The sequence below is a fragment of the Allobosea sp. LjRoot9 genome (genome assembly GCF_964252745.1).
GTDB lineage: Bacteria > Pseudomonadota > Alphaproteobacteria > Rhizobiales > Beijerinckiaceae > Allobosea.
Genome location: NZ_CAXUPC020000014.1, coordinates 1 through 55105, shown reverse-complemented (window position 1 = coordinate 55105; position 55105 = coordinate 1). Strand labels below are relative to the sequence as shown.

The following is a 55105-nucleotide window of genomic DNA, read 5'->3' as shown; positions in this document are numbered from 1 at the left end:
TTCCAGTCGATCATCGGCAGGGAGACGCGCGAGCAGATGCAGGAACTGGAAGGCCGCCTGCCGGATTCGCTGATCGCCTGCATCGGCGGCGGTTCGAATGCGATGGGTCTGTTCCACCCGTTCCTCGATGACCCCAGCGTCGAGATCTATGGCGTCGAGGCGGCCGGCCACGGCATTCCGTCAGGCCTTCACGCCGCCTCCTTGACCGGCGGGGCGCCAGGCGTGCTGCACGGCAACCGCACCTATCTGCTGATGGACGCGGACGGCCAGATCAAGGACGCGCATTCGATCTCGGCCGGGCTCGACTATCCCGGCATCGGCCCCGAGCATTCCTGGCTGCATGATGTCGGCCGGGCGAAATACATCTCGGCCACCGACGAGGAGGCGCTGGAGGCTTTCCAGCTGATCTCGAAGCTGGAGGGCATCATTCCCGCGCTGGAATCGGCCCATGCGCTCGCCCGCGTTGCCGATCTCGCCCCGAAGAAGCCGCAGGACCATCTGATGGTGGTCAATCTCTCCGGCCGCGGCGACAAGGATATTCCGCAAGTGGCGGAGATTCTGGCGGCGCGCTGAGCTGCACCTGACTGCCGAGAAGGAACAGATGATGAAGAAGACCATCCTGTTTGCGGCCATGCTGGCCCTTTCCGGCCAGGCGCAGGCCCAGAACCGCGATGCAGCTCCCGCCGAAGGCGTCGTCATCCGCACCGAAGGCGAAGTCCGGGTGAAGCCGGATCTCGCGACGATCCAGGCCGGCGTGATCAGCGAAGGCAAGACCGCGGCGGAGGCCCTGGCCAAGAACACGCCGGCGCTGGCGAAGCTGGTCGAGGCGGTCAAGGCGGCGGGTGTCGCCTCTGCCGATCTCTCGACCTCCCAGGTCGCGCTGACGCCGCGCCTGACTCAACCCTCGGTGTCCTCCTCGCCACAACCGCGGGCGCCCAGGATCGACGGTTATGAGGCGCGCACCGGCATCACGGTGATCCTGCGCGACATCGCCAAGGCCGGGCCCTTGATCGATGCGCTGGTCGCTGCCGGCGCCAACGACATGTCCGGTATCAGCTTCGGCCTCGCCGATGAGGGCAAGGCCAAGGATGCTGCGCGCGCCAAGGCGGCCGAGAGCGCGCGGGCCCGTGCGGAACTCTACGCCGCCAAGCTCGGCGTGAAGCTGGGCGACCTCGTCTCGATCGTCGAGGCCGAGGCCGAGCCTCCCGCCAGGCCGATGGGCGATGTGCGGGCTTATCGCATGGCGGCGAGCGCCGCGCCGATCCAGGTCGAGCCGGGTGAGATCACGGTCAGTGCCGCGCTACGCACCGTCTGGCGCATCGAGAAGTAGCCGGTCGGCTCAACGATGGTGGCGCAATGCATCCGCGAGCAGCGGATGCGGCGGCTCGGCGAACGGGTTGATCACGGTCATGCCGCGAGCAGCAGCTCACTCGTACATATCGTCCCGGGTTGCGCGAGGCAGGTTCAGGATGGGTCCGCTTCTGAGCCGTTCCGTCAGCGCATCAAAAGCCTTTTGCCGCCGCGTTATTTCGCTGTCCGTATCGTCGGCGCGGACGATCTTGACCCTCGGGCGTCCGCGTGACGTGACGATGACCTCTTCGCCGGCCTCGACGATTTGCATCAGCTTGGAAAACTCGTGACGGGCCTGCGTGGCGGAAACGGTTTTAACCATGCCGGCTTCCAAAGTGGCGATCTCGCTACGTTAACGCATTGGCCCGCTTTCGCGAAGCGCGCAGGCAGGGCTCCTAAGCTTCCGAGGCGCATGTTATCTACCGGCCCATGACACTGCACATCGTCCGTCTCGGCACGCCCCGCCTTCCCGATGAGGGCACGCGGATAGGCACCGTGCGCCGGCCGCCGCGCGGCGTCCGCAAGGAGCGCTATGCGGCCGATGACTGGTACGATGTCTGGTTTCCGGAGCTTTCGCCCAGCCCCGAACTGGTGAAATCGGCGCTGACCGCGGAGAGCGAGGCGGAATGGCATGGCTTCGTCCGCGCCTTCCGCGCCGAAATGGATGAGCCCGCGCCACGTCGCACGCTCGATCTGCTCGCCGCGCTCTCCCATAGCGGACGCTTCTCGATCGGTTGCTATTGCGAGCATGAGAACCGTTGCCACCGTTCGGTGCTGCGTGCGCTGCTGACCGAGCGCGGCGCCGAGATCGCCGGAGAGACCGGAGCTTGACGGCATGCCTCTCGCCAAGCCGGCCCCGGGCATGCTAACCGCAAGCCCATGACAACGACCGGCCAAACCCGCATCCAGACCCGCTTCCAAGCCTGTGCCGCCGAAGGCCGCGCCGCGCTGGTGACCTTCATCACGGCGGGCGATCCCGATTTCGACACCGCCAGCGCGATCCTGCACGCTTTGCCGGCCGCAGGCGCCGACATCATCGAGCTCGGCGTGCCCTTCACCGATCCGATGGCCGATGGCATCCCAGTCCAGCTCGCGGGGCAGCGCGCGCTCAAGGCCGGCCAGACCCTGAAGAAGACGCTCGCCATGGTCGAGGCCTTCCGCAAGGCCGGACATGACACGCCGATCGTGCTGATGGGCTACTACAACCCGATCTATGTCTATGGCGTCGAGCGCTTCCTGAGCGATGCGAAGGCGGCCGGTGTCGATGGTTTGATCGTGGTCGACCTGCCGCCCGAGGAGGATGCCGAGCTCTGCCTGCCGGCGCTGGCCGCGGGGATCAACTTCGTCCGCCTCGCCACCCCGACGACGGACGACAAGCGCCTGCCGAAAGTGCTGCAGAATACCTCCGGCTTCGTCTATTATGTCTCGATGACGGGCGTCACCGGCGGCACTATCGCCAATTACGACGCGGTCGGAGAAGCCGTCGCCCGGATCAAGCGCCATACCGATCTGCCAGTGGCAGTCGGTTTCGGCGTCAAGACGGCGGCTGATGCGGCCGCGATCGCCAAGGGTGCGGATGGCGTCGTCGTCGGCTCGTCGCTGGTCGAGCGCATCAGGCTTTCGTTGGATGTTCAGGGCAAAGCCACGGAAAAGACGGTTTCCGCTGTCACCTCGCTCGTCTCCGAGCTCGCAGCCGGCGTCCGCTCGGTCGCCAGGGCTGCCGCCTGACCCTGCAGGTATAGTTGAGGACGAATCCATGAACTGGATTTCCGAAGTCGTTCGGCCGCGGATCAAGACGCTGTTCAAGCGCGAGAGCCCGGAGAATCTCTGGATCAAATGCCCGGATTCCGGACAGATGGTCTTCCACAAGGATGTCGAGGCCAATGGCTTCGTCATTCCCGGCTCCGACCATCATCTGCGCGTCACCGCGACCGACCGGCTGCGCCTGACCTTCGACGAGGGCAAATGGCTCGACGTCGCCCTGCCCGAGGTCGCGATCGACCCGCTGAAGTTCCGCGACGAGAAGCGCTATATCGACCGGCTGAAGGACGCCCGCGCCAAAACCGGTGCGATCGACGCCTTCAAGGTCGGTTACGGCCGCGTCCAGGGCCTGGCGATGACGCTGGCCGTGCAGGATTTCCACTTCATGGGCGGCTCGCTCGGCATGGCGGCGGGCGAGGCCTTCATCAAGGGCGCCGAGACCGCGCTCGAGAAGAAGACGCCTTATGTCGTCTTCGCCGCCTCGGGAGGCGCCCGAATGCAGGAGGGCATCCTCTCGCTGATGCAATTGCCCCGCACCACCGTGGCGGTGCGCATGCTGCGCAATGCCGGGCTGCCCTATTTCGTGGTGCTGACCAACCCGACCACGGGTGGCGTGACGGCGTCCTACGCGATGCTGGGCGACATCCATATCGCCGAGCCCGGCGCGCTGATCGGCTTCGCCGGTCCGCGCGTGATCGAGCAGACCATTCGCGAGAAGCTGCCGGACGGCTTCCAGCGCGCCGAATACCTCAAGGACCACGGCATGGTCGACATGGTGGTGCACCGCCATGAGATTCCGGCGACGCTGGCCCGGCTCGGGCGGCTGCTGACGAAGCAGCCTGTGCCGAATGGCGTCGTGAAGCCGCCGCTTCCGGTCGCCGAAGCCGTCTGAAGGCGCGCATGGGCGGGAGGCCCTGAACCGAGATGGGGTCGTCCGACACGCTGCTCGCGCGCTTCATGGCGCTGCACCCTAAGCTGATCGACCTCTCGCTCGGGCGCATACTGACCTTGCTGGAGCGCCTCGGCGATCCGCAGAAGCGCCTGCCGCCGGTGATCCATGTCGCCGGCACCAATGGCAAGGGCTCGACCATCGCCTTCATGCGGGCGATTCTGGAGGCCGCCGGCCTCAGCGTCCATGTCTATACCTCGCCGCATCTGGTGCGTTTCCACGAGCGCATCCGCATCGGTGCGCCGGGCGGCGGCCGCTTTGTCGACGAGGCCGTGCTGGTCGAGGCGCTGGAGCGCTGCGAGCGCATCAATGCCGGCGATGCCATCACCTTCTTCGAGATCACCGCCGCGGCGGCCTTGCTGCTGTTTTCCGAGCACAAGGCGGATGTCGTGCTGCTCGAAGTCGGGCTGGGCGGCCGCTTCGATGCGACCAACGTCATCGCCCACCCCGCCTGCACGGTGGTAACGCCGGTCTCGCTCGACCATGCCGAATATCTGGGCGACACCGTGACCAAGATCGCGGCCGAGAAGGCCGGCATCTTCAAGCGCGGCGCCCCGGCGGTGATCGCGCCGCAGGAGCTTGAGCCGACGGCGGTGCTGGAGGCCACGGCCGAGCGCGTCGGCGCCTCGCGCATCCTGATCGGCGCGCAGGATTTCAACGTCCATGAGGATGGTGGCCGCCTTGTCTATGAGGACGGCGACGGCCTGCTCGATCTGCCCTTGCCGCGCCTCGTGGGGCGCCACCAGCATGTGAATGCCGGCACGGCGATCGCCGCCCTGCGCGCCGCCGGCTATGGCGGTCTGCCGGCGCGGGCCTTCGAGCAGGGCATGCTGGAGGCCGATTGGCCGGCGCGGCTGCAGCGGCTGGCGCGCGGCAAGCTCGCCGAGCTCATCCCCGCCCGCGCCGAACTCTGGCTCGATGGCGGCCACAACCCCGATGGCGGGCGTGTTCTGGCCCAGGCGATGGCCGATCTCGCCGATCGCAATCCAGCCCCGCTGGTGATGATCACGGGCCTGCTCTCGACCAAGGACGCCAAGGCGACGCTCAGTCATTTCAAAGGGTTGGCGCAGACGCTGTTCGCCGTACCGATTCAGAATACGCTGGCGGCGCGCCCGGCCGAGGAGGTGGCGAGCCTGGCGCGCGAGGCCGGGCTCAAGGCCGAGGTCGCGGGCTCCGTCGAGCAGGCATTGCACGAAATCGCCAGCCGGAGCTGGTCGGCCCCGCCGCGCATTCTGATCTGCGGCTCGCTCTATCTGGCGGGTGAGGTGCTCTCGGCCAATGGCACGCCGCCGGTCTGATCAAGCGGAAGGGCATCTGCATATCGCGCCGTGGCGCTGGCGCAGGCCGAGTGGAGACAGCATGCGAGGTCCCGGAATGGCGAGGCCAGGCCTCCTTCTGTTTTGCGGTCTCCTCCTGCTTTGCGGCGGGCTTGGTGGTTGCGTCACCTCCAGCGATGGGCGGCTGTCCGAGGCGGACGGCACCGATCGGGTCGTAGCAGGCGAGCCGACGGTCATGCAGCAGACCTATATGACGATGGATGCACGCTGTCGCCCGGTGAAGCGGCCGACCGCCGTGCTGACGCAGCCGCCTCGACACGGCAAGGTGAGGATGCTGCCCCGCAGGGGCGCGGCGACCTACGGACCCGGCCCCTACCGGCATTGCGACGGCAAGGTCGGCCCTTCGCTCGCCTTCGAATACACCTCGGCACCCGATTATCGCGGCCGCGATTCCTTCGCGGTGCGGGTGCGTTATGCGGATGGAGAGCTGCGTCACGGCCATTTCGAGGTCGAGATTCGCTGAAAGAGGCAGGAGAACGCTGATGGCACATCGTTTCGGGCAGGATGGCTTGCAGGTCGCACGCATCGGCCAGGGCAGTTGGAACATCGAGCTCGCCGACCGGCGCAACGCTGTCGCCGCGCTGAAGCGCGGGCTCGATCTCGGCCTCAGCCATATCGACACCGCCGAAATGTATGGCTCGGGCCGCTCGGAGGAGATGGTCGGGGAGGCGGTTTCTGGGCGGCGCGACGAGGTTTTCCTCGTCTCGAAGGTGCTGCCGCACAACGCTTCGAAAGCTGGAACGCGCAGTGCCTGCGAGCGCTCGCTCAGGCGCCTCAAGACCGACCGGCTCGACTGCTACCTGCTGCATTGGCGCGGCTCCTATCCGCTGGAGGAGACCTTCGCCGCATTCGAGGCGCTGCGCGAGGAGGGCAAGATCCTGTCCTGGGGCGTCAGCAATTTCGATGTCGACGATCTCGACGAGGCGCTCGAAGTGGCAGGACCGGGCCGCATCGCCTGCAATCAGGTGCTGTACCATCTGCGTGAGCGGGCGATCGAGCATGCGGTGATCCCGTGGTGCGAGCGCAACGGCGTCGCCGTCACGGCTTACAGCCCGTTCGGGCAGGACGATTTTCCGCCATCCATCAGCGCCGGCGGCAAGCTTTTGGCGGAGATCGCGGCGGCGCATGGGGCCAGCGCCCGGCAGGTCGCGCTGGCTTTCCTGACGCGGCGGCCCTTGGTCTTCGCCATCCCGAAAGCGGCCAGGGCCAACCACGTCGAGGATAATGCAGGCGCGCTGTCCCTGCGCCTGAGCGAGGCCGAGATCGCTCGCATCGACGCCGCCCTGCCGCGTGGGCCAAAGCCGCGCTCGCTGCCGATGTTGTAGCAGCCGGCGTCGAGGCGCAGACCTCAGCGCATGAAGCCGATGCCCCGCAAAAATCCCTCGACCTCGCTGCGCCAGGAGCCGACGGCATTGATGTAGCCATGGCCGTCTTGGCCATAGGCCGGAGCGGACACGAAGCGTGCCTTTCCGCCTGCGGCGGAGAAGGCCGAGTACAGGCGCTTGGCCAGATCGGGGCCGAAAAAGAGATCGTTGCTGCTGTAGAGCCAGAGTTCCGGCGCGCGCGCATAGCCGCCATAGCGCCCGGCTGCGGAGATCAGCGCCTCTTCCGAGCATACATCGTTGGGGCCGCGCGAGCCGCGCCCGCCTGCGAAATTGACCACGCCGAGCAGCCCTGAATCGCCGTGAGTTGCGGCTGCGATCGAGCCCCAGCCGCCAGCCGAGACGCCCATATAGACCAACCGGCGTGGATCGGCGTCGGGCCGAGCCCTCACGGCGCTGGCGGCGGCGCGGATATCCTGGGCAGTCGCCAGGCCGCCGCCATAATAGTCTGCGTTCTCGCAGCGGCCATAGCCCTCGGCCCAACCGCTTCCCTCGCCGCCATAGCCGCGCCGGATCGGCACTGCGACGAGCACGCCGCGCGCCACGAAGGTTTTTGCGACGGCGGCCAGCGTCGCCTCGCCGAACTTCGCGCGTGCCGCGGGGCTGCGTGGACTGCCATGCGACAGGATCAGCACCGGAAACGGGCCTTGTCCGCTCGGGACATAGAGATGGACGGCGATCTCGCTCCCGCCGACCGAGGTCTTCAGGGTTTCGACGGCGCGGACCTCCTGCGCCGCGAAGGGTAGCAGGAGCAAGCTGAGGGCCAAGCTGAGGGCAATGAGACGACGAGCAAGGCGGGAAGGCGATCGTGACGGCATGGCAAAGTCCGGCGGCTGACGGGGCGTTATGCTGCCGGCTCTTGGCGTCGCCGTCAAAAGCTCGCCTTGCGCACGGGACCAGCCCTCATCGGGTTTGAAACGCTGATTGCGCGATCGTGGAAACCACAATTCGTCTTTGCGCTTTACAGCTGGGCCAACTGAGGCCTTTTCTGAAGGCAATGGCGGCGGAGCCTTGCGCCCGACAATGCCGAAAGATCCAACAGTCGCGTTTTTCGGAGTGGTGTGATGCGTCGCGTTCTCGGCATCCTGGCCGTCTTGTTCCTATCGTTCGCCGGCATCGCCACGGCCCAGGCCGGCGTCTCGGTGAAGGTCGATATCGCCGCCCAGCGCATGCAGGTCGCGACGACCGATGGCGAGGTTTACAACTGGGCGATCTCCTCGGGCCGCAAGGGCTTCCGCTCGCCCAACGGCGTCTATCGGCCGACCCGGCTGGAGAAGAGCTGGTACTCGCGGAAATATGGCGGGGCCATGCCCTATGCCGTGTTCTTCCGCGGCGGTTACGCGATCCATGGCACCAATGCCGTCGGCGCGCTCGGTCGCCCGGCCTCGCATGGCTGCATCCGTCTTCATACAGCCAATGCCGCGAAGTTCTTCGCGCTGGTGAAGAAGCATGGCGCCGGCCAGACGCGCATCGCGCTGAACGGCGCGGCCGATGACGGGCTCTCGCAATTCGCCAAGGCGTCGAGCGGCGCCAAGTCTAAGCTCGCCAAGGCGAAGGCCAGGGAGCGTGCCGCCATCGCGCAGAACCGCAAGGCCCCGAGCTGGAACGCCGCCCGCGAGCAGATCTTCCTGCGCCCGGCGCTACCGGTGGATGCTTTCGGCTATCAGCCCTACTATCCCAATCAGCGCTGGCGCTGAGCGGTTGCGTCCGGTCAGCGGATCACAGCGTTTCCGGCACGATCCGCAGCCAGCCTTCCAGCGTCTCGCCCGGCTGAAGCCGCGTTAGCGGCGAGACGGCGCGTGCCGCCGCTTCGCTGGGTGAGCCGATCGCGTGGCTTTGCGGCTCGACGCAGAGGAAATCCGCACCAAGCGGGGCCCAGACCACCGGGAAGCTGAAATTCTCGCTGGCGGTCAGCGTGATCGCGAGACCAGTCGAGGGCGTCTCGATGCGCGCCACGCCATTCCAGCCGAGCAAGCTCCAGGCGGTCTCATGCTCCCGCGCGAAAACCGGCTTGCTCGCATAGGGGCCGCCATCGCTGAACAGCGCCGAGCCGGTTGCGCGAAAAGCCTCGCCGAAGACGAGTGCGCCGTCTGCGGTCATACCCAGCCGGGTGTCGGGCGCGCAGGGAAACCAGGGATGATGGCCGATTCCGTAAGGTAGTGCCGTATCGGCCTCGTTGGTGACGGCCATCGTGATGGTCATACCGGTGTCGTCGAGCGCGATGTCCTGCGTCGCACGGTAGCGATAGGGATCCGGGCCCTCCGTCCGGCGGTGCTCCAGCACGGTATGGCCTTGGGTCTTGCCCAGGACAGTCCAGGCCGATTGCCGGCCGAAACCGTGGATGTTGCCGCTGCGGTCATTGGCCGGGACAGTGAAGGCACGCTCGCCATCATCGACCAGGCAATCGAAGGCGCGGTTGGCGAAGGGCACCATCAGCCATGTCCCGAACATGTTGGAATGCGCGGTCGTGGGCACCGCTCCATCGGGCGCGTGCAGCAGCTTGTGTCGTTGTCCGTCCGGAGCGCGCCATTCAAGCGCCGTGACGATCCCGCCGATCTCGGGGGCGATACGGGCGGTGAAGGGGCCGGTCGACAGTTCCAGCATCGCGATCTCGCTTGGGGTCATGTGATCATTTGGGCTCATTTGATCAACGGCTGCAGCATCGCCTGCATCGCGCGCATTTTCGGCAGAAAGGCCTCGGCCATCGCTTCGGCGGAGTTGCGCTGCGCCTGGCCCGACAGGTTGAAGGCCGCAACGACCTCGCCGCGCGCATTGACGAGCGGCATCGCCAGCGAGACCAGGCCGAGTTCGAGCTCCTGGTCGACGAGGCAATAGCCCTGCGCCTGCGCCCGCGCCAGGATCGGCATCAACTGTGCGATCTCGGTGACCGTGCGTGGCGTCAGCGCGCGCGGCTTGCCTGCGAGAATGCGCGCCTGCGCCTCCTCTGGCGGCAGGGCCGCCAGCAGCATGCGGCCCATCGAGGAGCAGAAGGCCGGCAACCGGCTGCCGACGGACAGGCCCACCGACATGATCCGCCTTTGTGCGGAGCGGGCGATGTAGACGATCTCATGCCCGTCGAGCAGCGAGGCGGATGAGGATTCGTGGGTTTCCTCCGACAACCGCTCCAGGAACGGCTGAACCAGCTGCGGCAGCGCCGTCGAGGCGAGCCAGGCATGGCCGAGACGCAGCACGCGCGGCGTCAATCGGAAGAACTTGCCGTCGAACTCCGCGTAGCCGATCTTCGCCAGCGTCAGCAGGCAGCGCCGCGCGGCGGCGCGCGACAGGTCGGTCGCACGGGCGACATCGGCGATGGTGAGCTTGTCATGGATCGCGTCGAAGCATTCGATCACCGCCAGCCCCTTTTCCAGGGCGGCCATATGGTCGCGGTCCGGTGCTGTACTCGTCATGCTTGGCTCGCCATGCTTGACCGTCTTTGGTGTGCGCCGTAAAGTGCGATTATCAAAACGTTGTGCGATTAACGCACATAATGAGGAGATGTCAAGGTGGCTGAATTCGTCTCCCTTGCGCAAGGGGTCGAGGCGGTCCTGAGCGATGGCTGTTCCGTCGCGATGGAGGGTTTCACCCATCTGATCCCGCATGCGGCGGGCCATGAGGCGATCCGCCAGGCCCGCAAGCGCCTGACCTTGATCCGCATGACGCCGGACCTGGTCTATGATCAGATGATCGGCATGGGCTGCGCCGAGAAGCTCGTCTTCTCCTGGGGCGGCAATCCCGGCGTCGGCTCGCTGCATCGTTTCCGCGACGCGGTCGAGAATGGCTGGCCGCACAAGCTCGAGATCGAGGAGCACAGCCACGCGGCCATGGCCAATGCCTATGAGGCGGGCGCCGCGAACCTGCCCTTTGCGGTCTTCCGCGGCTACAAAGGCGTCGACCTGCCCAAGGTCAACCCGAAGATCAAATCCGTGACCTGCCCCTATACCGGCGAGGTGCTGGCGACGGTGCCGGCAATCCGTCCCGACGCCGCGATCATCCATGCGCTCAAGGCCGATCGCGAGGGCAATGTCCTGCTGGAGGGCATCGTCGGCGTGCAGAAGGAGGCGGTGCTGGCAGCAAAGCGCTCGCTCGTCACGGTCGAGGAGATCGTCGATGATTTCGGCCCGCGCAACGCCAATGCCGTGATCCTGCCGGCCTGGACGGTGACCGCGATCGCCCATGTTCCGGGTGGCGCCTATCCCTCCTACGCGCAGGGCTATTACAAGCGCGCCAATGATTTCTACATCGCCTGGGACAAGATCGCCCGCGAGCGTGAGACGTTTTTGGCTTGGATCAAGGCGAATGTGCTGGAGCAGGGGCCTGAGGCCTTCGCACAGCATGCCCGCCCGTCCCGGCAGGCAGCGTGAGGGATCATGATGACCGCAACCCCCACCGAGATGATGACGATCGCAGCCGCCCGGCTGCTGACGAATGAGGATGTCTGCTTCGTCGGCATCGGCGCGCCCTCGGCCGCCTGCAACCTCGCGCGTTTGACCCATGCGCCGAAAATCACGCTGATCTACGAATCCGGTACGCTCTCGACGCGGCCGACCGTGCTGCCGCTCTCGATCGGCGATGGCGAGCTCTGTGATACCGCGCTGACCACCGTCTCCGTGCCGGAGATGTTCCGCTACTGGCTACAGGGCGGGCGCATCACCATCGGTTTCCTCGGCGGCGCGCAGATCGACCGTTTCGCCAATCTCAACACCACGGTCGTCGGTCCCTATGACGCACCGAAGGTGCGTCTGCCCGGCGGCGGCGGTGCGCCCGAGATCGCGATCCATTGCGGCCAGATCTTCATCACCATGGCGATGGGCTCGCGCGCTTTCGTCGAGACGCTGCCCTTCATCACCTCCTTCGGCCACGGCACGGGCAAGGGCGACCGCGCCAAGCTCGGCCTGAAGACGAAGGGGCCGACCAAGATCATCACCGACCTCTGCGTGATGGAGCCGGATCCCGAGACCTCGGAGCTGACAGTGGTCTCACTGCATCCGGGCGTCACGCGCGAGCAGGTTCAGGCCGGCTGCGGCTGGCCCTTGCGCTTTGCGGCCGAATTGGCGGAGACTCCCGCCGCGTCAGTGCAGGAACTGGCGGTGCTGCGCGATCTGCACACCCGCACCAAGCACGCTCACGGAGTGGCGGCATGAGCCTGATCTATCCGCGCGAGAGCCTGAAGGCGCACCCCCTCAACGCCTCGCCCGAGTACAAGTCCACTTTGAAGCGCGCCCCGGCGCAGCCCCTGATCCTGTTGCCGCACACGCTGTCGGAAACGACCGGGCCGGTCTTCGGCCATGTCGCGGTCAACGAGACCGACACCGACCTCACGCGTCAGCACGAGGGCGAGCCGCTGGGCGAGCGCATCATCGTGACCGGTCGCGTACTCGATGAGGACGGTCGGCCGGTGCCGCATACGCTGGTCGAGATCTGGCAGGCCAATGCCGCCGGGCGCTATGTCCATATCCGCGACCAGCATCCGGCCCCGCTCGACCCGAATTTCACTGGCGCGGGCCGGGCACTGACCGATGCACAGGGGCGCTATCGCTTCGTCACGGTCAAGCCCGGGGCCTATCCCTGGCGCAACCATCACAATGCCTGGCGGCCGGCCCATATCCATTTCTCGCTGTTCGGGCCGAGCTTCCTCTCGCGCGTCATCACGCAGATGTATTTTCCGGGCGATCCGCTGTTCAAATACGATCCGATCTTCCAGTCGATCACCGACGAGAATGCGCGCAACCGGCTGGTCTCACGCTTCGACATCGAGACGACCGAGCCGGAATGGGCGCTCGCCTACCAGTTCGACATCGTCCTGCGCGGCCGCAATGCGACGCCGCTGGAAGAGCCCCATGACCACTGAGACCAAGACGACCACTGAGACCAAGCCCGGTTTGACCCCATCACAGACGATCGGCCCCTTCTTCGCCTATGCGCTGACGCCGCGCGCCTATGGCGGGTCGGAGCTCGCCACCGAACAGGTCGCGGCCGAGGGCGTGGCCGGCGAGCGTATCCGCATCGAAGGCACGGTCTTCGACGGCGATGGCGTGCCCGTGAGCGATGCCATGATCGAGAGCTGGCAGGCCGATCCGCAGGGGCGCTTCCATGCCGCGGGCAATGTCGGCTTCACCGGCTTCGGCCGAGCCGAGACGAATGCCGAAGGCGGTTTTTTCTTCGAGACGGTCAAGCCGGGCGCATTGCCGGGAGCTGACGGGATACAGCAGGCCCCCCATCTCAGCGTCTCGGTCTTCGCACGTGGTGTGTTACTCAGGCTCGCGACCCGGATCTACTTTTCCGACGAGCCGGGCAACGCCTCCGATCCGGTCCTGGCTCTCGTGCCGGCCGGGCGGCGCGATACGCTGATCGCCCAGCGCGGCGCGGATGGCGTCTTCCGCTTCGATATCCGCTTGCAAGGCGAGGGTGAGACGGTGTTCTTCGAGGCCTGAGGCCTTCGCTGTGAAGGCCGCCTCGGGACGCGTCATGATCGTCGTTTTTGGTTCCTTGAATGTCGACCTCGTCACGCCGGTCGAGCGCCTGCCCGGTGCCGGCGAAACCGTGATCGGCCCGGGCTATGCACTCCATCCCGGTGGCAAGGGCGCCAATCAGGCGCTGGCCGCGTGCCGCGCCGGGGCAGAGGTCGCGCTTGTCGGCGCGGTCGGGCGCGATGGTTTCGCCGAGATTGCCTTGTCGCTGCTCGCGGCGGACGGGGTCGATCTTGCCAATGTCGCGCATGTCGACGCGCCAACGGGGGCGGCCTTCATCGCCGTCGATGCGGCCGGCTCCAACCAGATCGTCGTCGCGGCCGGCGCGAATGCGTTCGCTCGCAGCGCCGTGCTGGACACCATGCCGCTGAGCGAGCGCGACGTGCTGTTGCTCCAGCGCGAAGTGCCCGAGGCGGAGTGCATCGCCGCTGCGCGGTCGATGAAGCGGGCCGGTGGGCGCGTTATCTTGAACCTCGCCCCGGCCGGTGCGCCCGCTGCGGCGCTGCTCGACTGTCTCGATGTCCTGATCGTCAACGAGCATGAAGCGTTGGTTCTGGCGCAGTCCCTGGGCTGGCCCGACGGGGAGCCCGAGGAGGTCGCTCGGCGCATCGACGCCGAGCGCGGGCTGACTTGCGTCGTGACGCTCGGCGCGGCCGGCGTGGTCGGCTGGCAGGGCGGCGTCCGGCGCAGGCTTGCGGCGCCGCAGGTCGACGTCGTCGATACTGTTGCTGCTGGCGACAGTTTCACGGGGGCCTTTGCCGCGGCGCTTGCCGCAGCCTGCGGCTTTTCGGGCGCGCTTCAGCGCGGACTGGCCGCCGGCTCGCTTGCCTGCACGGTGGCCGGTGCGCAGCCGAGCGTGCCGCGCCGGGAGGCGATCGAAGCTTTGGTCGGCCAAGCGTTTCTTTGAGTTCCCAGGCGCTTATTTTAGTTCCAAGGCGTTTCTTGGAGTTACGCAGTATCCTTTGCTGCGGGTTGATGAGAGCTTCGGGAACCCTGCGTTAAGCCTGTTCCTTGCAAAGCCGGCATCTGCCTCGCAACCTGCGCAATACGAGCTGCGCTTTTCATCTTTCCGCAGGGACTGCGCCACATGCTCGATCTGCAGATTGGGGATGGGGTCAGACATCGATGGCGCAAAGGCCGATCATATGGGCTCTCGGCGTCGCCGGGGCCGTGATCTACAGCGCGCTTTCCTATAGTGGGCGGCTTGCGGACATCACCGGCGGTGGCGCGCCTCCCGTCGCGGCCGTCGCCACTGCCGGGAACCGGTCGACGACGGCGCCAAAGGCTGCACCACAACGTCCGACCCTGACTGTCGCCGCAGATTATCGCGGCCATTATGTCGTTCATCCGACGATCGACAATTATCGCGTCCAGATGATGGTCGATACCGGTGCCAGCATGGTCGCGCTGACGGCGAGCGATGCCCGGGCGCTCGGCATCCAGCTCGGGCCCAGCGACTACAAGATGACCCTCAGCACCGCCAATGGCGTGGTCAAGGGGGCGCGCGTCAATCTGCGCGAGGTGCGGCTCGGCGATATCCTGGTGCGCAATGTCGAGGCGGTCGTGTTACCGGACGGCGCGCTCTCGATGAGCCTGCTCGGCACCTCCTTTCTCGGCAAGCTGCAGGGCTATGAGGTCCAGACTGGCAGAATGGTCCTGCGCGGCTGAACCTCCGGCCGGGTTCGGGCTGAGGCGTTTCCCATCATGGGCGTCATCGGCTATGCGTAAGGCCTCTGGCCCGCCTCTCCGTCCCGGAAGCCCCGATGTTCCCCAAGCCGCTGCCTGAGCTCTTCCCGAACACCTTCGAATATGAAGCCCTACCGCTGGTGAAGCCGACCGGCTTCCGCGAATACGACGCGCGCTGGTTCTTCGGGCCGGAGCTCAATCTGATGGGCGTCCAGGCCGTCGGCATGGGGCTGGGCACGCTGATCAAGCGCATGGGCGTGAAGCCGGAGATCGTCACCGGCCATGATTTCCGCAGCTATTCCTCATCGATCAAGATGGCGCTCGTCACCGGCCTGATGGCGGCGGGCTGCAAGGTCCATGATATCGGGCTCGCCATGTCGCCGATGGCCTATTTCGCCCAGTTCGCGCTCGATGTGCCTTGCGTCGCCATGGTCACCGCCTCGCATAACGACAATGGCTGGACCGGGGTGAAGATGGGCTGCGACCGCCCCGTCACCTTCGGCCCCGAGGAGATGGGTAGGCTCAAGGAGATCGTGCTCGCCGCCGATTTCGACCTGTCGGGCGGTGGCTCCTATCAGTTCGTGCCGGATTTCCCGGCGCTCTACATCAAGGATCTGACCAGCCGCCCGAAGATCACGCGCAAGCTCAAGGTCATCGCTGCCTGCGGCAACGGCACGGCAGGCGCCTTCGCCCCGCAGATTCTGGAGGCGCTCGGCTGTGAGGTCGTGCCGATGGATGTCGAGCCCGACCATTCCTTCCCGCGCTACAATCCCAACCCCGAAGACATGAAGATGCTGCATGCCATGGCCGATGCCGTGAAGCAGCATGGCGCCGATGTCGCACTCGGCTTCGACGGCGATGGCGACCGCTGCGGCGTCGTCGACAATCATGGCGAGGAGATCTTCGCCGACAAGATCGGCGTCATGCTGGCCCGCGATCTCGGCGCGCTCCATCCGGCTGCGCAGTTCGTCGTCGATGTGAAGTCGACCGGCCTGTTCAGCACGGATCCCGAATTGCAGCGGCTCGGCGTCAAGACCGATTACTGGAAGACCGGCCACTCCTATATCAAGCGCCGCGTGCGTGATCTGAACGCGCTCGCCGGCTTCGAGAAATCGGGGCATTTCTTCTTCAACGCGCCGGTCGGTCGCGGCTATGACGACGGCGTCGTCACCGCGATTGCCGTCATCGACATGCTCGACCGCAATCCGGGCAAGTCGATGTCGCAGCTCTATGCCGCCGTGCCGAAGACCTGGGGCACCCCGACCATGGCGGCCAAATGCGCCGACGAGATCAAGTATCAGGTCGGCGAGCGCGTCGTGAAGCGCGTCGAAGCCCTGCAGGCGCAAGGCGCGACCATCGCCGGGCAATCGATCCGCGACGTCATCACCGTGAACGGCGTCCGCGTCGTCAATACGGACGGCACCTGGGGGTTGGTCCGGGCCTCGTCGAACAAGCCCGAGCTCGTCGTCGTCTGCGAGAGCCCGGTCTCCGAAGCGCGCATGCGCGAGATGTTCGCGGCGATCGATGCCTTGCTGCGTGAAAACCCCGAGGTCGGCGCCTACAACCAGAGTATCTGACGGGCGAGGCAGACATGCTGCGGGGTGGTGTTCCCCGTCAGTTGTAGAGCGGGCACATGGCGACGCTGGTCCGCTCGACCTGCTCTATGTTGCCGGTGCCACCGGTCTTGCCGACGCGCGGGCGCATATAGATCGGGGCGTTGCCGATCGTGATCGATCCGGTCAAGAGGTAGCCGAGCGGCGTGAAGTTATAGCTCGCCGTCGCCATGATCAGCGAGGTGCTGGCGACCTTGAGATTGTCCGGCAGGGTGACCGTGTCCCCGCGTTTGGGCACGGTCGAGTTGCGCTGCGCGCTCCAGCAGACCTTGGCAACGCCGCTGCTGTCGATGACGACGCTGACGATCGCCATTTTCGGCGCCACGCTCGTGAACGGCGCCATGATCGTTTGCGCCGCGTCAAAAATATTGCTGATCTCGGTGTCCGAGATCGACGTGCCCTGGGCGGTCAGGTCTGCCAGGGCGCGGTTCAAATCCGTGACCTTGCGGTCGATCATCACGCCCTGCGCGACCTCGACGATGCCGAAATAGGCCATCAGCATGATCGGGAGAACGAAGGCGAATTCAACGGCGGCCGCGCCGCGGCGGCTGTCGGCGAAGCGTCGCGCCAGGCCGCGCAGGACGGCCGGGTTGCGGCGAAAGGAAACGACACGCCACATGATCCGACCTCAGGTCGCAGGAACGGTGAAGGGTTCGGTGCGGAAGGTGGCGGAGGCCACGATCGCCCGCTTGCCCGAGCCGAGATTGGCAAGCGCCGAGCTCCATTGCGTGAAGATCAGCTGGTATTCGAGCACCGCCCGCACGACGACGATCTGCCCGGGCAGCGGCTGCGTGAAACCGTAACCGCTGGTGTTCAAGGCGCCACCGCTCACGGGATTGCTCGCGGCCGTGCCTGTGTTCGCGCTGGCGAATGAGGCGTAGCTGCGGACGTCGATGGTCACCTTGGAGCAATCGATCAGGCCTGGCCCATTGGCGCAGATCGCGTTCTTGAAGGCTGTCGCATTGGCACCGGCGACGGCGCTTTTGTAGAGCGTCTGGGATTGGCCGGTGAGCAGCGCGCGCGAGGCTTGGGCGACGCCCTCCTCGAGTACCTGGCTGGTCCAGAACATCAGCGCGGTCTCGAGGATCGCCGCCAGCAGCATCAGGAAAGGCGTCGCTATGATGGCGAATTCGACGGCCGTCGCGCCGCCCTGCGAGCGCTTGAAGCGTCGCAGCAGGCGGTGGATTCCCCGCGGCCGGCGCGTCGGCTCGGCCGGTGTTTCGATCGGATGAGCCGTCATAGCGTCATGCGTCCAGCTGGCGTGCCACGGGGAACTGCAGGGCAGATGAGACCGGGGCACATTCTCGACTTGTCGTGCCGGCAGCCGCCAGGCCATGCCCGTCGATCTCGGCGAGCCCAGTCCTAGACGAAAAGAATTTCGGATCCGTTATGGCCACATGCGGACCATCGGCGGAGGCGTTAGTCCGCCATTCACCTTGATGGCCGTTCGCTGCGTCGCCGGAGCAGGCGCGGCTTGGTCCGCAGCCCTATCTCGAGAGCAATTTCCGATCCGGTTGGATCGTTCAATTGCTCTCGTCCTTTATGTCGACGTGTTTTCTTCACGCGAACCGGTGCCCACTTCGCTCGAAAACGCTTTACCGGTTCGTGCCGACCGCCAGGGTGTTGCGCGCGGTGGTCTGGCCGCCGACCTCGCCGAAATATTTCTGGGCGTCGCCGAGCTGGACCGCAGGCTGGCATATCGGCGTGCAGGAATAGGATTCGCGTTCGAGGCCCCGCTGCACGGTCAGGATGGAATCGGAAGCCGCGCTTACGCGCACGAGGGACTCTGCCAGCAGCGCTCCGCCGGCGTCGAGGGCGATCAGGTTGGTGACGCCGAAGCTCTTGCCGGTGACGACCATCACGCCGTTCTTCTGCACCGAGACATCGGCGATGCCGGGATTGCCGACGATCACGGTCTGCGCCCGCTCCGGCAGCCGCACCACCTTTGCGTGATCGACCAGGACATTCACGGTTTCGGGCGCGGCCGCCTGCGGCGCGGCGTTCACTACTCCGGCCGGCGCGGCGAAGGCGATGAGCGCAGCCAGCGTCCGCGACAGGCGGGCCCGGCGATGCGGCGCTGACGGTTCGAGAGTGGACATGGCTGACGCCTCAAGGATTCCAACAGCGGGAGCAAAGCGCAAATTGATGAATCAATCCCTAATGGGCCTCCGCCGAAGGCTTAGATCGTTACCTGAAGCCGCTGAAATTGAGGGTTTTCCTCATGGGAATTCAGTCGATCTGGCACGAGGCGATGCGATATGAGCGAAGGGGAGCTTGTTCGCGGATGCGTGAGAGTGGAAATGAATTCGAATACTGAGATAGAGTATAAGTAAGCGCTAGATGATCTCATAAATTCAGCGTTAACCATCGAAATGATGTCTCCGAAAACGAGCCAATTCTTCTTTCGGCTTAACCGATCAGCAAGGGGGGCGGGGTAGTGTCCATGTGTCGCTGACCGAAGCCGCTCAGAGCAACGGCAGCAGTCAAACCGTGGTGTAAAAGGAGTTCCAACATGACCAATCTCTTCGCTCGCTTCGCCAAGGACGAGTCCGGCGCGACCGCCATCGAATACGGCCTGATCGCAGCGCTGATCGCCGTCGTCGTCATCGCCGGCGCGACCCTGCTCGGCACCAATCTCAACGCCGTGTTCAACAAAATCGCCCTCCGTCTGGCCCCCATCGGCTGATCGGTCACGGACCAATATTTTAAGGCGGCCGCTTGCGGGCGGCCGCCCTATTATCTTCCAAGATGGCACCTCCGGATCGCTCGACCGCTTCAAGAGCCACGGGCTCCTGGTGGTCGGCCCGGTGTTGATTTTCGTGTTGCGTGGGATTGCATGTCATGTCGCCACCACTCATCGCGCTCCTCGTCGTCTTTCCGGCAGCGATGGCCTACGCCGCGGCGAGCGATCTCGTCTGGATGACGATCTCCAACAGGCTCTGTCTCGGCCTGATCGCCACCTTTGCGATCTGCGCGCTGTGGTTGGGTCTGGGCTGGGAGCAGGTCGGTGGGCACGTCGCGGCTGGCGCTCTCGTGCTGGTCGTCTGCTTCGGTATGTTCGCTGCCGGCTGGATCGGCGGGGGGGACGCTAAACTTGCCGCGGCGACGGCGCTCTGGTTCGGCTTCGACCAGCTTGTGCCCTATCTCGCCTTGGCCGGATTGGCCGGCGGTCTGCTCACCATACTGATACTGAATTTGCGCTCGGCCCCGCTTCCGGAATGGGTCGAGAATTGGCCCTGGCTGCGTCGCCTGCACGCAGCCAACGAAGGGGTGCCCTATGGCATCGCGCTCGCCCTTTCCGCCCTTTTTATCCTGCCTGAGACATCGCTCTGGCGTGCCGCCATCGGGCTCTGAGTGTGCGTTCCGGCCTCTCCGACACGAAAGCGTTAAAGAAAGATACGTCTGGTTAACCATAAGTTGACGATTCCGACGGCACCATTCTGACCGAGAGCCAACTCTGTCTTGGCCGAGGGTCAGTCTGATGAGTCCCGCCCGCATCATTATTCTCGTCGTGGCGCTGGTCGCCGGACTGGGCGCAGCTCTGCTCATGCAGCGCCCGGCGGATGTTCCTGCGCCGGCGGCCCGGATCGAGTCGGCGCCGACAGTGCCGGTGCTCGTGGCCGCCGCCGATATCCCGATCGGCAATACGGTGTCCGCCAATGACATGCGCTGGATCGACTGGCCGCTCGCGAGCGTGCCGGCCGGCGTGGTGCGCCAGGACGAGGCGCCGGAGGCCGAGAAGGAGCTGATCGGCCAGGTCGCCCGCTATGCAATACTCGGCGCGGAGCCGATCCGGCGTGAGAAGCTGATCAAGACCGACGGAACCGGCTTCCTTTCGGCGGTGCTCCCGGCCGGCAAGCGCGCCATCGCGATCAGCACGGACAGCCGTGGCGCCAACACGGCGGGCGGTTTTATCCTGCCCAACGACCATGTCGACGTCATCCGCACCTCTCGGGACGAGGGCACGGGCAGCCGCAGCGAGAGCTATTCCAGCGAGACGATCCTGCGCAATGTCCGCGTCCTGGCGATCGGCCAGAATGTCCAGGAGCGCAATGGCGAGAAGGTCGTCATCGGCGAGACGGCGACTTTGGAGGTCGATCCAGGCCAGGTCGAGACCGTCGCTCAGGCCCAGAAGACCGGTTCGCTCTCGCTCGCGCTCCGCAGTTTGAAGGATGTCGGCGAGGTTGCGCGGCCCACCGAGGATGGCGCCATGACCCTTGTGCGCTACGGCGTCACCTCCAGAGGCGTGAAACCATGACCGTCGAACGCATCTTCATCTCGGCGACGCTCGCATTCCTTCTGGCAGGTCCGGCCGGCGCCCAGTCAACCGGCCCGGCGCCGATTTTGAATGTCGGGTCGAGCGACCATGCGATCGCGCGCAAGCTCGATCTGTCGATCGGGCGCTCCTTGGTCGTCGAGCTCCCCCGCGACGCCAAGGAGGTCTTCGTCGCCAATCCGAAGGTCGCCAACGCCGTCGTGCGCTCGGCGCGCAAGCTCTTCATCATCGGCATCGCCGATGGCTCGACCTCGATGTTCGTCATCGATGCCGAGGGCAGGCAGATTTCCGCCCTCGAAATCGAGGTCGGGCGCGACCTCAACGTGCTTCGCCAGACCCTGCGCAGCGCCCTTCCCAAGGCTCAGATCGATATCAAACCCGCCGGCAACTCGATCCTGCTGGTCGGCAATGTCGCCAATGCCTCGGAGGCAACTCAAGCCGTCGATATCGCCACGGCTTTCGTCGGTCAGTCGAGTGGCCTCTTCTCCTCGTCCAAGGGCGCGGTCATCAATTCGCTGACGATCCGCGGGCGCGATCAGGTCATGGTCAAGGTCGTGGTCTCCGAAGTCTCGCGCAAGGCGATCAAGCAGCTCGGCATCAACTCGACCGGCGAGTGGAAGCTCGGCAATTTCTCGATTACGCCGAGCCTCGACAATCCGCTGCCGCTGTCGCCGCAGGCGCTGTCAGCGACGGCCGTGACGGCCGGCATCGGCAATTCGACGAACTTCACCTTGCGTGCCTTGGAGCGCGCCGGCCTCTCGCGCGTTCTGGCGGAGCCCACGGTGACCGCGATCTCCGGCGAAAGCGCCAAGTTCACGGCTGGTGGCGAGGTGCCGATCCCGAGCGGTTACACCTGCGACAGCGGCAAATGCACACTCGGCATCACCTACAAGCCGATTGGCGTTGCGCTCAACTTCACGCCGATCGTGCTGTCCGACAACAAGATCAGCATGCGCATCGCAACCGAAGTCACCGAGCTCGATTTCGAGAACCAGCTCCGCTTCACCGGTCCCAATTCGGAATCCGTCAATGCTCCCGCCTTCCGGGTCCGCAAGTCGGACACGACGGTCGAGCTGCCATCGGGCGGTACCTTGGCGACGGCGGGCCTGATCCAGCGGGTCACGAAGCAGTCGATCAACGGCTTTCCCGGGCTGATGAACATTCCGGTCATCGGCGTCATGTTTCGTTCGCGTGACTACCAGCGCGAGGAAACCGAGCTGATGATCACGGCAACCCCCTATATCGCCAAGCCGATGGAGCCCAATCAGGTTCAGCGTCCCGATGATGGCTTCGTCGAGGCCCATGATGCGCAGGCGATCCTGCTGGGCCGCCTGAACAAGATCTACGGCACCAATAGCGGGCCATTGCCGCAAGCCTATAAGGGCCGCGTCGGCTTCATCGCCGACTGACGGCGTCGAGCGCGCGAGAGGAATGACAGGACCATGACGGTTCGATCACAGCATATCAGGCTTCGCCAGCTGCGCGGGTTCGCTGCCGTCCTGGCGGCGGGGCTCGCGCTTGGCGCCTGCGCGAAAAACGCCGAGGTCACGGGCTCGCTCGCGCCGATCGATACGCGCGAACGCCACCCAATCGTGCTGCGCGATGCGCCGCGCTCGCTCGACGTCTTCGTCGGACGAGCCGGTGGCGGGCTCGATGCAAGGCAGGCGGAGGATGTCGCCGACTTCGCCCAAGAGTATCGCCGCTCCGGCCGAGGCGGGCTCGTTGCCGAGGTTCCCACCGGCATGCGTCGCGAGATGGCCGCGCATGACACGCTCAACGCCATCCGTGCGACCCTGGCCCGCAGCGGCGTATCCGCTGCAGCGCTTTCGGTCCGGACCTATCCTGTCAACGATCCCGGTCTCGCCTCGCCGATCCGCCTGACCTTCGCTTCGCTCCAGGCCGGCTTGCCGCATTCCTGTGGGCAATGGCCGGAGGATACGGGCGCTTCCAGCTTCAAGACAGGGGCGTCGAACGCGCCTTACTGGAATCTGGGTTGCGCCACCCAGGCGACGTTTGCCGCGCAAGTCGCCGATCCGATCGATCTCGTCCGCGCCCGCAGCGAGGGACGCCCCGACATCGCCAAGCGGATGGGCGCCATCACCAAGCTGCGTGAAGGCAAGGACCCCTCGACCGAATACCGGCAGCAGACGCCGCAGATCAATTCCACTGTCGGCGGAGGAACCTGATGGACAAGGATCAGGCCGTCGAGACGCTGGCCGAAGCCCCGAGCAACGAAGCCATCATCGCCCCACTTCCGCGCATCACCTTGCAGGCCTTCTGCGAGACGCCGGGCGTGGCCGCGACGATGCAGGCCGTCATCGCCGACCGCCGCATGGACAAGGCGCATGCGCGCATCCAGATGGGCGGTCCCGCGGCCGCCGTCGAGGCCTTCCGCGCGGCCCCGACCCCGAATATCATCGTGATCGAGACGGTGTCCGATCCCGCGACGCTCGTCCGCCATCTTGAGACATTGTCGGAGGCCTGCGACGCCGGCACCAAGGTCGTGGTCGTCGGGCATGTCAACGATGTCCAACTCTACCGCGACCTTATTCGCCGCGGCGTCAGCGAGTATCTGATCGCTCCGCTCGGCACGCTCGATATCTTGCGTACGCTGTCGGAGCTCTATATCGCGCCCGGCGCCCGCAATCTCGGCCGCGTCATCGCGGTGATGGGCGCCAAAGGCGGTGTCGGCGCCTCGACCGTGTCGCATAACGTCGCCTGGGCGATCGCGCGCAACCTCGATGCCTCGACTGTCATCGTCGATCTCGACATCGCCTTCGGCACGGCGGGCCTGGACTTCAACCAGGATCCGCCGCAGGGCGTGGCGGAGGCCGTCTTCGCGCCGGAACGCCTCGACGCCAATTTCCTCGACCGTCTGCTTTCGCGCTGCAGCGAGAACCTGGCTTTGCTCGCGGCACCGGCCATGCTGGATCGCACCTGCGATCTCTCCGAGGATGCGTTCGATCAGCTCTTCGATCTGCTGCGCGCCAGCGTGCCTTGCGTCGTCCTCGACGTTCCCCATCTCTGGAGCGCCTGGGTCAAGCGCGCCTTGATCAGTGCGGACGAGATCGTCATCGTCGCTGCGCCGGAGCTCGCCTCGCTGCGCAACGCCAAGAACCTGATCGATTTGATGCGCGCCGGCCGCGCCAATGATTCCAGCGCGAGGCTGGTGTTGAACCAGGTCGGCCTGCCCAAGCGGCCCGAGATCGATGCCTCCGAATTCGCCAAGGCGCTCAATGTCGAGGTGCTGAGCTCGATTCCCTTCGATGCACAGCTCTTCGGCACTGCCGCCAATAATGGCCAGATGATCGCCGAGATTCAGGCCAACGGCAAGGTCAACGAAGCCTTCGTCCAGATAGCCAGTGCGCTGACCGGGCGCGGCGAGGCCAAGCGCAGCAAGCGCAGCCTGTTCGAGCCGCTGGTCGCCAAGCTGAAGCGCCGCAGGGCCTGACGATGATGTGCGCCACGATCAGCGCCGGTACGGGCGGCTCGGTCGGGCAATGTCTCGCCTTGCCCGCGAAAGAGGGTTGAGATGTTCGGAAAGCGATCAACCGGCGCAAATTCGCCCCAGGCCCTGACCGTGAAGGCGGCCGCTTCCGCGCCGGGGCTTGCGCGCACGCTCGACCAGACCGGCGGGCAGGATCCGCGGCGCAGCCCGCCGCCCCCGCCCGTGCCGGTCGAGACGCCGCGCTCCGACGAATATTATCAGATGAAGAGCATGATCTTCGGGGCGTTGATCGAAGCGATCGACCTCTCGCAGCTCGCCAAGCTCGACGGTGAATCGGCGCGGGAGGAAATCCGCGACATCATCAACGAGATCATCTCGCTGAAGAACGTGGTGCTTTCCATCGCCGAGCAGGAGGAGCTGCTCGACGATATCTGCAACGACGTTCTCGGCTATGGCCCGCTCGAGCCTTTGCTGGCGCGCGACGACATCGCCGACATCATGGTCAATGGTGCGACGCGCACCTTCATCGAAGTCGCCGGCAAGATCACGCTGACCAACATCCGCTTCCGCGACAACGCGCAGCTGATGAACATCTGCCAGCGCATCGTCAGCCAGGTCGGCCGGCGCGTCGACGAATCCTCGCCGATCTGCGACGCGCGCCTGGCCGACGGCTCGCGCGTCAACGTCATCGCGCCGCCTTTGGCGATCGACGGCCCGGCGCTCACGATCCGCAAGTTCAAGAAGGACAAGCTGACGCTCGACCAGCTCGTGCGGTTCGGCGCGATCTCGCCGCCGGGAGCCGAGATCCTGAAGATCATCGGCAAGGTCCGCTGCAACATCGTCATCTCGGGCGGCACCGGTTCGGGCAAGACGACGCTGCTCAACTGCCTGACCAACTACATCGATCTCGACGAGCGGGTGATCACCTGCGAGGACGCCGCCGAACTGCAACTGCAGCAGCCTCATGTCGTGCGCCTCGAAACGCGCCCGCCCAATATCGAGGGCACCGGCGCCGTCACCATGCGCGACCTCGTCAAGAACTGCCTGCGCATGCGGCCCGAGCGGATCATTGTCGGCGAAGTGCGCGGACCCGAAGCCTTCGACCTGCTCCAGGCCATGAATACGGGCCATGACGGCTCGATGGGCACGCTGCACGCCAACACGCCGCGCGAATGCCTGAGCCGTATCGAATCGATGATCACCATGGGCGGCTTCAGCCTGCCCTCGAAGACGCTGCGCGAGATGATCTGCTCATCGGTCGACGTCATCATCCAGGCCCAGCGCCTGCGCGATGGCTCGCGCCGCATCACCCACATCACCGAGGTGATGGGCATGGAAGGCGAGGTCATCATCACCCAGGACCTGATGACCTACGAGATTCTGGGCGAGGATGCGTCTGGCAGGCTCACCGGCCGCCATCGCGCCACCGGCATCGGCCGGCCGCGTTTCTGGGAGCGGGCGCGATATTATGGCGAGGAGCAGCGCCTCGCGGCGGCGATCGACATGCTGGAAAGGCAAGGCGAGGCCGATGCGGCCTGATTGCGCGATCTGAGCGGAGCACCACGCCATGGACAAGAGCGTCATCGCTGTCATCGTGCTCGCGACCCTCGCCGCGGGCGGCGTCGTCTATGCGCTGTTCTATCCGTTGCTCAGCGGGCAGGCCCGGGCGGAAAAGCGCCGCAAGGAGTTCGCAAGTCCCGTCGCGGCGCGCGGTATCGACCGCGAGGCACAAGCCCGGGCCAAGCGCGGCCAGGTGGCTCAAAGCCTCAAGGACATCGAGAAGCGCGAGAACTCACGCAACAAGCTGTCCCTCGAAACGCGCCTGTTGCAGGGCGGGCTGAACTGGACGCGCAAGAAGTATTACATCGTCAGCGCGGTCATGGCCGTGGTGACCGCGCTGGCCCTGCTGCTGGCAAGCGAGAAGCCGCTCCTTGCAGTCATCGGCCTGTTCGTCGGCGGATTCGGTCTGCCCGCCTGGTACATCAAGCGCTGCAAGACGAAGCGGCTGAAGAAGTTCGGGATTGAATTCCCCAATGCGATCGACGTCATCGTCCGTGGCATCAAGGCGGGTCTGCCGCTGAACGACTGCCTGCGGATCATCGCGCATGAAGCCGCCGAGCCTGTCGCTGGCGAGTTCAGGCAGATCATCGAGAGCCAGGCGCTTGGCCTGCCGCTGACGGAAGCCACCGCGAAGCTTTATGATCGTATGCCCTGCGCCGAAACGAATTTCTTCGGCATCGTATTGGCGATCCAGCAGAAGACTGGCGGCAACCTCGCCGAGACGCTCGGAAATCTGTCCCGCGTCATCCGCGATCGCCGCAAGATGCGCGACAAGATCCAGGCCATCTCGATGGAGGCCAAGGCCTCGGCCGGCATCATCGGCTCGTTGCCGCCTGTCGTCGGAGTCCTGGTCTACCTCAGCAGCCCGCGCTACATCGAGCTGCTCTGGCTCACACAGGTCGGCAAGGTCGCAATGGTCGCAGGCGGCGTCTGGATGCTGATCGGCTGCCTGGTGATGCGCAAGATGATCAACTTCAACATTTGAGGCGGCGCGGATGATTGCCCTCATCGCAGACAAGCTCGCCGATGGACAATTCCTGTTGTCCATGCTCGTCGCCATTGCCGCCGCTGCGACCGTGCTGACGCTGGCGATCCCGCTGACGGAAGGCAACAGCCTGCAAAAGCGCATGAAGGGCGTCGCCAGCGAGCGCGAGAAGATCCGCGCCCGCGAGCGCGACAGGCTCAACCGGCAGAAGGACAGGGTCACGCTTCGCCAGGAGCCGAAGCAGTATATGCGCCGGATCGTCGACCAGTTTAAGCTCGGCGACTGGCTCGGCACGGAGACGGCGAAGCAAAAGCTCCTGATGGCCGGCTATCGCGGCCCCCAAGCCGAGGTGGGCTTTTTGTTCTTCCGCCTGGTCGTGCCGATCGGGCTCTTCCTGTTCACGCTGTTCTACGTCTTCGTCCTGAACGATTTCGGCCAGCCCTTCATCGTCAAGATCGGGATTGGGATCGCCGCCGCCTATCTCGGGATCAAGGCGCCGGAAGTCTTTCTGTCCAACCAGATCGGCAAGCGCCAGACCTCGATGAGATTGGCTTTTCCCGACGCGCTCGACCTGCTGCTGATCTGCGTCGAGTCCGGAATGTCGATGGAGCACGCCTGTCGCAAGGTCGCCGGCGAGATCGGCACGCAGTCCGTACCGCTCGCGGAGGAGTTCGCGCTGTGCACGGCTGAGCTGGCTTATCTGGCGGAGCGGCGGCAGGCCTATGAGAATCTGGCCCTGCGCACTGGGCTTGAAAGCGTCAAATCGGTCTCGACCGCTCTGATCCAGGCCGAGCGCTACGGCACGCCGCTGGGCACCGCTTTGCGGACCCTGGCCCAGGAAAGCCGTGACCAGCGCATGACGGCGGCCGAGAAGAAGGCGGCTTCGCTGCCGCCCATGCTGACCGTGCCGATGATCCTGTTCTTCCTGCCGGTGCTGTTCGTCGTCATCATCACGCCGGCGCTGATCCAGGTCTTCAAATGGCAGTGAGAAGGCTTTTCGGGTCGGATCTCACTTAAGATGAGATTGTCTGACAGAAGCACCAACCCCGTTGCTCCGTCGTAATTTCGGAGGAGCGGGGCGAGCTCACGATCCAACGGTGTCGCATCGTCACGAACAGGGAGAGCCGAAGAGGGCTCGCCCTTTGCCCGCCTGGCAAAACGCCCGTACGAATAGAATGCCGCCGTCGTGGCGAGCGTGATGACCACCAAGAAACTGGCCAGGATTTCGAAAAGCGGCATGCGCGCGACCGTTAAAACTCGTCGCAAAGATAACCCGGCTCGATCACATTCGTTCGCTCGTCGCTGAACTCTCGCCTCGCTTCGGCATTGATGAGTTGCAAGCCGCCTTCGGGACAACCTCGATGCACGAAACCGATCTTCACGAACCCCGTCGGGCCAGGCGCTTGCCGGCGCTGCGCATTTCGAGCTGGAGTCGGGACCGGGCGGGGACAGGTTCCCGGCCCGAATCACACCATTCCACCAGCGAGCTGACGATAGCCTCGTACAACATTCATAAAGCTGTCGGCCGGGATCATCGTTTTGCTCCCGACCGCATCGTGGAGGTTCTCAAACAGATCGACGCCGATATTGTCGCGCTGCAGGAGGCCGATCAGCGCTTTGGTGCACGGGCGGGGCTGCTTGATCTGGGACTTCTGCACCGCAAGACGGGATTACGACCGGTTATGATCGAAACGCGCTGGCAAGGTCATGGCTGGCACGGGAATGTCGTGCTGTTTCGCAACGGACGCGTCACGGCTAGCCGACAACTCGTATTGCCCGGCGTAGAACCGCGCGGTGCTCTGATCATAGACCTGTCGATGGGGGCCGCTGACGTTCGCATTGTCGCAGCCCATCTTGGCCTCCTTCGACGCTCGCGCTCGAAGCAGGTCGAAGCGCTCGTGAATGCTGCAAAGCCTACCGACGGCAGGCCAGTTTTTCTAATGGGCGACCTGAATGAATGGCGCCTGGGCAAGAAGTCGACACTGCATGGACTCGCGCCGAAGTTTGGACCGCTCCATGCTGCAATACCGAGTTTTCCCGCCCGGTTTCCGCTCTGGGCACTCGATAGGATCGTTGGCTATCCTGCCGAAACAATTGTGCGGGTCGAGCTTCATGACACGCCGCTTGCTCGCATTGCGTCCGATCATTTGCCGATCAAGGCCATCGTCACACCATCCATAGGCACCCGCCAGGCGCATTGACGGCAGCAGCTTGACGCTGCTGCACCTCAACAGCGATTCGCTGTCGAGGCTCTTCCTAACGGTCGCATCTCTCAATCTCGACGTCGTCGCGCCTTGCGTGCTGCTATTGGGCGCTCTGGCATATGCCGCCTGCCGCCTGCCGCCTGCCGCCTGCCGCCTGCCGCCTGCCGCATGGCGCGAGCGCAGTCGCTTTTCGGACAAATCCGATGCCGGAATAAAGAGCTGGATTTGCACCTCGCGTCCGAAAGGACGCGCGTCGATCTAGGCCGAGCCGCCCTCGACAGGCGCATAGAGGGCCCCGGCCACGGCATTCACGGCTCGAATCTCGCCGTTCGGCGGAGCCGGGTTCTCGCCACGGGGCTTCAGGACGACGCGTTTGGTCACGCCGGGGGCAAGGTGGAACCAGTTCTGCTCCGGTCGCCAGTTCGCATCGACGATATGGACCGATTGTGCCAGACGCCGACAGGAAATAGCGAGTGCCCAGTCTTCGCCGCTGCGTTCGAGCGTCGCATGCAAGCCCAGATCATGGCGCTCACGGCCGCGCCCGAGCGAAAAATGGAACGCATCCGCCAGAACGGCCCCGCCCTGCTCATCGCGCATCACGACGGAGGTCGCGTCGTGGCCGGGAGGACCGAAGCGGTAGGCATAGGAGATGTCGAAGAAGCGGCCAAGAAGATCGAAAGCAGACAGGCTGGCGCTGCTATGAGCCTCGAGCGCGAGCGTGCGAGAGGCTTTCACCACCGCGACCTGGCCGTCGCGCCAGCATGTCAGGTCGAGACTGGCCATGAGCGGAACCGGGCGCTCGTTAATCAGATGAATCATCAGCCCGTTGACGCCCTCGTCGGTCATCGTGACCTGTACCGGCCGAAAGGCGCGAGCGAGCCCGTACCATGCCGCCTTTGGTTCGCCGTCGCTGGCGATAACGCCCCAGCCCGCGCCGGGCACCAGATCTTGCAGCAGCCAGACCAGTGCGCCGCGTGTCGGCGATCCGGGCCGACGCCATTCCGCGAAGGTCTCCTCCATCACCTCCGCGGAGGTCGCGCGTGACAGAGCCAGATAGCGCTCGCAATCCTCCCGCCGCAGCTGTGCCGGGTCGACCCCATAGAGTTGGCGGAGGTAGTGGTCGCGCACGTCTTCGAAATCCCAGGACGCGCCGAGGTCGCGCGGCACGCCGCGTTTCCAGTCCGGGTGATGCGTCAGCGCTGGCGGGTGGCCAGAGGCCAGCGAGACCTCTTCGGGAACATTGGCGAAGGCGAGGCTTTCCGCTGCGAAACGAACAGTCGCGCGGCGGGCATCGTCGAGGCCGCGCTGATAGGCGCCCACGCCGTAATAATGCGTCACGCCCTTGTCGGCGACGAAGGGCAGCGGGCCGCCCGAAGGCGAATTCGGCACATAGGCGATATCGGGCCGCAGCCGTGACACGACCTCGGGAAGGATACGGTCGAAGACCGGGCCGGACCAAGCTGCAGGCGGTGCGCCGAGCATCGCCGCCTGCTGGAATACCTCGCTGCCTCCGCAGAGAACGACAAGGCTCGGCGAGCCTTGCGTCCCGTCGAGCAGCGTTTCAGCTTCCGCCTGGATCGCGGCGCAGAAGGCAGCGTCGCCTTGCGGATAGTCGAAATTGGCCAGCATCATCTCCTGCCAGACCATGATGCCGAGTTCGTCGCACAGCCCGAAGAACGCCTCGTCCTCATAGGTGGTGACGCCGGGGATGCGGATCATGTTCATGCCGGCGTCGCGGGCGAGGCGCAGCCAGGGCTCATAGGCAGCCCGGCCGCAGGCGAGCGTGGCCAGATCGGCGCTGCTCCAGCAGGCGCCGCGGCAGAAGATGGGCACGTCGTTGACGACAAGGCCGAAACCCTCGCCGTCGGCGCCGCGGTCGACGGCAAGCGAGCGAAAGCCGATGCGACCGAGGTCGATGGTTTCGCCGCCGATCAGGAGTGTCAGTTCGTGTAGGGCGGGGTCGCCATGGGTGTGCGGAAACCAGGGCGCGATACCAGGCAAGTTGAGCGTGCCCGATAGCGCGCCGGGCCCGGCAATATTCAACGCGGCCTCTCGTCCTGCGCACCGCATCAGGGCGCGTGGGGATATGCCCCCGGCATCATCCGACAGCGACACCGTGAGCGCGACCGTGCCGGCCTCGCCGTCATAGCTCGTGAGCAGATCGATGCCCGCGATAACGGACGCCGCATTGCCGATCTCGGCCCGCTGCACCGGCCGAAACGGCCCGGTCGGCAGCCCCGCAGGACACCAGCCCGGCATCGAGCCCAAGGCCGTCGTCCGGAACCAGCGCAGCCCGTTCGGCTGGATCATCGCCGGGCGCCAGCGCGAGCGACGCGGCGCGGAGGCGAGCCTCGGCGCCAATGCACGGAAGCAGAGCGCAATCTCCGCCCCTACGGGCACATTGACGGCCAGAGCGAGCGGCTGGAACATCGAGCGGCTCTCGGTGGCCAGCGTTCCGTCGATCCAGATTTCGGTCCAGCTCGCAAGCCCCTCGAAGCGCAGGGCACCGCTCAACGCCCGGTCGAGCCGAGTCCTGTACCAGTGGTCCTGTCGGCCGATGGCCTCGGCCGTATCGTCCGCCAGACGTCCGAGCGCGCGCAGGGTGCCTGCGACGGTGCCGGGGACAGCCGCCTCCTGCCAGGCGCCATCGTGCGGCAGCTCAGCCGGGGCCGCGACGGCGTCAGCCTCCGTCGCAAGCCAGCTCCAGTTCCCGATCGCCTCGACGTTTTCGCCAGTGCGCGCGACGATGCGGGCCATCCGCGTTTAAGCCGGAAAGCGGCGGGCGAGCGCCTCGTTCACGATGTCATGCTGCGTGGCGAGGTCGGCGAGGCTCGCGTCGAAACGCTCGAAGCGTTTTTGCTTCATCGCCCGCGCCAGATGGAACTGGGCGATCTTGGCGCCCTCGGCAATCCGAAGCGCAGCCTCTCGCGCATCGTCCAGCCGGTCCACGGTGGTGCTGAGCCAGCCGAGATGGGCCGCCAGCAGCTCGAAATTGGCACCGAGCTGGCGCAGCGTGTTGAAGGCGTAGTGATGGAAGAGCTCGCTCGGCCGCTCGGCAAGAGCCTGTGCCTGCGCGGTCGCGACCGCGCGGAAGGCAGAGACCGGGTTGGTGTCCGGTCGCCTTGCGACATGGCGTGCCAGCAGCCGCAACGCGGTCGAGCGCAGCTCCGCGTCGCCCGGCAGGCGCTGGGGCAGGCGCACCATCTCCGCATAGGGAAACAGCGTGTCCTCTCGCATCTGGCCCGGCAGCAGTCGCAGGAGGCCGTCGAAATCCTCGCCCGAGGCGCGGTGGAGCCCGTCATTGTGGAAGTAGTCGAGCTGGCGGCCTGCACGGTCGAGCCGGTTGACGGCGATCGTCGTCTTGCCGTGGCTGGTGCGGTAGGAGATGCCCTGCGTATCTGGCATGTAGAAGGAATCGAGCTCGATCAGCACGAGGCGCCGCCGTGCGATCTGCTGTTCAAGATGGCCGATCAGATCGTCATACAGCGCAAGCTCCGTGGCGCGCAGACCATAGAGCGCCTCGAGATCATCGAGCGGCGGCTTGAAGAAGGTGAATTGGTCGCCTTCGAAATCCTGCGCAACGGTGAAGCCGAAGGCGGCTGCGGGCTCGGTGTCCAGCGTGTGCAGGATTTCGATCCAGAGATCGGCATAGCAGTTCGTCTGCGGCCAGTGCCTATCGCCGGAATGCATCGCATGGCGGCGATAGGCGAGCGGGTCGCCCGGCAGAAGCGGATCGGAACCTGCCGGCGCGCCGGGTCGCCCGATCGTCGCGTGGACGGTCATGGCGCTTACGGCCAAAGCACGTCACGCACGGCCGCCGGCCATGTCTGGACGTCGAAACCGTGATGCTTGAACAGCGCAAGCGCGACGCGCTCCATGCCGAAGCCGACACAAGCCGTATGCGCGGTCTCTCCGTCTTCCGTCTTGATGCCCCAGGTCGTGCCAAAATGGTCTTGGTGGTAGTTGAAGGAGAGGCAGGCGGTGGGCTTCTCCACGCTCTCGATGGGAATCAGAAGTTCGAATTTCAGGCGCTGGTCGCGTTGGTTGTTGGCAAGCATGCGTCCGGCGCGGCCGAAAAAGGGATCGTTTGCGACATCGATATGCAGCGGCATGCCCAGCGAGGCCATCATCGCCTGGCCGCGCTCCAGCCAGGTCGCGCGAAATTCCGTGACCTGGTCGGGCGTGCCGAAGCGCACATATTCGCGCATCCGGAAGAGCTGCATGCGGGCCGGGTCCTTGGAGGGCTCGTGCCGGAAGCAGTAGGACTGCAGGTCGAACAGCGCGCCGTTCTTGCCGACCGGCCCGCGCTTGGCCACGACGGGATAGAGCACATAGCAGGCAGCCGGAGTCAGCACGATGTCGGTGGACTTCTGACCCGCCGTCCAGTCGACCCCGTCGGAGACGTTGTGCAGCAGTTCGGCGTGGGCTCGCTCGTCGCCCTCGAACGCGTGGACCGTCCCGGCGAGCTGGGGGAAGCTCTTGAGATAACCAGAGCGCTCGAAATGCTTGCGGTTCATCGCGGGCGGGAAGCGCGCCACCTCGGCGCCGTCCTGGCCGCCATAACGGGTGATCAGATCGTCGAAGCGAGCGACAACCTCTTCGAACAGACCGCTGCGTCCATAGAGACCGTCGACGCCGGTGTCGATCAGCAGGCCGCTGTCGATGAGTTCAGCAAGGAAACCTTGCTGTTGCTGGCAGTTCTGGCACATGGGATCACCGGGACAGGCTGGAATCGTGCTTGTACACGGCCAGCAGATTGGATGTGTTGCCGAGGATTCGGTCGTTGTTGATCATGATCGGCGCCGAGAGCGCGTCGCGCATGAGGCGTGTCAGGCTCGACGGGCTATCGTTGCGATAGCCCTGGATGCCGCAGATCAGGAAGGCTTGGCTGACGATCTCGCCGACGTTCTGAGATGCGGCGATCTTGATGCTGTTCATCGCTACGACAAAGCCCATCGAGGAGAGCTCGTCGGCATCGTCGCGCGCACGTTCGTAGCGGTCGAGCCCGGCGACGACCAGCGCCTTGAACTGCTGCAGGCGAGCGAGCAGCTCGGCCAGGCGCAGGGCGCTGGGCGGTGTCGTGCCTGGGCGCTTGCGGGCCTCGCCGCGCACGAAGCTCTCGGCGCGGGCAACAGCCTCGGCGGCGATCCCGTACCACACGCCCGCCCAGAGCAGATGGGCATGGGCGAGCATGGATTGCGCTGCGATCTCGGCGAAGGGCGTCGGAATGATCTGTTGCGCGGGCGCGCGGCCGGCAAAGGTGAAATTGTCGGAGCAGGTGCCGCGCATGCCCATCGTGTCCCAGACCGCGCTGCGCTCCAGCCGGTACTGATCTCGGGTCACCACTGCCATGACTTGGTCGGAGGGCGGTGCTTCGGGCGTACGGCGGGCTGTGATCAGGATGGCATCGGCCTGCGCGCCATAGGAGATCAAACAGCCCTCTTTTTCGAGGGTGAAGTCCTCGCCGTCGCGCACGACGCCGCAGACGCTGCTGCGCAGGTCGCCGCCGACGCCGCCGCCTTCGGTCGTAGCCGAAGCGAGCAGGAGCTGCTCACCGGCGATCCGCGCCATGAAGCCGCGATGCCAGGACTCCGCACCGCAATGCACCACGAGGCTCGATACCTTGATCTGATGCATCGCGTAGATCATGCCGGTCGAGGAGCAACCCTGGGCCAGGACGGAGGCGATCTCGGCGATGGTGGCGAGGCTCGCCTGCTCGCCGCCATCGGCGGCCGGGACCATGATGCCCAGAAGGCGTTGCGCCCGCAGCGCATCGAAGGCCTCCTGTGGGAAGCGGGCCTTCACATCGACGTCGGCTGCATGCTCGGCTGCGATCCGTGCAACCGCGCGGGCCTTGGCGATCATGGCCTTCTCGTTCTCTGCACGCGCGCCGAGGTCGACCAGGACAGGGCGCTGCCTGCTTTCGGCCGACATCCCGGGCTGCGATTGGGGTGCGGCGCGGCCGGCGAGTGACGCCATCAGACGCGCTCGCTCAGAATGCTTTGGATCGCATTTTCGATCGCCGCAACGGAAGCGAAGTTGCGGCGGTTCATCATCCTGTCGGGAAATTCGACCTCGAAGGTTTCTTCGAGCGCCATCATCAGCTCGACGGTGCCAAACGAGGTCAGGCCGGCATTGTAGAGATCGGCGTCGTCGGCGAGGGTGGCGACGTCGACCGGTAGCCGCGCCGTCGTCTTGAGAATATCCCTGATCTTGCTCTTCATTGTTTGGTCCTGCCCATTTCATCCGCTGGCGACTTCGCGGCGGAAGATGACGTCCGCATGCGAAGTCAAGATGAGCGTTCCATGCGCTCGCCGAGGCTCCCTGCCGATCTCATCTCTCGGGAAGTCCTGATTTGTAGTGTTCGACGCGATATTTTCTTATGAGGCTGGCATACCGCGGAAAATTTAATGGCGCGTTGCAGTTTTCGCCGAAACCTGCATTCGAACATCTCGATGACAACATCTTGCAAATTTTGGTAAACGGCGATCACCCCGCCGTGGGTGCGCTAAATTGGCGATGTCTCGTTTACGATATCTTCAAGTTTTGCCTGGCGAAGGCGTTCCCGAGCACCCTTGAAGCCGCTTGGCTGTTATATCAGGCCTCCGGTGCGGACGGGCCGCTGCCGGGAAGGAGCTCAAGGCATGGCGACGTTCGGATCGCGTCTTGCAGACCATAAAGGTGTCGGGCCCGGCTTCGATGCAATGCGTATCGCACTCGCGCTCTCAGTGCTCTACATCCACACCGGCCTGCTACGGGTCGCGAGCCCCGAGGCCGCGCTCGCGCCGGTGGCGCCCTACGTTCCGATGACCCAGTGGGCGTTCGACTTCGCACCGCTGCCGATGTTCTTCGCGCTGAGCGGATTTTTGGTTGCCGGCAGCGCCGAGCGGCTGTCGATCGGACAGTTCGTTGTCAATCGCGGCCTGCGCATCCTGCCGGCGCTCGCCGTCGAGATCATCCTGTCGGCGCTCGTCCTGGGACCGCTGCTGACGATCTATACCTTCGGTCGCTATGTCTCGGACCCGCTCTTCGCAGGTTATTTCCTAAACATGCTGGGCAACATCCACTACGAACTGCCGGGTGTGTTTCTCGACAATCCCAATCCGCGCATCGTCAACGGCTCGCTCTGGACGGTGCCGCATGAAATCGCCTGCTACGCCCTGCTGGTCGGCGCGATGTTCATCGGCGTGTTCCGGCGGCGCTTCCTCGTCCTGCTCGCGACGCTGGCGCTGTTTGGCGTCTCGATAGGCATCTTCCTTTGCGGCAAGCTCGGCATCGTGCTGCCCTATCACGATGCCCTCAGCTATCTGTTCGTGACGCGCGGCGCGGCGCGGCTGGTGCCGCTCTTCCTAGCCGGTATCGTGCTCTACCAGTACCGCGACCGCATTCCCTACCGTTTCAGATATGCCGTGGCCTGCGTCGCCGCCTATATCGCGATCGCGGCTTTCGGGACGCCGGACTGGAACGCCAATCCGATCTTCAGCTTCGTTACGGCGCCGTTCTTCGCCTATATCGTAGTCTATGCTGGGTTGTCGCCGAAGCTCGTCTTCAAGCCGCTCTCGCGCGGCGACTATTCCTACGGCATCTATCTCTACGGCTATCCGCTGCAGCAGGCGATGATCCAGCTCATGCCGTGGATCGACAACCGGCTGGCCTTCTTCGCACTATCGATCGCCGCCGCGAGCGCGATGGCGATCTTCTCCTGGCATGTCATAGAGAAGCCGATTCTGCGCCTGCGTCGCAAGTTCTCGCTCACGGCACGGATCCACACGGGCGAGGCGGAGCCTGCCTCGGGCGCGGCGCTGCCGCGGGCTCAAACGGTCCCGGCGGCCAAGTAATCTGGGCGCGCGCCCGCAGGCTCAGTGGCGAACCCCGCTTCGGCCGCCTCGGGCGCGGCATCGCTGGTGCCCGTCAGGAACCACAGCAGCGCGGCGGTCTTGATCGAGTAGACGGAATCGCTGACGAGCATCAGCAGGCAGATATAGGTCGCGACGCTGACCTTGAAGCGCCAGGCCCGGCGCGAGCGTTCAGGCGTGAAGATGAAGAGGCTCCAGAAGCCGATCGCGCCGATCAGCCCGATCTGGTTGAGTGAATAGGCGTAACCGGAATCCGATAGGAAGGGCTTGTCCGGCGAAAGACCCCAGACAGCCGACGGCGACAGCGAGGTCACCAGCCGTGCCGTCCAAAGGAGGCGGCCGGCGAAGTTGTTCTGCCAGCTCACCTCCGCGCTGGTGAAGCCGTATATGGCAAGCCCGGCCAGCACGAAGAAGGGCGCAGCCAGCCAGACGAAGCGTGGCGTGCGCGGCGCGAGGAACCAGGTGATCGTCGCGAGGATGCAGACATTGGCGCCGAAGCGGGAGTCGCTGAGAATGATCGCGCCGATGCCGGTCGCCATCGTCAGCCAGCGCTTGTTCATCTCTTTCCGGTTCAGGCACCAGATATAGATGATCGCGCCGAAATTTCCGGTCGAGATCGGCTCCAGAAAGACAGACGAGGCGCGATGTGGCCCCAGGAAGGGCAGCAGCGTGCGCGCATCGGGCCGAATACCCGACGCAAAGAGTGCGCCGGTATCGGCCTTGACGTCGGAGGGCGCGACCGTGCCGCGCGCGACGTAGTATTTGATGATATTGAAATATTTGACGTAGACGTCGAGCGCCAGGAACTCGAACAGGCCGAAGGCCACGACGATCAGCCCGCTGATCAGGGCCGCGCGATCGGCCAGACGCGGGTCCCGGCAGCTCCGCCCGAGCAGGTAGAAGGCGATCGGGATCAGAAAATCACGCACCGCCTTCGGGTCGAGCAGCGGGCGCATCGCCATCAGCATGGCAGCGTACGACATGAAGACGGCCAGCACGACATAGGGCGCTGCGTTCCGGCCGAGGCCGAGATAGAGCGCCGTGGCGACGAGCACGACCTCGGAGCCCATCACCATGGTGTCGTTGACGGCCATGACGTTCGTGTTGAGAAAGCACAGCGCGGTGTTGAAGGTCAGCGCACCCACCAGCAGCGCGAGCGTCAGGGGGGAGGGCGGCGGCGAGCCATCTGCGTCTGCGACACGATCCCGGGCGGATGTCACGCGGCTGCCCTTGGCCACCTTCGGAACAGGCGCTCAGTCTCGCCAGGGGTCACGAGCGCCACGACGAGCTCGCCGGTCGGATCGACCTTGGACGCCGCGCGGATAATGTCGGGCACCCCCATGCCCGAGAGATCCGCCGCCAGCACAATCGCGTCAGGCGAGATCGCGCGGGTGCTGTCGGTCGCATCGGAACGCAGGACGAGCACGAAGTTGCTGCGGCGCGACCCGCTTCCGGACGGACCCGTACCTGCATCGATGCGCCGCATGTTGATGTCGTTGCGCCCTGCACTCTCGCGGTAGATCAGGACGCTCTCTCCGATCTCCGCCAGCGCCTGGGCGAGATGTTGCGCGATATCCGCCTGCACCGCTGCGTCGAGCGGCCCGGCGATCAGGACGGAGGCCGGTAGGTGTCGCCCGAACCGCGCCTGGAGCAGTTTTGCGGTCGGTGCGAGTGCAGCCTGCCGCTCGGCCACGTCCTTGGGCAACCGCGCCACGCTGGCGACGCCCAGGATCTCGCCGGCCTGTTTGGGGGTCAGCGCGCTCTGCGGGAGCAGGCGGGCGGTTCGTAGGGGCAGCAGTTCAAGCAGATAGGCGATTCCCAGCCCGGCGCAGGCCCCAAACAGCAACGCGGCTGCCAGGACGATGATCGCAGGCGGCTTGGATGCGACAGCGGGCGGGACGGCTTCGGAAAGCAGGCGGGAATTGCTCGTCTCGATTTTCTTCTGTTGGTCGAGCTCGCGGGCGCGGGTCAGCGATGCGTTGTAGACGGCGCGGATGGCCTCGGCCTCGCTCTCGAGCTGGCGGAGCCGGATTTCGGCCACGCCGCTGGTTTCCTGGGAGCGCGTCAACTCGCTGGCACGCTTCTGCAGATTGGCAAGGTTGGCCTCGGCCTGACGATAGGCCTGCTGCACGGAGGAGCGCACGCGTCCCAGCTCTGCGGCGAGCAGCTTGCGCGTCTCGGCCAGCTCCGCCCTGATCTCGATCAGTCGCGGGTGCTGGGGCATCAATGTTTGCGCCAGGCTCGCCGCTTCGCGCGCCGTCTGTGCGTATTGCGTGCGTAGCGACACGACGCTGGTCGACGTCAGGGCTTCGGGAATGGTATCGGAGAGCAGCCCATTGTCCCGCAGGTTGGCAATGCCGTCGCGCCGCGCCGTCTGGCGGGCGAGTTCGGCGCTGGCCTGGCTGATCTGGGTATAGAGATCGCGCAACTGCTGCGTCACCACGAGCCCGGTCTCGCCGGTGCTGACGAGATTGTTCTTGATCCGGAAGGCCTGAACGGCCGCTTCGGCATCGTTAAGCTGCGTCCGCAGCCCGGCAATCTGACTGATCAGAGACTCGTTGGCGCGCTCGACCGCACCGCGGCGCCCGTCATTGCCCTGGCGAAAATAAGCCCTGGCCAGCGCGTTCGCGATATCGGCCGATTTCGTCGCGTCGGGATGCGACACGATGATGCGGAAGACGAGCGAGTTCTCGATCCGCTGGATGACGATGGCACGGCGCAGCGCATCCATCGTTTGAGCAGAGCGCTGTTGCGGGGTCGGCATCAAGAGTTTGCCGAAATGGCGCGCGAGAAACCCGGGTTGGGGCGCGAAGGCGCTGTCCTGTTCAAGGTCGAGATCGCTGATCATTTGGCGCAGGACGCCTGACGATGTCATGACCAGAGACTGGCTATCGACATTGGCGAAGTCGATCGAAGCCGAGCTGTCCGAACGTACGATATCCTTGCCGACGATCTGCAAAGCCTGAGGATCGACCAACAATTCGGCAGTCGCGCGATAGACAGGTGTCTGGGCGACGACATAGGCGAGAGCGAGCAGCAGTGTCACGCACGCGCTGGCGGCCACCATGAGGCGCCTGCGCTTCAGCAGGTTCAGCAGCTCCGGCAGGCCGAATGCCGAGGTCGGCGACGGCGCGTCGTGTCGTCCGCCGACCTCCAACGCAGTAACCACCTGAAGCCTCCTGAAACGCGGCCTAAATGCCCCCCGGCCGGCGCTGCTGGCCCGAAGGGCAGGCGGCCGAAGGCGCTGGAATCCAGCGGGCATGCTGGCTATCCGTGGTTAAGATCTTCCTAAGCAGGTCGATAAAATTCTAATGATCTGTAGAGATTTATCTAAAATCGGATTTAACCACGATTGATACGGAAATGGTTTCGATGTTTCTTGTTATCGACCTTGGTGATAAATAGATATTTAGAGAAATCGCCCCGATCTTACAACGACCAACGCCGCCGTCCCTGGAGACGCGTCCTGGGTGGAGCCGCAGCATTGCCGACCCGCTTCAGACCTCGGTCAAGACGCTGCGCTGGATCCCGCGCGACGACGTCGCGGCCATTTAAGGCATCATGAACGCGTCTCGAGGCAAGGATCGGGCGGGGCTATCGGCCTTGCATGTCGGTCGGGAAAACGGGGGTGGCGTCCCGGAAAAACGGAGTGGCGTGCGGATTCTGATGGCCTGCGCGGCGTTCCCTCCCTTCATCGACGGTGGCGGACCGATCTCGGCGATGATCGTGGCGAAGCTGCTGCGAGCGGCAGGCCACGACATCGAGGTGGTCAATGTCGCCGGCGAGGACAAGCACGAGATCTTCGACGGCGTGCCGGTCCACCGGCTTCGTTCGCTCAATATCGACTGGAACTATCGCCTGCCGCGTCCTGCGTGGAAAAAGCTCGTCTGGCACGCGCTGGAAAATTTCAACCCTCGCGCCTTCTTCGCGATGCGCCGCGAGATCAGGCGTGTCCGGCCCGATATCGTCCTCACGGACTCCATCGAAAACATCAATGTGGCGACTTGGGCCGCCGCCAAAAGCCTGGGCGTGCCCGTTTGCCACATTCTGCGAAGCACCTTCCTCCTGTGCTGGAAGGGCAGCATGTGGCGCAACGGCGACAATTGCGCCCGCGCCTGCGGCTCCTGCCGGGCGACCTCCTATGGCAAAAAGCTGATGTCGCGCTTCGTCGATGCCGTGGTCGGCGAGACGGATTTCATCGCCGCGCGCCATCTCAGCGAGGGATACTTTCCCCATGCGACCTCACATTGCATTCCCGGCGCGATCGCGCCGCGCGATGTGCCCTCGCCGCGCGTGGCGCCCGGCGAGGGCAGGCCGCTGCGACTGGGTTTCATTGGCGTCCATGATCCGATCAAGGGTCTCGATACGCTGGCTGCGGCCGCCCATCGCCTGAAAGGACAGCCGGTCGAGTTCCTGATCGCCGGAACCGGGCAGGGCAACTATGCGGCCGCACTGCCGGAACGTTTTCCGAAGGAGAACACGCGCTTCCTTGGTTGGGTGCAGCCCGACGCGTTCTTTCCCCAGATCGACGTACTCGTTGTGCCCTCTGTCTTCCGGGAGCCCTTCGGACGCGTCGTGATCGAGGCCTTCGTCCACGGCGTTCCGGTCATAGGAGCGCGGTCGGGCGGCATTCCCGAAACGATCGAGCCCGGCATCAACGGCGCCCTGTACGCGCCTGGAGACGATGGCGCATTGGCGCAGCACATCACTGAACTCGTGCAGAATCCGGAGCGTATCGCCACGCTTTCCCAGGGAGCCCTCGCAGCGGCGCGACGCTACGCGCCCGAACGCATCGCTTCGTCCTATGAGGCCGTCTTCGCCGAGTTGCTGCGCGGTGCGCAGCCGGGACGCGTGCCGGTGATTCAGGACGCAAGCTCGTGAAGGCCCTGTGGAGATTGTCCAGGCGGACGGAGGCCAGGCGGTTCGTGTCCGCCTTCTCGTCGCGATTCAGCAGCACCTTGTTGAGCTTCCTCGTCCTGCTGACGGCGAGTCATTTCCTGTCCACGCAGGAATATGGCCTCTATGTCTTCCTGTTTTCGATCGGCAGTGCGCTGGGCCTGATCGCGGTTCTGGGACAGCAGATTCTTGTGGTGAAGCGCTACCAACACCATGAAGGGGCCAGCCATTGGCTGAACCAGGCGCTGGTCGGCGTCAATGCGCGCTGGCTCGCGCTCGGCTGCGGGCTGCTGGTGGTTGCAGCCACCGTGTTCTTCATCTTCGCGGATGCGTTTCCGGAACCCTATCGGCATCTCTGGGTGGCGCTGGCCTTTGCCGCGGTCTTCGCGGTCAGCGAGTATCTGCAGAACTATTTCCGCATTCACGGGCAGATCAACCTATCGCTCGTGCCCCGTGAGATCGTCTGGCGCGGCGCGTCGATCCTGTGCATCGCCGCTGCGGGGCTCATCGGCTATCGCGCCGATGGCGAGGTGGTCATGACCATCGTCACCGTGCTGCTGGGGGCCACGACTTTGTATCAAGCCGTCGCCTTCACGCGCGGCGAAGGCTGGGGCTGGCTGGCACGCCACGATGATGTACCGCGCGAGACTCGCGGAACTTGGCACAAAGAAAGCCTGTATTTCATCGCCAATGGCATCCTGAACTCTTCATCGGCCTATCTGGAAACGATCCTGATCGGCGCGGTGCTGGGGCTGGACAAGGCCGGCTTCTACTTCGTGGCCCTGCGGATCGCGATGCTGCTGACCTTGCCGGTCGCGGCGATCGATACCGTCGGCATCCCCATGATCGCCGCCCGCTTCCAGAAATCCGACAATGCTGGCGCCCAGATCCTGATCGGGCAGCTGTCCTTCGCCAGCTTCTGCATCTCGCTTCTGGGCGCCTTCGCCCTGGTGATGATCGCGCCGTTCGTCCTCTCGATCTTCAATGCGGATTTCGCCCAGCATGCCGATGTCCTGACGGTCCTGTGCGTGCTGTCCGTTTCGCAGGCCTTTTTCGGGCCCGGTTCTTGGCTGTTGATGATCGGCGGCGGCGAGCGCTTCTTCCTGATCGCGCGGGCGGTGATCTTCGTTTTCTATCTGGGATTACTGTACGGCCTGGCCCAGATCGGCGGGCTGATGGGCATCGCGATCGCGGGGCTTTTCATGACGCTGGCATCCAATCTGGCCGCCTGGCACTGGATCAAGCGCAAATATGCGATCGACAATATGGCAACGGCGTTTTTCAGACCCTTCATCTTCACGGGGCTGAAGCAGCCAGAGCCGATGCAGCCCCAGCCCGATGGTGATCACGCCGACACCGCAGCAAAAACGGCTGTGCATTGAAAACGCCGAGGCGGAGCAGGGATATGGGCGCAGCGGCGGCCGAACGGACACCGGTCATGGCACGACGGCAGGATGCGGCATCCGAGCTTCCGATCGCGCCGGTGTCGTCGCCGATGGCCGCTCTATCATCCCAGGGAACGCCCGTCGCCTTCTCAGGCACGATCGGCATGCTTTACCCAGGAGCCGCGTCGGTGGCCGTTCTGATGCTGGCTCCGGTCGGCTACGAGGAACTTTGCCTGCGCAGCACGTGGCGGACATTGGCTGAAGCGTTGTCCCTGGCCGGCATAGCCTGCCTCCGCTTCGACTATCCCGGTCTCGGTGACGCGCTCGATGCCGTCGAGCCGTCCGGCCTCGATGACTGGGACGAGACCGTGCGCGCTGCCGCCGATCTGCTGAGGCAGGCCAGCGGCTGCTCGCGCTTGATCCTGCTGGGACAGGGCTTTGGCGGAACGCTCGCCCTGCGTCTGGCTGACGCGTTGGCTCCGGTCTCCGGCTGCGTGGTCATGGCGCCAGTCGTCAACGGCAAGCGCTATCTGCGCGAATTATCCGTCTGGACGCGCATCGTTGCCGACCGCATCGGGATCGGCATGGATCCCGACGATGATACGGGCTGTGCCGTGGCGGGTCTTCGGTTGCCGCCGGCGCGCCTGGCCGCCATCGGAAGGCTGAGCTTGCTCGACACCGACAGCCGTCCCTGCGACGAGGTGCTGCTGCTGACCCGTTCTGGCCATGCGGGCGATGCAGCGCTCGCAACACATTTGGCTGCACGCGGTACCGCGGTGACGACCTCGCCCTATCAGGGCTACGAGCTGCTGACGACCGATCCGACCGGCGCCAGGCCGCCTTTGCCGACGATCGCGGCCATCGTCGCTTGGGTCGCGCTGCGCGCACGCGCGCCGGAACAGACCGTTCACGCGCTCGCGACGGCCAAGCCTTATGAGGGGCGGGTCGCGAAGCTGTTCGGGCCGGGCTTCATCGAGAGCCCCGTCCGATTCGGTCCGGACGGACGTCTTTTTGGCGTGGTGTGCGAGCCCGAAGGCCGCTCTTCCCGCTCGTCGATCGTGTTCGTCAATGCCGGACGCGACTACCATATCGGCTGGGCCCGCGTCACGGTCGCGCAGGCTCGTGCCTTCGCGGTGCGCGGCATCGCGTCGCTACGCTTCGATACCAGCGGCATCGGCGACAGCCTGCCCGATGAGAACGGTCCCGAGGAAGTACTCTATTCCGAAGAACAGATCGCCGATGTCCGGCTCGCCCTCGACGTCATGGATACGCGCGGCTACCAGGATCCGATCCTGATCGGGCGCTGCAGCGGAGCCTATGCTGCCTTCAACGCCGCGGTCGCGGATCAGCGGGTCCGGCAGCTCGTCATGGTCAACAACGAGCGCTTCGTCTGGGACCCTGACGAAAGCGTCGAAGATGCGATCCGGTACGCCCATCGGAGCGTCGGCGACTTCGGCGCGACGCTGAAGCGTAACGGCGGGCTGCGCCGGCTGCTCACGGGGCAGCTTCGGATCGGGCCGGCCGCGCGCTATCTCCTGTTCCGGCTCCTGAAGCAGGTTTCGGTCCGGCTCGCGCCTGTGCTGGGCCGCTTGACCAAGCACGGCCGGCTGCGCCGCGAATGCCAACGGCGCTTCGGCGTGCTGGCGGCCCGCCAAGTCGATGTGGCGTTGATCTATGCCGAAGGGGATGTCGGCATGGCCGAATTTAACACCTATTTCGGCAAGACCGGCGAGGGGCTCTCGGCCTATCGCAACGTGTCGTTCGCAACCATTCCCGACGCCGACCACAACTTCACCCACCTCGGTGCCGCGCTTCGGCTGCGGGCCAAGCTGCTGGAGACGGTCAAGCCATGAATGTCTCGACGAGACGGCGGCGCGCCGGCCTGCTGCTAGCGGCTGCCGGCCTGTTGGGCGCCGCCATGCCTGCGACAGGCGCGGAGACGTGCCTGCGTGGCGTCAATCTCTCGGGCGCCGAATTCGGCACGGTGCCGGGGCGGCCGAACACCGATTACACCTACCCCGCCGAGGCGGCGATCCGCCGGCTGGCCGGACTGGGTATGACCTCCTTCCGGCTGCCGTTCCGCTGGGAACGCATCCAGCCCAAACCCGGCGGTGAACTCGATGCGGCCGAACTCGCCCGCCTCGACCAGAGCATCGACACTGCCAAGGGCGCGGGTCTGGTCGCGATCCTCGACCTGCACAATTTCGGCTATTATGCTGGCAAGAGACTGGGCTCCCCGACATTGCCAGCCTCCGCGCTGGGCGATGTCTGGCGGCGGCTGGCAACGCATTATCGCGACCGGACGAACGTGGTCTTCTCGATCATGAACGAGCCCTACGACATCCACAGCGCCGAATGGGCGAAGACCCAGAACGTCGCCATTGCGGAGATCCGCAAGGCGGGCGCCCGCCAGATGCTCCTGGTCACGGGAACCGCCTATGGCGGCGCCCATAGCTGGACAGCGGATTTGCCGGTCGGCAACAACGGCCGCGACCTGCTGGCGATCGAGGACCCGCTGAAGCGGTTCGCCTACGACTTTCACCAATATCTCGATGCCGATTATTCCGGCCGCCAGTCGGAGTGCTCGGCAGCGCAAGGCGCACTCAAGGCCATCGACGAGGTCAGCATCTGGCTCAAGGCCCATAGCCGACAGGGCTTCCTGGGCGAATTTGCGGCCTCCGACCGGCCCGAATGCGTCAAGGTCTTCAAGGAGATGACGGCGCGTCTCGATGCACGTCCGGAGCAGTGGGTCGGCTGGACTGCCTGGGGTGCCGGGCCGTGGTGGCCGCCGGACTACGTCTTCAACCTCGAACCGACGGGGGCAGGAGAGAGGCCGCAGATGAAAGCGCTCATCGAGCAATTGAACACGAGATCGGCAAAAAATACGACCTGTGGCCGGACGGGACGTCCGTGAACGCGCCGCTCCGAAGCCTGCGTGAGGGGATGCGGATCGTCCACGTGGTCAGGCAGTTTCTGCCCAATCGCGGGGGGTTGGAGGATGTCGTCGCCAATCTCTGCAGAGCGCAGCTGCGCATGGGGCTCAAGCCCTCGGTGCTGACACTCGATCGGCTGTTCGGCGATCCGGGACTGCAATTGGCGCAGGAGGAAGTCATCGACGGAATCCCGGTCCGGCGCATTCCTTATCACGGCTCCTCCCGTTACCCCTTCGCGCCGTCGGTCTTCGCTCACCTGTCCGATGCTGATATCGTCCATGTCCATGCCATCGACTTCTTTTTCGATGCTCTCGCGCTCGGCTGGATCTTTCATCGCAAGCTGCTGGTCGCGACGACCCATGGTGGCTTCTTCCATACGCGCGACTTTTCTGGCCTGAAGAAGATCTGGATGAATGGTCCCACGCGGCTATCATCGCTGGCCTATCGCGCCATTGCCGGCTGTAGCGCCAATGATGCGCGGATGTTCGAGAATGTGGCGGCCGGCAAGGTCCGCGTCATCGAGAACGGTGTCGATCTCGACAAATTCCGCGGCGCATCCAGCGTCGCTCCGGTTCGGCGCCTTGTCAGCATCGGACGCTTCTCCAAGAACAAGCGTCCCGAGAACCTGATCGCGACCATGGCGGCGTTGTTGCGCACGGGCGCCGACTGGCATCTCGATATGATCGGCGTTGAATCCGACTGGTCTGAAGCCGCGCTGCGCGATGCCATCGCTCGAGCCGGCTTGGCAGGCCGGATCGACATCCATCTCGGCCTCGGCGACGCGGAGGCCCGAGACGTGATGAGCCGCTCCTCGCTGTTCGTCTCCGCCTCGGATTTCGAGGGGTTCGGCCTTGCGCTGATCGAGGCGATGAGCGCGGGGCTGGTGCCCGTCGTCCAGCCCAATGCAGCATTCGCCGCTCTGTCGGAAAAATATTCCGTGATCCGCCTCACCGATTTCGGCGCTCCCCAGGAGGCGGCGAATGTGATCGTCGAGGCATTCGAGAGCTTGAAAGCCTCGCGTGGGGCCTTGAAACCCGACATCGATGCGCTGGCTCCATACTCCTGGCAGCAGGTCGCCTTGAATTACCGGGCATTCTACGAGGATGCGCTGCAAGGACGGCTCGATTTCAGGCGAAACCGAAGCTTCAGCGGACACAACTAACCTCCGACCCTCCGACGGCAAGCCGGCGGCGTTGTCACGTTGACCGCCGGCGGGCGCCAAGAGGTAGTCTGGTGAGAGCTCAGGCTGATTAGGAAGAAACCGCCCCTGATCCAGGCGAAGCCCATGACTACCGCCATGCAGCATCATTCTTCTGTTCGTAGTCGCGCAACGCTTTAGCGAGGCCGCCTAGGGAGCTCGGCATCAGACCTTGGGTGCTTCGCCCATCGCTGCTTCCGGCTTGCGGGCGGTTGTCTTACCCTTGCTGCCGCCGGCCCTCAGAACGTCCCAGCTATTCGTCTGACTGACGCTGCGCTTGAGATAAGCGATCGTGGCTGCGGCTTCCGTGGGGCTCTGGTCCTGCCGGGCCAGCGTCTCCGCTTCGCCGAAGCGGCCCTGCAGGCCGAGCACGAGGACGAGGTTTTGCCGCACGCGCACATCGCTGCGGTTGGAGGTGGCCGCCTCACGCAAGACCCGTTCGGCCTCAGGCAAATGCTTCGAGAGCGCCAAGGAGAGGCCGAGATTGGACATCACGGTCGGCTCGCCGGGCGCGAGCTTGAGAGCCGCCTGGTAGAGCTGCTGCGCGCGTTCGGGTTCGCCCAACTGGTCAGCCACCGTGCCCTGCGCCGAGAGGATGCGCCAATCCGGCCGTTCCGGCGAATGGGCGCGGGAGAGCACTTCGTCCGCCTCTTTCAATCGGCCATTATCGGCGAGAGAACGGCCATAGGCCCCCAGCATTTCGAGATCATTGGTATGGACCAGGACTGCGCCCTGCAGCACGGCCAGCGCCTGGGCGTTCTGGTCGAGCGCGCGCAAGGCGCGCGCATAGTAGAAGGCGGCGTCACGCTCCTTAGGGCTGGCGTCGTAGCGCTTGCCCCAGCGCTGGCTCTCCGCTTGCCAATCGGCCGGATTGCGCGGCTGGGCCTCGCTGCGGCCGATCGAGCCTGTGATGTCGCCGAGCCCGCTGCGGCTCTGGCAGCCGGCAGCGGTAAGTGCGGCGAGGCAGACGGCAGCCAGAAGGCTGGTGCGGACAAGCTTGCGAGAGGCCATCAGGGGCGCTGGAAGGCTGGCAGACATGGCGGGATCGCCTCGCAACGATGGAAAATCTGGTCCTGCCGGTGATAAAGCGTTAACCCTAATGCATTCTTAACCGCGGCCTCGCGACCGGTCCCCGACCTCGCTTCCGATCAGGTGTCCATTTCTGTGCACAGCCTTCTCGTTTCCGCCTCGCCTTCGGCCATTCCGGTTCATGTCGTCTCGAAAGCCGGGTTACCCACGCTGCTCGAAGCCCTGGCGCCGGAAGGCCGGCGCTTTGCGCAGGCTCAGGGCTTCGCTGCCCGCCCGGGCCAGCATCTTGCCTTGCCGGATGCTTCGGGAGCGGTTGCGGCCGTGCTGCTCGGCGTCGAGCCGCCCGAATCGCGTTGCCGCGATCCTTTTGCGCCCGGCCGGCTCGCGGCGATCTTGCCGGCTGGCGACTATGTGCTGTCAGGCGAGATCGGCGATGCCGGCCTGGCTGCGCTGGCTTGGCTGCTGCAGGGGTACCGCTTCGACCGCTACCGCAATCCTGCTTCCGCCACGGCCCGCCTCGTACTGCCCGACGGAGTCGATGGCGAGGAGCTGAGCGCGGTGGCGACGTCAGCCATGCTCGCGCGCGATCTCGTCAATACGCCGGCCAATGACATGGGCCCTGCCGAGATCGAGGCGGCGATTCGCGCGCTCGGCCAGGAATGCGGCGCCACCGTCACCAGCATCGTCGGCGACGATCTGCTGGCCAGGAATTTCCCGATGATCCATGCGGTCGGCCGCGCTTCGTCACGTGCGCCGCGTCTGGTCGATCTGGCCTGGGGCGATCCCGGCCATCCCAAGGTCACGCTTGTGGGCAAGGGGGTCGCCTTCGACACTGGCGGCCTCGATCTCAAGCCGTCGGCGGGCATGCTGCTGATGAAGAAGGATATGGGCGGGGCTGCCGCGGCGATCGCCGCTGCGCGCATGATCATGCTGGCGAAGCTTCCGGTCCGTCTGCGCCTGCTCGTGCCGGCGGTGGAGAATGCGGTCTCGGGTTCAGCCTTCCGGCCCGGCGACGTGCTGCAAAGCCGCAAGGGCATCACGGTCGAGATCGGTAATACCGACGCGGAAGGTCGGCTCATCCTTGCCGACGCGCTGGCACTCGCCGACGAGGAGGCGCCGGAGCTGCTGATCGACTACGCCACGCTGACGGGTGCGGCCCGCGTCGCGCTTGGACCGGAATTGCCGCCCTTCTATACGCATGACGAGGGGCTGGCCGCCGAGATCGCCCGCCTCGGCAATGCGGTGAATGATCCGGTCTGGCGGCTGCCGCTCTGGCCGCCCTATGACGGGCTGCTCGATTCCAAGATCGCCGACGTCAATCATGTCTCGGGCGGCAGCTTCGCCGGCTCGGTCACTGCCGCCCTGTTCCTGAACCGCTTCGTCGAGAAGACTGCGTCCTACGCCCATTTCGACATCTATGGCTGGACGCCCTCGGCCAAGCCCGGCCGGCCGGAGGGGGGCGAGTGCCAGGCCGCCCGCCTGACCTATGCGCTGCTGAAGCAGCTTCACCCCGTCGGCTAAGCCTCCTCTGTCGGTTAAGCTTCTTGCGCAACAGCGATTGCGCCCAGGCCGAAGGCGCATAATGATACGGGTCCGTAACGATCGGGATCCGCGTATTCATGCCCTTGGAGATCAGGCCCTCGCAGGCGCTCAGACTGTGGCGGCAGGTGCATCTCGATCTGGTGCGCGACGGGCAGGCCGATCTTTCGGCCCGCCAGACCGCGATCCTGCTGACGATCTATCTTGAATTGCCGCCCCATACCGTGCGCGGGCTCGCCGCGCAGCTCGGCGTCACCAAGCCGGTGATCACGCGGGCGCTCGACACCATGGGCAAGCTCGGCCTCGTCAGCCGGCGGCGGGATGAGTTCGACCGCCGCAATGTCATCATCCAGCGCACCGTGGCAGGCGCGCTCGCGGTCGAGAAATTGGCTGATCTGGTAACGGAGCGGGCGAGGGAGCTTGGCGGCGGCTGAAGTCCGCAGTCTTCGCGCGTTAACCGGTCGCGGCTAGATTGCTGCCATGAGCCTGATTCTCGACCGCCGCCTCACGCCTGCCCGCCCCGACCTCGCCGCCAGCCGCTTGCGGGGCCAGGTCGAGGCGCGCGCTTTCGTCGATCCCGAGCCGATGCGCGTCGTCGCGGCTTCTGCCCCTGTGCGCCGCGAGCCGCGCCCCGATGCGCCCCTCGATACGGAAGCGTTGTCGGGCGAGTTGGTCGACGTCTATGAGAGCCATGAAGGCTGGGCCTGGGTCCAGCTCGCCTCCGACGGCTATGTCGGCTACGTGCCCGACGACGCATTGCGCCTGGACGCCCCCGTGCCGACGCACTGCGTCTCGGCGCTTCGGACCTTCATCTATCCCGGCGCATCGATGAAATTGCCACCGCTGGAGGCCTTGTCGCTCGGCGCAAGCGTCACAGTCACGGGAGAGGCCGGCGACTTCCTCGTGCTTGCCGATGGCGGGCATGTCTTCGCCGCCCATCTGTCCGCCGCCGACGCCTATGAACCCGATTTTGTCGCAGTCGCCGAGCGCTTCCTGCATGTGCCCTATCTCTGGGGCGGCAAGACCAGCCTCGGGCTCGATTGCTCGGGGCTGACGCAGCTCTCGCTGGCAGCGGCAGGCGTCGGTTCGCCGCGCGATTCCGACATGCTGGAGGCGTCGCTGGGCACGCCGGTGGCGTTTGACGACAGCCTCGCGGGCCTCAAGCGCGGCGATCTCGTCTTCTGGAAGGGCCATGTCGGTATCCTGACCGACCCGGAGACGCTGCTGCACGCCACCGCCTATACGATGACGGTCTATAGCGAGCCGCTGCGCACGGCCCGCGACCGCATCCAGGCCAAGAGCTTCGGCGCCATCACGGGCGTTCGGCGTCTCGGCTGAGGTTCATCCCAGCCCCTTCAGCCGGTACAGTGCCTCCAGAGCCGCGCGTGGCGTCATTTCGTCGAGGTCGAGCTCGTTCAGCGCCTCGCGCAACGCATCGACCGCAGCAATGGCCAGGACAGGCGCAGTCCGCCTGACCGGCGCGGCGAAAAGCGGCAGGTCGTCGACCAGCGAGGCGACCGGCTTCTCGCGCTCGGTCTTCTCCAGTTCACTGAGGATCGCGCGTGCCCGTTCGACTACGGCGAGCGGCAGGCCTGCGAGCTTGGCGACCTGGATGCCGTAGGAGCGGTCGGCCGCGCCTGCCACCACCTCGTGCAGGAAGATCACCTCCCCGTTCCATTCGGTGACGCGAACGGTCGCGTTGGTGACGCGCTCCAGCCGGTCTCCGAGCGCGGTGAGCTCGTGATAATGCGTCGCGAACAGCGAGCGGCAGCGATTGACCTCGTGCAGATGCTCGATCGCTGCCCAGGCGATCGAGAGCCCGTCGAAGGTCGCGGTGCCGCGCCCGATCTCGTCGAGGATGACGAGCGCGCGCGGCCCGGCCTGGTTCAGGATCGCGGCGGTTTCGACCATCTCGACCATGAAGGTCGAGCGTCCGCGCGCAAGATCATCGGCCGCACCCACGCGCGAGAACAGCCGGTCGACGATGCCGAGATGGGCGCTGGCCGCGGGCACGAAGGAGCCCATCTGCGCCAGCACCGCGATCAGCGCATTCTGGCGCAGAAAGGTCGATTTACCCGCCATGTTCGGACCGGTGATCAGGCAGATGCGTCCGCCGCCGCTGCTCTCGCCAGGCGGTGAAAGTTCGCTGTCATTGGCGACGAAGGGCTTGCCGTCGCGCTTGAGCGCGGCTTCCACGACCGGGTGGCGTCCGCCTGCGATGGTGAAGGCGGCGCTGTCGTCGATGATCGGACGGCTCCAGCCTTCGCGGCTGGCGAGTTCCGCGAGCCCGGCGAAGACGTCGATCTCGGCGAGCGCGGCGGCGGCGGCCTTGATCGGCTCGGCCTGAGCCAGCACCGCCTCGCTCAAGGCCGCGAAGACGCCGAGCTCAAGCTTCAAGGCGCGGTCGGCGGCCGAGGCGATCTTGGCCTCGAGTTCGCCAAGCTCGACCGAGGAGAAGCGCATCGCATCCGACATCGTCTGCCGGTGCACGAAGGTCGCCCGCCAGGGCTCCTTCAGGAAATCCTCGCCAACGGCCTGGGGCACCTCGACGAAATAGCCGAGCATGGAATTATGCTTGATCCGCAGCGTCCGGCAGCCAGTCTCGGCGCTGTAGCGCGCTTGGAGTTGCGCGATGACCTTGCGGGAATCGACCTGCAGCAGCCGCAATTCGTCGAGGGCGGCGTCGAAGCCCTCGCGGACGAAGCGGCCGTCGCGGCGGTTGAGCGGGAGTTCCTCGGCCAGCGTGTCGGTCAACCGGGTCGGGAGAGCCGGATCGGTCGCCGCAAGCGCGCTGGCGGCGTTGGCGAGATCCTGCGGCAGCGTCGCCTGGCGGGCGAGCAGGGCTGCGATCTCGCGTGCGGCGGTGAGACCTGCCCCAAGCGCTGCGAGATCGCGCGGACCGCCCCGGTCGAGCGAGAGGCGGGCGAGTGCACGCGCCACATCGGGAACGCGGGCAAGCGCGCGCTGAAGATCCTCGCGCAGGGCGCTGTCGGCGACGAGCGCCGCGATGGCGTTGTGCCGATTGGCGATGGCGGCCGTATCCGTCAGCGGTCCAGCTAATCGCTCGGCGAGCAAGCGCGCGCCGCCCGGTGTCGCCGTCCGGTCGATGGTGGCGAGCAGGCTCCCTGTCCGCTCGCCCGACAGGGTCCGCGTCAGTTCGAGGTTGGTCCGCGTCGCGGCGTCGATCAGCATGGTGCCGGCGCCGGCATCGCGCACCGGCGGCGACAAGGGCGGCCGCGCGCCGAACTGCGTGCGCTCGACATAGGCGAGCGCGGCGCCCGCCGCCGCGATCTCGGCGCGTGTGAAGGCGCCGAAGGCGTCCAGCGTGGCGACGCCGAAGAACTCCTTAAGCCTGCGCTCGGCTGAGGCCGCGTCCAGCCCCTCGCGCGCCAGCGGCGTCACCGGCACATTGACCTCGCGCCAGAACGCCTTCATCGCGGGGTCGTCATAGATCGCGTCGGGGCAGACGATCTCGCGCGGTTCGAGGCGCGCGAACTCGATTGCGAGCCGCTCCTGCGGCGTCTCCATCACGCTGAAGCGCCCGGTCGAGATGTCGATGGCCGCCAGCCCATAGAGTGCGCCGTCGTCGCTGAGCTTGCGGCGCGCGACCGCGACCAGCAGGCTGGCGCGGCCGGGTTCGAGCAGGCGCTCCTCGGTGATGGTGCCGGGCGTGACGAGCCGCACCACGTCGCGCCGCACCACTGATTTGGGGCCGCGCTTCTTGGCCTCGGCGGGATCCTCGACCTGCTCGCAGACGGCGACGCGATGGCCGGCCGCGATCAGCCTCTGGAGGTAGTCGTCGGCGCGCTCGACCGGGACGCCGCACATCGCGATGTCGTGGCCTTGATGCTTGCCGCGCTTGGTCAGCACGATGCCGAGCGTGCGCGAGGCGATCTCGGCGTCGCCGAAGAACAATTCGTAGAAATCGCCCATCCGGTAGAACAGCAGGCAGTCGGGATTGGCCGCTTTGATCTCGACATATTGCGCCATCATCGGCGTGACGCGCGCGGCCTCGTCCTTCGGCGCCGTCGGAGGGGCGGGGCTGGGAGGATTCTGACCGGAAGGTGGAGGAAGAACGTGTTGCATGGCGTGGCGAACGCTAACGATTTGACCCAGGCTTGGGAACCGCTGCGCCGATCTGGGCGTCATTCGGGAGGATTTTGATGTGGACCCCTGCGGAATCCGGCCCTGAGCGTCGTAGGGTTTATGATTCGTTAGCCGCAGGCCGCGTAGGTTGCGGGAACGTAGCTTCCTCCCGCCTCTCTAGGTTGTCCGCGCCGACATGCTGTTCGAACTGCTCAGAGGACTGGCCTATCTTCTCATCGCGGCGGTGCTGGTGCCTTTGGCGACGCAGCGGCTGGGCGAATCGCACAGGCTCCGGCAGGTCGTCATCGGAGTGATTCTGGCGGCTGGCGGCTGCGCCAGCATGCTGGATCCCATCGTCGTCCAGCCGGGGATTCTGCTCGATTTCCGCAACCTGGTCGCGGTCCTGTCGGGAGTGCTAGGCGGCCCGATCGCCTCGGCCATCACGACGACGATCCTCATCGTCGTGCGGCTCTATTTGGGGGGAGAGGGTGCCGTGCCGGGCTGCGTCGGCATCCTGCTCTGCGCGGCGATCGGTGTCTTCTACGGCTTGCGGCTGCGCAAGGTCGATCGCGCCGTCAGGGTTCCCGGCCTGGTCGGGCTTGGCCTCGTGGCGGCCTGGATGCCACTCCTGATCATCGTCGGATCGGTGACGTTCCCGCGCGCCTGGTTCTTGATGGAGATGATTTCAGGCCCGGCCCCGACTGTCGTCAACGTGGTGGCCGCGGGGCTCGTCGGCTACATCATCAACAGCGACAGGCAGCGCGTCGAAGCCCTCCGCCTGCTCGAGGCTTGCACCGCCAATATGCCCGGCGTCCTCTACCAGAAGATCATGCGGCCGGACGGCTCGATCCACCACAAGCTGGCCAATGCGAACATCGAAAAGCTGCTCGCAGTCACGCGCGAAGAGGTCGAGCGCGATCCCGATAGCTGGCTGCGCTGGATGGCGCCCGAGGATCGCGCGTTTCTGCAAAAGGCCAATGCGCAGGCCGCCGCCGAGCGAACGCTCAAGCCCTGGCGCTTCGAGGCGCGCCACATCCGGGATGACGGTTCGACGATCTGGCTGCGGACCGACGCGGCCTGTCGCCGCCTGCCGGATGGCTCGATCTGCTGGGACGGCATCATGACGGACGTCACCGCTGAGCGCACGCTGGAGCAGCGCCAGCGC

Annotated in this window: 53 protein-coding genes (1 of these 53 cut by a window edge); 37 read left to right on the top strand and 16 right to left on the bottom strand. The window is 65.5% G+C overall.

Going from position 1 to position 55105, the window contains the following annotated elements:
• Positions 1 to 573, top strand: partial view of a tryptophan synthase subunit beta gene (gene trpB / locus ACSQ3P_RS30640; protein ID WP_436169196.1) — the final stretch only. 675 nt of this gene lie to the left of the window's left edge; 573 of the gene's 1248 nt are visible here — the last part of the coding sequence; the start codon falls outside the window, past its left edge; the stop codon is at positions 571 to 573.
• Between the two features lie 31 nt (positions 574 to 604).
• Entirely contained in the window at positions 605 to 1330 is a 726-nt protein-coding gene (locus ACSQ3P_RS30635; protein ID WP_436169195.1) for an SIMPL domain-containing protein, read from the top strand.
• 96 nt (positions 1331 to 1426) lie between these two features.
• Here the strand turns inward: ACSQ3P_RS30635 and ACSQ3P_RS30630 are convergent, their stop codons facing one another.
• Positions 1427 to 1672, bottom strand: coding sequence for a type II toxin-antitoxin system Phd/YefM family antitoxin (locus ACSQ3P_RS30630; RefSeq protein WP_436169194.1), 246 nt, complete (start codon positions 1670 to 1672; stop codon positions 1427 to 1429).
• A gap of 107 nt (positions 1673 to 1779) precedes the next feature.
• On the opposite strand from ACSQ3P_RS30630, the gene ACSQ3P_RS30625 reads away from it, so the two are divergent.
• The 6 genes from ACSQ3P_RS30625 to ACSQ3P_RS30600 all read left to right on the top strand — a co-directional run bounded on the left by ACSQ3P_RS30625 (position 1780) and on the right by ACSQ3P_RS30600 (position 6722).
• A complete protein-coding gene (locus tag ACSQ3P_RS30625; RefSeq protein WP_436169193.1) occupies positions 1780 to 2181 on the top strand; it encodes a DUF488 domain-containing protein in 402 nt (133 codons plus the stop codon).
• A 48-nt stretch (positions 2182 to 2229) separates the two neighbouring features.
• Entirely contained in the window at positions 2230 to 3078 is an 849-nt protein-coding gene (gene trpA, locus ACSQ3P_RS30620) for a tryptophan synthase subunit alpha (protein ID WP_436169192.1), read from the top strand.
• Positions 3079 to 3106: 28 nt separating this feature from the next.
• Positions 3107 to 4003, top strand: a complete 897-nt coding sequence (gene accD, locus ACSQ3P_RS30615; protein WP_436169191.1) for an acetyl-CoA carboxylase, carboxyltransferase subunit beta — start codon at positions 3107 to 3109, stop codon at positions 4001 to 4003.
• 32 nt (positions 4004 to 4035) lie between these two features.
• A complete protein-coding gene (locus ACSQ3P_RS30610; protein WP_436169190.1) occupies positions 4036 to 5358 on the top strand; it encodes a bifunctional folylpolyglutamate synthase/dihydrofolate synthase in 1323 nt (440 codons plus the stop codon).
• Positions 5359 to 5434: 76 nt separating this feature from the next.
• Positions 5435 to 5860, top strand: a complete 426-nt coding sequence (locus ACSQ3P_RS30605; RefSeq protein ID WP_436169189.1) for a hypothetical protein — start codon at positions 5435 to 5437, stop codon at positions 5858 to 5860.
• Positions 5861 to 5876: 16 nt separating this feature from the next.
• Positions 5877 to 6722 (top strand): aldo/keto reductase, encoded by an 846-nt coding sequence (locus ACSQ3P_RS30600; protein WP_436169301.1) that lies wholly within the window; start codon positions 5877 to 5879, stop codon positions 6720 to 6722.
• A gap of 23 nt (positions 6723 to 6745) precedes the next feature.
• On the opposite strand, the gene ACSQ3P_RS30595 is transcribed toward ACSQ3P_RS30600, so the two are convergent.
• Positions 6746 to 7534 carry an alpha/beta hydrolase family protein gene (locus ACSQ3P_RS30595; protein WP_436169188.1) on the bottom strand — a complete coding sequence of 263 codons (789 nt, stop codon included), beginning with the start codon at positions 7532 to 7534 and terminating at the stop codon, positions 6746 to 6748.
• A 309-nt stretch (positions 7535 to 7843) separates the two neighbouring features.
• Here ACSQ3P_RS30595 and ACSQ3P_RS30590 point away from each other — a divergent pair, with 309 nt between their 5' ends.
• Positions 7844 to 8476 (top strand): L,D-transpeptidase, encoded by a 633-nt coding sequence (locus tag ACSQ3P_RS30590; RefSeq protein WP_436169187.1) that lies wholly within the window; start codon positions 7844 to 7846, stop codon positions 8474 to 8476.
• Between the two features lie 22 nt (positions 8477 to 8498).
• Here ACSQ3P_RS30590 and ACSQ3P_RS30585 read toward each other — a convergent pair whose 3' ends face one another.
• Together ACSQ3P_RS30585 and ACSQ3P_RS30580 are read right to left on the bottom strand one after the other, a co-directional pair.
• The gene (locus ACSQ3P_RS30585) at positions 8499 to 9404 is read right to left on the bottom strand and encodes a hypothetical protein (protein ID WP_436169186.1); all 906 of its coding nucleotides are present in this window, start codon (positions 9402 to 9404) and stop codon (positions 8499 to 8501) included.
• A gap of 14 nt (positions 9405 to 9418) precedes the next feature.
• Positions 9419 to 10186: an IclR family transcriptional regulator domain-containing protein gene (locus tag ACSQ3P_RS30580; RefSeq protein ID WP_436169185.1), complete on the bottom strand. Its 768-nt coding sequence runs from the start codon at positions 10184 to 10186 to the stop codon at positions 9419 to 9421.
• 96 nt (positions 10187 to 10282) lie between these two features.
• Here ACSQ3P_RS30580 and ACSQ3P_RS30575 point away from each other — a divergent pair, with 96 nt between their 5' ends.
• From ACSQ3P_RS30575 to ACSQ3P_RS30545, 7 genes are all read left to right on the top strand, one after another.
• Complete coding sequence (locus ACSQ3P_RS30575; protein ID WP_436169184.1) at positions 10283 to 11140, top strand: CoA transferase subunit A; 858 nt, start codon at positions 10283 to 10285, stop codon at positions 11138 to 11140.
• Between the two features lie 6 nt (positions 11141 to 11146).
• Positions 11147 to 11920, top strand: a complete 774-nt coding sequence (locus ACSQ3P_RS30570; RefSeq protein ID WP_436169183.1) for a CoA-transferase subunit beta — start codon at positions 11147 to 11149, stop codon at positions 11918 to 11920.
• Complete coding sequence (gene pcaH, locus ACSQ3P_RS30565) at positions 11917 to 12627, top strand: protocatechuate 3,4-dioxygenase subunit beta (protein ID WP_311912036.1); 711 nt, start codon at positions 11917 to 11919, stop codon at positions 12625 to 12627. Before ACSQ3P_RS30570 ends, pcaH begins: the two co-directional genes overlap by 4 nt.
• Positions 12617 to 13210, top strand: coding sequence for a protocatechuate 3,4-dioxygenase subunit alpha (pcaG, locus tag ACSQ3P_RS30560; RefSeq protein WP_436169182.1), 594 nt, complete (start codon positions 12617 to 12619; stop codon positions 13208 to 13210). The genes pcaH and pcaG overlap by 11 nt, the downstream gene beginning before the upstream one ends.
• 34 nt (positions 13211 to 13244) lie before the next feature.
• A complete protein-coding gene (locus ACSQ3P_RS30555) occupies positions 13245 to 14153 on the top strand; it encodes a ribokinase (protein WP_436169181.1) in 909 nt (302 codons plus the stop codon).
• Positions 14154 to 14371: 218 nt separating this feature from the next.
• Positions 14372 to 14914: a retropepsin-like aspartic protease family protein gene (locus ACSQ3P_RS30550; protein ID WP_436169180.1), complete on the top strand. Its 543-nt coding sequence runs from the start codon at positions 14372 to 14374 to the stop codon at positions 14912 to 14914.
• Positions 14915 to 15009: 95 nt separating this feature from the next.
• Positions 15010 to 16509, top strand: coding sequence for a phosphomannomutase/phosphoglucomutase (locus tag ACSQ3P_RS30545; protein WP_436169179.1), 1500 nt, complete (start codon positions 15010 to 15012; stop codon positions 16507 to 16509).
• Between the two features lie 37 nt (positions 16510 to 16546).
• Here the strand turns inward: ACSQ3P_RS30545 and ACSQ3P_RS30540 are convergent, their stop codons facing one another.
• The 3 genes from ACSQ3P_RS30540 to ACSQ3P_RS30530 all read right to left on the bottom strand — a co-directional run bounded on the left by ACSQ3P_RS30540 (position 16547) and on the right by ACSQ3P_RS30530 (position 18644).
• Positions 16547 to 17164 (bottom strand): TadE/TadG family type IV pilus assembly protein, encoded by a 618-nt coding sequence (locus ACSQ3P_RS30540; RefSeq protein ID WP_436169178.1) that lies wholly within the window; start codon positions 17162 to 17164, stop codon positions 16547 to 16549.
• 9 nt (positions 17165 to 17173) lie between these two features.
• Positions 17174 to 17785: a TadE/TadG family type IV pilus assembly protein gene (locus tag ACSQ3P_RS30535; RefSeq protein ID WP_436169177.1), complete on the bottom strand. Its 612-nt coding sequence runs from the start codon at positions 17783 to 17785 to the stop codon at positions 17174 to 17176.
• A gap of 355 nt (positions 17786 to 18140) precedes the next feature.
• A complete protein-coding gene (locus ACSQ3P_RS30530; protein ID WP_436169176.1) occupies positions 18141 to 18644 on the bottom strand; it encodes a pilus assembly protein N-terminal domain-containing protein in 504 nt (167 codons plus the stop codon).
• Between the two features lie 413 nt (positions 18645 to 19057).
• On the opposite strand from ACSQ3P_RS30530, the gene ACSQ3P_RS30525 reads away from it, so the two are divergent.
• From ACSQ3P_RS30525 to ACSQ3P_RS30475, 11 genes are all read left to right on the top strand, one after another.
• Positions 19058 to 19231: a Flp family type IVb pilin gene (locus ACSQ3P_RS30525; RefSeq protein ID WP_436169175.1), complete on the top strand. Its 174-nt coding sequence runs from the start codon at positions 19058 to 19060 to the stop codon at positions 19229 to 19231.
• Positions 19232 to 19386: 155 nt separating this feature from the next.
• Entirely contained in the window at positions 19387 to 19899 is a 513-nt protein-coding gene (locus tag ACSQ3P_RS30520; protein ID WP_436169174.1) for an A24 family peptidase, read from the top strand.
• A 127-nt stretch (positions 19900 to 20026) separates the two neighbouring features.
• On the top strand, positions 20027 to 20803 hold the full coding sequence (cpaB, locus tag ACSQ3P_RS30515) for a Flp pilus assembly protein CpaB (protein WP_436169173.1): 777 nt from the start codon (positions 20027 to 20029) through the stop codon (positions 20801 to 20803).
• Positions 20800 to 22230, top strand: coding sequence for a type II and III secretion system protein family protein (locus ACSQ3P_RS30510; protein ID WP_436169172.1), 1431 nt, complete (start codon positions 20800 to 20802; stop codon positions 22228 to 22230). The genes cpaB and ACSQ3P_RS30510 overlap by 4 nt, the downstream gene beginning before the upstream one ends.
• Positions 22231 to 22263: 33 nt before the next feature.
• The gene (locus ACSQ3P_RS30505) at positions 22264 to 23007 is read left to right on the top strand and encodes a CpaD family pilus assembly protein (protein WP_436169171.1); all 744 of its coding nucleotides are present in this window, start codon (positions 22264 to 22266) and stop codon (positions 23005 to 23007) included.
• Positions 23007 to 24272, top strand: coding sequence for an AAA family ATPase (locus tag ACSQ3P_RS30500; RefSeq protein WP_436169170.1), 1266 nt, complete (start codon positions 23007 to 23009; stop codon positions 24270 to 24272). The genes ACSQ3P_RS30505 and ACSQ3P_RS30500 overlap by 1 nt, the downstream gene beginning before the upstream one ends.
• 81 nt (positions 24273 to 24353) lie before the next feature.
• Positions 24354 to 25808 (top strand): CpaF family protein, encoded by a 1455-nt coding sequence (locus ACSQ3P_RS30495; protein ID WP_436169169.1) that lies wholly within the window; start codon positions 24354 to 24356, stop codon positions 25806 to 25808.
• Positions 25809 to 25836: 28 nt separating this feature from the next.
• Positions 25837 to 26814 carry a type II secretion system F family protein gene (locus tag ACSQ3P_RS30490; protein ID WP_436169168.1) on the top strand — a complete coding sequence of 326 codons (978 nt, stop codon included), beginning with the start codon at positions 25837 to 25839 and terminating at the stop codon, positions 26812 to 26814.
• A 10-nt stretch (positions 26815 to 26824) separates the two neighbouring features.
• The gene (locus ACSQ3P_RS30485; RefSeq protein ID WP_436169167.1) at positions 26825 to 27802 is read left to right on the top strand and encodes a type II secretion system F family protein; all 978 of its coding nucleotides are present in this window, start codon (positions 26825 to 26827) and stop codon (positions 27800 to 27802) included.
• Between the two features lie 373 nt (positions 27803 to 28175).
• On the top strand, positions 28176 to 29015 hold the full coding sequence (locus tag ACSQ3P_RS30480; protein WP_436169166.1) for an endonuclease/exonuclease/phosphatase family protein: 840 nt from the start codon (positions 28176 to 28178) through the stop codon (positions 29013 to 29015).
• Positions 29016 to 29025: 10 nt separating this feature from the next.
• A complete protein-coding gene (locus tag ACSQ3P_RS30475) occupies positions 29026 to 29280 on the top strand; it encodes a hypothetical protein (protein ID WP_436169165.1) in 255 nt (84 codons plus the stop codon).
• Here the strand turns inward: ACSQ3P_RS30475 and ACSQ3P_RS30470 are convergent.
• The 5 genes from ACSQ3P_RS30470 to ACSQ3P_RS30450 are packed head-to-tail and all read right to left on the bottom strand — an operon-like array spanning position 29277 to position 35242.
• The gene (locus ACSQ3P_RS30470; protein WP_436169164.1) at positions 29277 to 31775 is read right to left on the bottom strand and encodes a glycosyl hydrolase 2 galactose-binding domain-containing protein; all 2499 of its coding nucleotides are present in this window, start codon (positions 31773 to 31775) and stop codon (positions 29277 to 29279) included. The two genes, ACSQ3P_RS30475 and ACSQ3P_RS30470, sit on opposite strands and share 4 nt — an antisense overlap.
• Positions 31776 to 31781: 6 nt before the next feature.
• Complete coding sequence (locus ACSQ3P_RS30465; protein WP_436169163.1) at positions 31782 to 32801, bottom strand: DUF1839 family protein; 1020 nt, start codon at positions 32799 to 32801, stop codon at positions 31782 to 31784.
• Positions 32802 to 32806: 5 nt separating this feature from the next.
• Positions 32807 to 33727 carry an amino acid--[acyl-carrier-protein] ligase gene (locus ACSQ3P_RS30460; RefSeq protein WP_436169162.1) on the bottom strand — a complete coding sequence of 307 codons (921 nt, stop codon included), beginning with the start codon at positions 33725 to 33727 and terminating at the stop codon, positions 32807 to 32809.
• A gap of 4 nt (positions 33728 to 33731) precedes the next feature.
• Positions 33732 to 34952 (bottom strand): acyl-CoA dehydrogenase family protein, encoded by a 1221-nt coding sequence (locus tag ACSQ3P_RS30455; protein ID WP_436169300.1) that lies wholly within the window; start codon positions 34950 to 34952, stop codon positions 33732 to 33734.
• A 44-nt stretch (positions 34953 to 34996) separates the two neighbouring features.
• Positions 34997 to 35242, bottom strand: coding sequence for an acyl carrier protein (locus tag ACSQ3P_RS30450; RefSeq protein WP_436169161.1), 246 nt, complete (start codon positions 35240 to 35242; stop codon positions 34997 to 34999).
• Positions 35243 to 35662: 420 nt separating this feature from the next.
• Between ACSQ3P_RS30450 and ACSQ3P_RS30445 the strand changes: the two genes are divergently transcribed.
• Complete coding sequence (locus ACSQ3P_RS30445) at positions 35663 to 36856, top strand: acyltransferase family protein (RefSeq protein ID WP_436169160.1); 1194 nt, start codon at positions 35663 to 35665, stop codon at positions 36854 to 36856.
• Here the strand turns inward: ACSQ3P_RS30445 and ACSQ3P_RS30440 are convergent.
• Both ACSQ3P_RS30440 and ACSQ3P_RS30435 read right to left on the bottom strand, forming a co-directional pair.
• Positions 36832 to 38094 (bottom strand): UDP-phosphate alpha N-acetylglucosaminyltransferase, encoded by a 1263-nt coding sequence (locus tag ACSQ3P_RS30440; RefSeq protein WP_436169159.1) that lies wholly within the window; start codon positions 38092 to 38094, stop codon positions 36832 to 36834. The two genes, ACSQ3P_RS30445 and ACSQ3P_RS30440, sit on opposite strands and share 25 nt — an antisense overlap.
• A complete protein-coding gene (locus ACSQ3P_RS30435) occupies positions 38091 to 40043 on the bottom strand; it encodes a GumC family protein (RefSeq protein ID WP_436169158.1) in 1953 nt (650 codons plus the stop codon). Before ACSQ3P_RS30435 ends, ACSQ3P_RS30440 begins: the two co-directional genes overlap by 4 nt.
• Positions 40044 to 40528: 485 nt before the next feature.
• Here ACSQ3P_RS30435 and ACSQ3P_RS30430 point away from each other — a divergent pair, with 485 nt between their 5' ends.
• The 5 genes from ACSQ3P_RS30430 to ACSQ3P_RS30410 are packed head-to-tail and all read left to right on the top strand — an operon-like array spanning position 40529 to position 47250.
• Positions 40529 to 41755 (top strand): glycosyltransferase, encoded by a 1227-nt coding sequence (locus tag ACSQ3P_RS30430; protein WP_436169157.1) that lies wholly within the window; start codon positions 40529 to 40531, stop codon positions 41753 to 41755.
• 44 nt (positions 41756 to 41799) lie between these two features.
• Complete coding sequence (locus tag ACSQ3P_RS30425) at positions 41800 to 43152, top strand: lipopolysaccharide biosynthesis protein (RefSeq protein WP_436169156.1); 1353 nt, start codon at positions 41800 to 41802, stop codon at positions 43150 to 43152.
• A 23-nt stretch (positions 43153 to 43175) separates the two neighbouring features.
• A complete protein-coding gene (locus tag ACSQ3P_RS30420) occupies positions 43176 to 45008 on the top strand; it encodes an alpha/beta fold hydrolase (protein WP_436169155.1) in 1833 nt (610 codons plus the stop codon).
• Positions 45005 to 46069 carry a glycoside hydrolase family 5 protein gene (locus tag ACSQ3P_RS30415; RefSeq protein WP_436169154.1) on the top strand — a complete coding sequence of 355 codons (1065 nt, stop codon included), beginning with the start codon at positions 45005 to 45007 and terminating at the stop codon, positions 46067 to 46069. The genes ACSQ3P_RS30420 and ACSQ3P_RS30415 overlap by 4 nt, the downstream gene beginning before the upstream one ends.
• Before the next feature lie 29 nt (positions 46070 to 46098).
• Positions 46099 to 47250: a glycosyltransferase family 4 protein gene (locus ACSQ3P_RS30410; RefSeq protein WP_436169299.1), complete on the top strand. Its 1152-nt coding sequence runs from the start codon at positions 46099 to 46101 to the stop codon at positions 47248 to 47250.
• Between the two features lie 201 nt (positions 47251 to 47451).
• Here ACSQ3P_RS30410 and ACSQ3P_RS30405 read toward each other — a convergent pair whose 3' ends face one another.
• Positions 47452 to 48324 (bottom strand): tetratricopeptide repeat protein, encoded by an 873-nt coding sequence (locus tag ACSQ3P_RS30405; RefSeq protein WP_436169153.1) that lies wholly within the window; start codon positions 48322 to 48324, stop codon positions 47452 to 47454.
• A gap of 126 nt (positions 48325 to 48450) precedes the next feature.
• Here ACSQ3P_RS30405 and ACSQ3P_RS30400 point away from each other — a divergent pair, with 126 nt between their 5' ends.
• The 3 genes from ACSQ3P_RS30400 to ACSQ3P_RS30390 all read left to right on the top strand — a co-directional run bounded on the left by ACSQ3P_RS30400 (position 48451) and on the right by ACSQ3P_RS30390 (position 51192).
• Positions 48451 to 49836, top strand: coding sequence for a leucyl aminopeptidase family protein (locus ACSQ3P_RS30400; protein WP_436169152.1), 1386 nt, complete (start codon positions 48451 to 48453; stop codon positions 49834 to 49836).
• Between the two features lie 98 nt (positions 49837 to 49934).
• The gene (locus tag ACSQ3P_RS30395; protein ID WP_092173215.1) at positions 49935 to 50288 is read left to right on the top strand and encodes a MarR family transcriptional regulator; all 354 of its coding nucleotides are present in this window, start codon (positions 49935 to 49937) and stop codon (positions 50286 to 50288) included.
• Between the two features lie 46 nt (positions 50289 to 50334).
• The gene (locus ACSQ3P_RS30390) at positions 50335 to 51192 is read left to right on the top strand and encodes an NlpC/P60 family protein (protein WP_436169151.1); all 858 of its coding nucleotides are present in this window, start codon (positions 50335 to 50337) and stop codon (positions 51190 to 51192) included.
• A gap of 3 nt (positions 51193 to 51195) precedes the next feature.
• On the opposite strand, the gene mutS is transcribed toward ACSQ3P_RS30390, so the two are convergent.
• Positions 51196 to 53844 (bottom strand): DNA mismatch repair protein MutS, encoded by a 2649-nt coding sequence (gene mutS, locus ACSQ3P_RS30385; protein ID WP_436169298.1) that lies wholly within the window; start codon positions 53842 to 53844, stop codon positions 51196 to 51198.
• A 292-nt stretch (positions 53845 to 54136) separates the two neighbouring features.
• On the opposite strand from mutS, the gene ACSQ3P_RS30380 reads away from it, so the two are divergent.
• Positions 54137 to 55105, top strand: a 969-nt coding sequence (locus ACSQ3P_RS30380) for a LytS/YhcK type 5TM receptor domain-containing protein (RefSeq protein WP_436169150.1), incomplete at its 3' end; no start/stop codon positions are given.

What these genes read in the sequence shown, in the direction of transcription:
- ACSQ3P_RS30445 (WP_436169160.1), top strand. Translation starts at nt 35,663, where the DNA reads ATGGCGACGTTCGGATCGCGTCTTGCAGACCATAAAGGTGTCGGGCCC.
- ACSQ3P_RS30495 (WP_436169169.1), top strand. Translation starts at nt 24,354, where the DNA reads ATGTTCGGAAAGCGATCAACCGGCGCAAATTCGCCCCAGGCCCTGACC.
- ACSQ3P_RS30510 (WP_436169172.1), top strand. Translation starts at nt 20,800, where the DNA reads ATGACCGTCGAACGCATCTTCATCTCGGCGACGCTCGCATTCCTTCTG.
- ACSQ3P_RS30415 (WP_436169154.1), top strand. Translation starts at nt 45,005, where the DNA reads ATGAATGTCTCGACGAGACGGCGGCGCGCCGGCCTGCTGCTAGCGGCT.
- trpA (WP_436169192.1), top strand. Translation starts at nt 2,230, where the DNA reads ATGACAACGACCGGCCAAACCCGCATCCAGACCCGCTTCCAAGCCTGT.
- ACSQ3P_RS30405 (WP_436169153.1), bottom strand. Translation starts at nt 48,324, where the DNA reads ATGTCTGCCAGCCTTCCAGCGCCCCTGATGGCCTCTCGCAAGCTTGTC.
- ACSQ3P_RS30550 (WP_436169180.1), top strand. Translation starts at nt 14,372, where the DNA reads ATGGCGCAAAGGCCGATCATATGGGCTCTCGGCGTCGCCGGGGCCGTG.
- ACSQ3P_RS30450 (WP_436169161.1), bottom strand. Translation starts at nt 35,242, where the DNA reads ATGAAGAGCAAGATCAGGGATATTCTCAAGACGACGGCGCGGCTACCG.
- ACSQ3P_RS30610 (WP_436169190.1), top strand. Translation starts at nt 4,036, where the DNA reads ATGGGGTCGTCCGACACGCTGCTCGCGCGCTTCATGGCGCTGCACCCT.
- ACSQ3P_RS30630 (WP_436169194.1), bottom strand. Translation starts at nt 1,672, where the DNA reads ATGGTTAAAACCGTTTCCGCCACGCAGGCCCGTCACGAGTTTTCCAAG.
- ACSQ3P_RS30545 (WP_436169179.1), top strand. Translation starts at nt 15,010, where the DNA reads ATGTTCCCCAAGCCGCTGCCTGAGCTCTTCCCGAACACCTTCGAATAT.
- ACSQ3P_RS30395 (WP_092173215.1), top strand. Translation starts at nt 49,935, where the DNA reads ATGCCCTTGGAGATCAGGCCCTCGCAGGCGCTCAGACTGTGGCGGCAG.
- ACSQ3P_RS30535 (WP_436169177.1), bottom strand. Translation starts at nt 17,785, where the DNA reads ATGACGGCTCATCCGATCGAAACACCGGCCGAGCCGACGCGCCGGCCG.
- ACSQ3P_RS30540 (WP_436169178.1), bottom strand. Translation starts at nt 17,164, where the DNA reads ATGTGGCGTGTCGTTTCCTTTCGCCGCAACCCGGCCGTCCTGCGCGGC.
- ACSQ3P_RS30605 (WP_436169189.1), top strand. Translation starts at nt 5,435, where the DNA reads ATGGCGAGGCCAGGCCTCCTTCTGTTTTGCGGTCTCCTCCTGCTTTGC.
- cpaB (WP_436169173.1), top strand. Translation starts at nt 20,027, where the DNA reads ATGAGTCCCGCCCGCATCATTATTCTCGTCGTGGCGCTGGTCGCCGGA.
- ACSQ3P_RS30585 (WP_436169186.1), bottom strand. Translation starts at nt 9,404, where the DNA reads ATGACCCCAAGCGAGATCGCGATGCTGGAACTGTCGACCGGCCCCTTC.
- ACSQ3P_RS30590 (WP_436169187.1), top strand. Translation starts at nt 7,844, where the DNA reads ATGCGTCGCGTTCTCGGCATCCTGGCCGTCTTGTTCCTATCGTTCGCC.
- ACSQ3P_RS30455 (WP_436169300.1), bottom strand. Translation starts at nt 34,952, where the DNA reads ATGTCGGCCGAAAGCAGGCAGCGCCCTGTCCTGGTCGACCTCGGCGCG.
- ACSQ3P_RS30525 (WP_436169175.1), top strand. Translation starts at nt 19,058, where the DNA reads ATGACCAATCTCTTCGCTCGCTTCGCCAAGGACGAGTCCGGCGCGACC.
- ACSQ3P_RS30460 (WP_436169162.1), bottom strand. Translation starts at nt 33,727, where the DNA reads ATGTGCCAGAACTGCCAGCAACAGCAAGGTTTCCTTGCTGAACTCATC.
- pcaG (WP_436169182.1), top strand. Translation starts at nt 12,617, where the DNA reads ATGACCACTGAGACCAAGACGACCACTGAGACCAAGCCCGGTTTGACC.
- ACSQ3P_RS30410 (WP_436169299.1), top strand. Translation starts at nt 46,099, where the DNA reads ATGCGGATCGTCCACGTGGTCAGGCAGTTTCTGCCCAATCGCGGGGGG.
- ACSQ3P_RS30530 (WP_436169176.1), bottom strand. Translation starts at nt 18,644, where the DNA reads ATGTCCACTCTCGAACCGTCAGCGCCGCATCGCCGGGCCCGCCTGTCG.
- ACSQ3P_RS30485 (WP_436169167.1), top strand. Translation starts at nt 26,825, where the DNA reads ATGATTGCCCTCATCGCAGACAAGCTCGCCGATGGACAATTCCTGTTG.
- ACSQ3P_RS30570 (WP_436169183.1), top strand. Translation starts at nt 11,147, where the DNA reads ATGATGACCGCAACCCCCACCGAGATGATGACGATCGCAGCCGCCCGG.
- ACSQ3P_RS30625 (WP_436169193.1), top strand. Translation starts at nt 1,780, where the DNA reads ATGACACTGCACATCGTCCGTCTCGGCACGCCCCGCCTTCCCGATGAG.
- ACSQ3P_RS30505 (WP_436169171.1), top strand. Translation starts at nt 22,264, where the DNA reads ATGACGGTTCGATCACAGCATATCAGGCTTCGCCAGCTGCGCGGGTTC.
- ACSQ3P_RS30465 (WP_436169163.1), bottom strand. Translation starts at nt 32,801, where the DNA reads ATGACCGTCCACGCGACGATCGGGCGACCCGGCGCGCCGGCAGGTTCC.
- ACSQ3P_RS30480 (WP_436169166.1), top strand. Translation starts at nt 28,176, where the DNA reads ATGCACGAAACCGATCTTCACGAACCCCGTCGGGCCAGGCGCTTGCCG.
- ACSQ3P_RS30390 (WP_436169151.1), top strand. Translation starts at nt 50,335, where the DNA reads ATGAGCCTGATTCTCGACCGCCGCCTCACGCCTGCCCGCCCCGACCTC.
- accD (WP_436169191.1), top strand. Translation starts at nt 3,107, where the DNA reads ATGAACTGGATTTCCGAAGTCGTTCGGCCGCGGATCAAGACGCTGTTC.
- mutS (WP_436169298.1), bottom strand. Translation starts at nt 53,844, where the DNA reads ATGGCGCAATATGTCGAGATCAAAGCGGCCAATCCCGACTGCCTGCTG.
- ACSQ3P_RS30470 (WP_436169164.1), bottom strand. Translation starts at nt 31,775, where the DNA reads ATGGCCCGCATCGTCGCGCGCACTGGCGAAAACGTCGAGGCGATCGGG.
- ACSQ3P_RS30635 (WP_436169195.1), top strand. Translation starts at nt 605, where the DNA reads ATGAAGAAGACCATCCTGTTTGCGGCCATGCTGGCCCTTTCCGGCCAG.
- ACSQ3P_RS30555 (WP_436169181.1), top strand. Translation starts at nt 13,245, where the DNA reads ATGATCGTCGTTTTTGGTTCCTTGAATGTCGACCTCGTCACGCCGGTC.
- pcaH (WP_311912036.1), top strand. Translation starts at nt 11,917, where the DNA reads ATGAGCCTGATCTATCCGCGCGAGAGCCTGAAGGCGCACCCCCTCAAC.
- ACSQ3P_RS30520 (WP_436169174.1), top strand. Translation starts at nt 19,387, where the DNA reads ATGTCGCCACCACTCATCGCGCTCCTCGTCGTCTTTCCGGCAGCGATG.
- ACSQ3P_RS30580 (WP_436169185.1), bottom strand. Translation starts at nt 10,186, where the DNA reads ATGACGAGTACAGCACCGGACCGCGACCATATGGCCGCCCTGGAAAAG.
- ACSQ3P_RS30490 (WP_436169168.1), top strand. Translation starts at nt 25,837, where the DNA reads ATGGACAAGAGCGTCATCGCTGTCATCGTGCTCGCGACCCTCGCCGCG.
- ACSQ3P_RS30500 (WP_436169170.1), top strand. Translation starts at nt 23,007, where the DNA reads ATGGACAAGGATCAGGCCGTCGAGACGCTGGCCGAAGCCCCGAGCAAC.
- ACSQ3P_RS30420 (WP_436169155.1), top strand. Translation starts at nt 43,176, where the DNA reads ATGGGCGCAGCGGCGGCCGAACGGACACCGGTCATGGCACGACGGCAG.